Source organism: Bacillus solitudinis (genome assembly GCF_002797395.1).
Classification (GTDB): Bacteria; Bacillota; Bacilli; order Bacillales; family Bacillaceae_D; genus Halalkalibacter_A; species Halalkalibacter_A solitudinis.
Genome location: NZ_KZ454943.1, coordinates 138,724 through 196,394, shown reverse-complemented (window position 1 = coordinate 196,394; position 57,671 = coordinate 138,724). Strand labels below are relative to the sequence as shown.

47 protein-coding genes, 2 pseudogenes, 1 riboswitch and 1 other annotated feature (1 of these 51 running past the window's edge) are annotated in these 57,671 nt (G+C 36.0%); of the genes and pseudogenes, 40 read left to right on the top strand and 9 right to left on the bottom strand.

The annotated features are described in order from the left end of the window. A protein-coding gene (locus CEF19_RS01010; RefSeq protein ID WP_100404354.1) for a processed acidic surface protein crosses the window boundary here: on the bottom strand, window positions 1-181 show its start. It extends 782 nt beyond the left edge of the window; the window shows 181 of its 963 coding nt (coding positions 1-181); its start codon is at window positions 179-181; its stop codon lies off the left edge, out of view. Between the two features lie 582 nt (window positions 182-763). Here CEF19_RS01010 and CEF19_RS01005 point away from each other — a divergent pair. From CEF19_RS01005 to CEF19_RS00975, 6 genes are all read left to right on the top strand, one after another. Continuing rightward, window positions 764-1,213 carry a DinB family protein gene (locus CEF19_RS01005; protein ID WP_100404353.1) on the top strand — a complete coding sequence of 150 codons (450 nt, stop codon included), beginning with the start codon at window positions 764-766 and terminating at the stop codon, window positions 1,211-1,213. A 184-nt stretch (window positions 1,214-1,397) separates the two neighbouring features. Continuing rightward, the gene (locus tag CEF19_RS01000; protein WP_100404352.1) at window positions 1,398-1,982 is read left to right on the top strand and encodes a VOC family protein; all 585 of its coding nucleotides are present in this window, start codon (window positions 1,398-1,400) and stop codon (window positions 1,980-1,982) included. Window positions 1,983-2,670: 688 nt separating this feature from the next. After that, window positions 2,671-3,576 (top strand): PhzF family phenazine biosynthesis protein, encoded by a 906-nt coding sequence (locus CEF19_RS00995; RefSeq protein WP_100404351.1) that lies wholly within the window; start codon window positions 2,671-2,673, stop codon window positions 3,574-3,576. Between the two features lie 283 nt (window positions 3,577-3,859). Next, window positions 3,860-4,291, top strand: a complete 432-nt coding sequence (locus CEF19_RS00990) for a YhfM domain-containing protein (protein ID WP_100404350.1) — start codon at window positions 3,860-3,862, stop codon at window positions 4,289-4,291. A 184-nt stretch (window positions 4,292-4,475) separates the two neighbouring features. Next, window positions 4,476-5,135, top strand: a complete 660-nt coding sequence (locus CEF19_RS00980; RefSeq protein ID WP_100404349.1) for an S-layer homology domain-containing protein — start codon at window positions 4,476-4,478, stop codon at window positions 5,133-5,135. Window positions 5,136-5,329: 194 nt separating this feature from the next. Continuing rightward, window positions 5,330-5,848, top strand: coding sequence for a GNAT family N-acetyltransferase (locus tag CEF19_RS00975; protein WP_100404348.1), 519 nt, complete (start codon window positions 5,330-5,332; stop codon window positions 5,846-5,848). 145 nt (window positions 5,849-5,993) lie between these two features. Here CEF19_RS00975 and CEF19_RS00970 read toward each other — a convergent pair whose 3' ends face one another. Then, complete coding sequence (locus CEF19_RS00970) at window positions 5,994-6,536, bottom strand: CBO0543 family protein (RefSeq protein ID WP_100404347.1); 543 nt, start codon at window positions 6,534-6,536, stop codon at window positions 5,994-5,996. A gap of 217 nt (window positions 6,537-6,753) precedes the next feature. Here CEF19_RS00970 and CEF19_RS00965 point away from each other — a divergent pair. The 3 genes and pseudogenes from CEF19_RS00965 (at window position 6,754) to CEF19_RS00950 (ending at window position 11,279) form a co-directional block, all read left to right on the top strand. Next, window positions 6,754-7,294, top strand: a pseudogene (locus CEF19_RS00965) (GNAT family N-acetyltransferase). A 517-nt stretch (window positions 7,295-7,811) separates the two neighbouring features. Further along, a complete protein-coding gene (locus CEF19_RS00955) occupies window positions 7,812-9,044 on the top strand; it encodes an NADH:flavin oxidoreductase/NADH oxidase family protein (RefSeq protein WP_100404346.1) in 1,233 nt (410 codons plus the stop codon). A 570-nt stretch (window positions 9,045-9,614) separates the two neighbouring features. After that, entirely contained in the window at window positions 9,615-11,279 is a 1,665-nt protein-coding gene (locus tag CEF19_RS00950; RefSeq protein WP_100404345.1) for a hypothetical protein, read from the top strand. 561 nt (window positions 11,280-11,840) lie between these two features. Here CEF19_RS00950 and CEF19_RS00945 read toward each other — a convergent pair. Then, complete coding sequence (locus CEF19_RS00945) at window positions 11,841-12,974, bottom strand: rhamnogalacturonan acetylesterase (RefSeq protein WP_227522069.1); 1,134 nt, start codon at window positions 12,972-12,974, stop codon at window positions 11,841-11,843. Window positions 12,975-13,607: 633 nt separating this feature from the next. Continuing rightward, window positions 13,608-13,686, top strand: a riboswitch (ZMP/ZTP riboswitch). Window positions 13,687-13,733: 47 nt separating this feature from the next. Here CEF19_RS00945 and CEF19_RS00940 point away from each other — a divergent pair. The 4 genes from CEF19_RS00940 (at window position 13,734) to CEF19_RS00925 (ending at window position 16,251) form a co-directional block, all read left to right on the top strand. Then, window positions 13,734-14,348, top strand: a complete 615-nt coding sequence (locus CEF19_RS00940; protein WP_100404343.1) for a DJ-1/PfpI family protein — start codon at window positions 13,734-13,736, stop codon at window positions 14,346-14,348. Between the two features lie 317 nt (window positions 14,349-14,665). Beyond that, window positions 14,666-15,454 (top strand): alpha/beta hydrolase, encoded by a 789-nt coding sequence (locus tag CEF19_RS00935; RefSeq protein ID WP_100404342.1) that lies wholly within the window; start codon window positions 14,666-14,668, stop codon window positions 15,452-15,454. 116 nt (window positions 15,455-15,570) lie between these two features. Next, window positions 15,571-15,993, top strand: a complete 423-nt coding sequence (locus CEF19_RS00930) for a DUF3995 domain-containing protein (RefSeq protein ID WP_100404341.1) — start codon at window positions 15,571-15,573, stop codon at window positions 15,991-15,993. Window positions 15,994-16,062: 69 nt separating this feature from the next. Further along, the gene (locus CEF19_RS00925; RefSeq protein ID WP_100404340.1) at window positions 16,063-16,251 is read left to right on the top strand and encodes a nucleotidyltransferase domain-containing protein; all 189 of its coding nucleotides are present in this window, start codon (window positions 16,063-16,065) and stop codon (window positions 16,249-16,251) included. A 101-nt stretch (window positions 16,252-16,352) separates the two neighbouring features. Here CEF19_RS00925 and nagA read toward each other — a convergent pair whose 3' ends face one another. Beyond that, a complete protein-coding gene (gene nagA, locus CEF19_RS00920) occupies window positions 16,353-17,522 on the bottom strand; it encodes an N-acetylglucosamine-6-phosphate deacetylase (protein ID WP_100404339.1) in 1,170 nt (389 codons plus the stop codon). A gap of 597 nt (window positions 17,523-18,119) precedes the next feature. Between nagA and CEF19_RS00915 the strand changes: the two genes are divergently transcribed. The 14 genes from CEF19_RS00915 to CEF19_RS24165 all read left to right on the top strand — a co-directional run bounded on the left by CEF19_RS00915 (window position 18,120) and on the right by CEF19_RS24165 (window position 33,247). Then, window positions 18,120-19,118, top strand: a complete 999-nt coding sequence (locus CEF19_RS00915; RefSeq protein WP_100404338.1) for a LacI family DNA-binding transcriptional regulator — start codon at window positions 18,120-18,122, stop codon at window positions 19,116-19,118. 90 nt (window positions 19,119-19,208) lie between these two features. Next, the gene (gene iolG, locus CEF19_RS00910; RefSeq protein WP_100404337.1) at window positions 19,209-20,222 is read left to right on the top strand and encodes an inositol 2-dehydrogenase; all 1,014 of its coding nucleotides are present in this window, start codon (window positions 19,209-19,211) and stop codon (window positions 20,220-20,222) included. 57 nt (window positions 20,223-20,279) lie between these two features. Further along, window positions 20,280-21,176, top strand: a complete 897-nt coding sequence (gene iolE / locus CEF19_RS00905) for a myo-inosose-2 dehydratase (RefSeq protein ID WP_100404336.1) — start codon at window positions 20,280-20,282, stop codon at window positions 21,174-21,176. 52 nt (window positions 21,177-21,228) lie between these two features. Beyond that, entirely contained in the window at window positions 21,229-22,044 is an 816-nt protein-coding gene (gene iolB / locus CEF19_RS00900; protein ID WP_100404335.1) for a 5-deoxy-glucuronate isomerase, read from the top strand. A gap of 33 nt (window positions 22,045-22,077) precedes the next feature. Continuing rightward, on the top strand, window positions 22,078-23,064 hold the full coding sequence (iolC, locus tag CEF19_RS00895) for a 5-dehydro-2-deoxygluconokinase (protein WP_100404334.1): 987 nt from the start codon (window positions 22,078-22,080) through the stop codon (window positions 23,062-23,064). Between the two features lie 17 nt (window positions 23,065-23,081). Next, window positions 23,082-24,995, top strand: a complete 1,914-nt coding sequence (gene iolD, locus CEF19_RS00890; protein ID WP_100404333.1) for a 3D-(3,5/4)-trihydroxycyclohexane-1,2-dione acylhydrolase (decyclizing) — start codon at window positions 23,082-23,084, stop codon at window positions 24,993-24,995. 64 nt (window positions 24,996-25,059) lie between these two features. After that, window positions 25,060-26,520: a CoA-acylating methylmalonate-semialdehyde dehydrogenase gene (locus CEF19_RS00885; protein WP_100404332.1), complete on the top strand. Its 1,461-nt coding sequence runs from the start codon at window positions 25,060-25,062 to the stop codon at window positions 26,518-26,520. Window positions 26,521-26,654: 134 nt separating this feature from the next. Next, the gene (locus CEF19_RS00880) at window positions 26,655-27,614 is read left to right on the top strand and encodes an ROK family protein (protein WP_100404331.1); all 960 of its coding nucleotides are present in this window, start codon (window positions 26,655-26,657) and stop codon (window positions 27,612-27,614) included. Window positions 27,615-27,686: 72 nt separating this feature from the next. Beyond that, window positions 27,687-28,436, top strand: a complete 750-nt coding sequence (gene nagB, locus CEF19_RS00875; protein ID WP_100404330.1) for a glucosamine-6-phosphate deaminase — start codon at window positions 27,687-27,689, stop codon at window positions 28,434-28,436. Window positions 28,437-28,646: 210 nt separating this feature from the next. Then, window positions 28,647-29,033 (top strand): BlaI/MecI/CopY family transcriptional regulator, encoded by a 387-nt coding sequence (locus CEF19_RS00870; protein WP_100404329.1) that lies wholly within the window; start codon window positions 28,647-28,649, stop codon window positions 29,031-29,033. Then, a complete protein-coding gene (locus CEF19_RS00865; protein ID WP_100404328.1) occupies window positions 29,023-30,909 on the top strand; it encodes a M56 family metallopeptidase in 1,887 nt (628 codons plus the stop codon). The genes CEF19_RS00870 and CEF19_RS00865 overlap by 11 nt, the downstream gene beginning before the upstream one ends. A gap of 284 nt (window positions 30,910-31,193) precedes the next feature. Continuing rightward, entirely contained in the window at window positions 31,194-32,564 is a 1,371-nt protein-coding gene (locus CEF19_RS00860) for an MATE family efflux transporter (protein WP_100404327.1), read from the top strand. Between the two features lie 201 nt (window positions 32,565-32,765). Continuing rightward, window positions 32,766-32,981: a binding site (T-box leader), on the top strand. A gap of 48 nt (window positions 32,982-33,029) precedes the next feature. Further along, window positions 33,030-33,152 (top strand): hypothetical protein, encoded by a 123-nt coding sequence (locus CEF19_RS23925; RefSeq protein ID WP_264755117.1) that lies wholly within the window; start codon window positions 33,030-33,032, stop codon window positions 33,150-33,152. Further along, window positions 33,098-33,247, top strand: a complete 150-nt coding sequence (locus CEF19_RS24165; protein WP_227522068.1) for a class I SAM-dependent methyltransferase — start codon at window positions 33,098-33,100, stop codon at window positions 33,245-33,247. The genes CEF19_RS23925 and CEF19_RS24165 overlap by 55 nt, the downstream gene beginning before the upstream one ends. 177 nt (window positions 33,248-33,424) lie before the next feature. On the opposite strand, the gene CEF19_RS00850 is transcribed toward CEF19_RS24165, so the two are convergent. The 3 genes from CEF19_RS00850 to CEF19_RS00840 all read right to left on the bottom strand — a co-directional run bounded on the left by CEF19_RS00850 (window position 33,425) and on the right by CEF19_RS00840 (window position 36,453). Further along, complete coding sequence (locus CEF19_RS00850; protein ID WP_100404326.1) at window positions 33,425-34,156, bottom strand: hypothetical protein; 732 nt, start codon at window positions 34,154-34,156, stop codon at window positions 33,425-33,427. A gap of 244 nt (window positions 34,157-34,400) precedes the next feature. Beyond that, entirely contained in the window at window positions 34,401-35,513 is a 1,113-nt protein-coding gene (locus tag CEF19_RS00845) for an ABC transporter permease (protein WP_227522067.1), read from the bottom strand. A 10-nt stretch (window positions 35,514-35,523) separates the two neighbouring features. After that, complete coding sequence (locus CEF19_RS00840) at window positions 35,524-36,453, bottom strand: ABC transporter ATP-binding protein (RefSeq protein WP_100404325.1); 930 nt, start codon at window positions 36,451-36,453, stop codon at window positions 35,524-35,526. A gap of 630 nt (window positions 36,454-37,083) precedes the next feature. Here CEF19_RS00840 and CEF19_RS00835 point away from each other — a divergent pair. From CEF19_RS00835 to CEF19_RS00815, 5 genes are all read left to right on the top strand, one after another. After that, window positions 37,084-37,719 (top strand): FMN-dependent NADH-azoreductase, encoded by a 636-nt coding sequence (locus CEF19_RS00835; RefSeq protein WP_100404324.1) that lies wholly within the window; start codon window positions 37,084-37,086, stop codon window positions 37,717-37,719. A 513-nt stretch (window positions 37,720-38,232) separates the two neighbouring features. Further along, window positions 38,233-38,769, top strand: a complete 537-nt coding sequence (locus CEF19_RS00830) for a hypothetical protein (protein WP_100404323.1) — start codon at window positions 38,233-38,235, stop codon at window positions 38,767-38,769. A 641-nt stretch (window positions 38,770-39,410) separates the two neighbouring features. Continuing rightward, window positions 39,411-40,394 (top strand): tRNA dihydrouridine synthase, encoded by a 984-nt coding sequence (locus tag CEF19_RS00825; protein WP_100404322.1) that lies wholly within the window; start codon window positions 39,411-39,413, stop codon window positions 40,392-40,394. Between the two features lie 67 nt (window positions 40,395-40,461). Continuing rightward, window positions 40,462-40,632: a hypothetical protein gene (locus CEF19_RS00820; RefSeq protein WP_319830056.1), complete on the top strand. Its 171-nt coding sequence runs from the start codon at window positions 40,462-40,464 to the stop codon at window positions 40,630-40,632. A 77-nt stretch (window positions 40,633-40,709) separates the two neighbouring features. After that, window positions 40,710-41,174: a hypothetical protein gene (locus CEF19_RS00815; RefSeq protein WP_100404321.1), complete on the top strand. Its 465-nt coding sequence runs from the start codon at window positions 40,710-40,712 to the stop codon at window positions 41,172-41,174. Between the two features lie 260 nt (window positions 41,175-41,434). Here the strand turns inward: CEF19_RS00815 and CEF19_RS00810 are convergent, their stop codons facing one another. Beyond that, window positions 41,435-42,265 carry a YndJ family protein gene (locus CEF19_RS00810; RefSeq protein WP_264755115.1) on the bottom strand — a complete coding sequence of 277 codons (831 nt, stop codon included), beginning with the start codon at window positions 42,263-42,265 and terminating at the stop codon, window positions 41,435-41,437. A gap of 1,045 nt (window positions 42,266-43,310) precedes the next feature. Here CEF19_RS00810 and CEF19_RS00805 point away from each other — a divergent pair. From CEF19_RS00805 to CEF19_RS00770, 8 genes are all read left to right on the top strand, one after another. Further along, window positions 43,311-45,116 (top strand): cache domain-containing sensor histidine kinase, encoded by a 1,806-nt coding sequence (locus CEF19_RS00805; protein ID WP_100404319.1) that lies wholly within the window; start codon window positions 43,311-43,313, stop codon window positions 45,114-45,116. A 4-nt stretch (window positions 45,117-45,120) separates the two neighbouring features. Further along, window positions 45,121-46,629 carry a response regulator transcription factor gene (locus CEF19_RS00800; protein WP_100404318.1) on the top strand — a complete coding sequence of 503 codons (1,509 nt, stop codon included), beginning with the start codon at window positions 45,121-45,123 and terminating at the stop codon, window positions 46,627-46,629. 153 nt (window positions 46,630-46,782) lie between these two features. Then, on the top strand, window positions 46,783-48,132 hold the full coding sequence (locus CEF19_RS00795) for an ABC transporter substrate-binding protein (RefSeq protein ID WP_100404317.1): 1,350 nt from the start codon (window positions 46,783-46,785) through the stop codon (window positions 48,130-48,132). 96 nt (window positions 48,133-48,228) lie between these two features. Further along, the gene (locus tag CEF19_RS00790; RefSeq protein WP_100408150.1) at window positions 48,229-49,074 is read left to right on the top strand and encodes a carbohydrate ABC transporter permease; all 846 of its coding nucleotides are present in this window, start codon (window positions 48,229-48,231) and stop codon (window positions 49,072-49,074) included. Continuing rightward, a complete protein-coding gene (locus CEF19_RS00785; RefSeq protein ID WP_100404316.1) occupies window positions 49,071-49,946 on the top strand; it encodes a carbohydrate ABC transporter permease in 876 nt (291 codons plus the stop codon). Before CEF19_RS00790 ends, CEF19_RS00785 begins: the two co-directional genes overlap by 4 nt. 81 nt (window positions 49,947-50,027) lie before the next feature. Beyond that, the gene (locus tag CEF19_RS00780) at window positions 50,028-50,303 is read left to right on the top strand and encodes an alpha-L-rhamnosidase C-terminal domain-containing protein (RefSeq protein ID WP_157801061.1); all 276 of its coding nucleotides are present in this window, start codon (window positions 50,028-50,030) and stop codon (window positions 50,301-50,303) included. A 93-nt stretch (window positions 50,304-50,396) separates the two neighbouring features. After that, complete coding sequence (locus CEF19_RS00775) at window positions 50,397-51,968, top strand: alpha-L-rhamnosidase-related protein (RefSeq protein ID WP_100404314.1); 1,572 nt, start codon at window positions 50,397-50,399, stop codon at window positions 51,966-51,968. Between the two features lie 299 nt (window positions 51,969-52,267). Next, window positions 52,268-55,738: a glycoside hydrolase family 3 protein gene (locus CEF19_RS00770; RefSeq protein ID WP_100404313.1), complete on the top strand. Its 3,471-nt coding sequence runs from the start codon at window positions 52,268-52,270 to the stop codon at window positions 55,736-55,738. A gap of 437 nt (window positions 55,739-56,175) precedes the next feature. Here CEF19_RS00770 and CEF19_RS00765 read toward each other — a convergent pair. Then, window positions 56,176-57,410 (bottom strand): annotated as a pseudogene (locus tag CEF19_RS00765) (IS110 family transposase). Window positions 57,411-57,671: the final 261 nt, after the last annotated feature.

The window sequence follows — 57,671 nt, the reverse complement described above, 5'->3', positions numbered from 1 at the left end:
TTTCAAACTCATCTAATGTTAGCTCATAATAAGCTAAATACTCATGTAATTCTTCCATTGTCCAGTTCATTTCCGAAAGCAGTTGATCGACTTCTTCTTGCGGAGGTGCCGCAAGCGCATTAAAAGTCATTGTGGCAAACAAACATGAGGTACATAACAAAACCATTAAAGTATTTCTCATTTTTTAATACCTCCCAAATTATATAATCGAAGGTATTATCTGTTAAGGATTAGTAATTTATGCAATTACTTCACCTAGGCAATGTTGGGGATTTTAGAATAAAACAATTCCAATCCTCTAAGAAGCTGGAATTGCTTCTTTTATTGAAGTAAAGGAAGGTTACTTCAAAAAGGGTATGTTATTTTATGGTAAAATATATTCTAGAGGAGGACACTACTATTAATAGAAAACCAACAATTTTTGTTTTGGGGCATAGACCATTTAGATAACCTTAAATAATGGAGATATGTTTATGCCTTATGAGGAAGGTCTTCACTTACTTAATCAGTTTTTAAAAGAAAGTAGGTGTAGGAAAGAGATTAGTAACTGAAATATTAAAAGTTGTAAAGAGATTGGGTTTTAAAGAATTGTATTTAAGGACGGAAAATACTTCAGATTACTATCGAAATAAAGGATGGAGTTTTGTTGAAACGATTTTAGGTGACAATGAGGAAAAGATAGATATTTTCAAGTTTATCTCTGACAAAAACGAATCTAAACAATAAGGACGGGTTAATTAGGTATAAGAAGGAGGCACTATCATTGAAAACTATCATAAGGATGTACAAACATCTAAATTGGGCTAATCAGCGCATGCTTGAAATCTTGCAAACGCTTGAATGTGACAACCAACAGGCTAGACGTTTATTTTCCCATATCCTTTATTCAGAACAAGTATGGTTAAGCAGGTTACAAGGAATAGACAGTTCCCACCTACCAATTTGGGGAGAGATTGAAATTACAGCTTGTGAAGCACTTGTCAAACAAAATGAACAAAGCTTCACAATATTTTTGTCTTCTATAATAGATTCCGATCTAGATAATTTGATAACGTACAGAAACAGTGAAGGTAAGGAGTTTCGGAGTTCACTAAGAGATATATTAACTCATCTCGTTCTTCATGGACAGTACCACCGAGGACAAATTATGTCACGACTCCGTGCAGATGGTATTGACCCCATTAACATAGACTTTATTACTTTTGTAAGGTAGTTGATAAACGTTTAACTATGCTTTTTAAATTGAAATTATTTTGGGAACAGGCTTGAGTAATGTTCCTGATTGTACACCACAGACATTGGAATATTATGGTTAGTAAAGTTCTCATAAGACTAAAGATATGCCATAGAATTACTATAGTAGCGTTAAAATTGGCCTGAAATAAAGGGGAGGTTTTTTGGACATAAAAGAGATTAAGTTATTAACAAACTGTCTTTTGGAACAGAAAGAGTTTTATACTTTCAAGCTAGGTTTAACTGTTGTGAAAGAAACTAAAAAATCTTTTACTGTAGCTGTTGGTCTATCAAAGCTAACATTTAGTTTCTCAGACAATGTAGAGAAACCTTATTATCATTTCGCTCTTGGCATTTCAAAAGATAAATATAAGGAAGCAAAGGATTGGTTTAAACAGCGTGTAACTTTTAATAAGGTAAATGGGAAAGATGAATTCTTTAGCAAACTATGGAATTCTCAATCCTTATATTTTTATGATCCTGCCGGGAATATTGTTGGATTTATCGCACGGCCCATAAGGAATAGTCCATCAATATTACATAAAAAAGATTTTTGCAATAAAGATATTCTGAATATTAGCGAAATTGGGTTGCCTGTATATAATGTTCCAGAAATGAAAGATTTCATAATCCACTCTTTCAACTTTGAATCATACAGAGAAGGTAACGAAACATTTATGCCTTTGGGTAATGAAGAAGGTTTATTTATTTTATCTAAAATAGATCGAGTTTGGTTGGGAATCAAATAATTATCATGGGAATATCCTATACATGGGAGTTTATCGAAAACCTTAACTCCTGATCTACGGATTGGCTGGGTGGTTGGACCAGAATCTGTTATTGAACGATTAGCGGATTTAAAAATGCAATCAGATTACGGTTCGAGTTCTTTGTCTCAGCATGTTGCAGCAGAATGGTTCTCAAGTGGGTTATAAGAGTAACACCTTTCGTTCATAAGACAACAACTTATAATTCGAAGACATGTGATGTTAGAAGCATTAGAAGAGCATTTGCGTCATTATGTTATATGGGCAGGGACAAATGGTGGTTTTTTTATTTGAGTGAAAATAAAATCTGAATATAGAATTCATCATCTACTACAAAAAGCAATGGGCAAAAGGAGTTCTTCTTAATCCTGGGAGCATCTATGCTGAAAAGTCAGGTCAATTTATTCGATTGCCTTACGCATTCGCTTCATTAGAAGAAATTAAGGAAGGGATCATTCGATTGAAGAGAATTTTCGAAGAAAAATAATATAATCACTCCTAGGTTACGTTCACTGTTATAACTCAGTTATTTTGCCCAGAACTTATTCTTCAGAAAAAGACGGGTTATTTCTACAAACTATTTTACTGACATGTAAGTTTAGTAGAGGGGATTAGGAATAAATGGTAAAATAGGAAGAGGTTATTTAATTGACTATTGGAGGAATGTGTTTTGAAGTCGATAAAAGTTTATCAATATAACGCGTTTAGTAAAGAACCAAATAAGGGAAATCCAGCTGGAGTAGTCTTAAATGGAGATGAACTAAAAGATAAAGAAATGCAAGAAATAGCCTTTAAAGTGGGGTTTAATGAGACAGCTTTTCCAGTGAAATCAGAAGTAGCAGACCTTAGAATCCGTTTTTTTACACCCGGTCACGAAATGAACTTATGCGGTCATGCAACTATGGCCACCGTATATGCGCTAAAAACAAAAGGATTATTGGGAGATAAAACCGATTTTACCATTGAAACAAATGCAGGAATTTTACCGATTAAAATTAATTCAACTTCTGTAAGTGAACTATTTATAACAATGAAACAAGCTCCCCCTCAATTTCAGGAATTTCAAGGGTCAAAAAAAGACTTAGCAAATTCAATTGGATTAAAAGAAACGGATATTTATGATGAATTACCAATACTATATGGAAGTACAGGGACGTGGACACTATTAGTCCCGATTAAACGGCTTGATGCTTTTAAAAGAATGAAACCTAATAATAAGGCATTTCCCGCTATCTTGAAAGAAATGCCCAAATCATCTATTCATCCTTTTTGTTTGGAAACTTATGAGACTGAGAGTGATATGCATGCTCGTCACTTCTCTTCACCGTATTCGGGTACTATTGAGGACGCAGTGACGGGAACTGCTTCAGGAGTAATGGGTGCTTTTTACGCTAAATACATAAAAAAAAACAATTTTAATGAACCTATAAATCTTATAGTTGAGCAAGGTCATGAAATTGAAAAAGAAGGGCGGGTTATGGTACAGATTTCAAAAAAAAGTGAATTTTATGATGTTGAAATTACCGGAAATGCGGTTCATGTAAAAGATTTTGAGGTTTTATTAGGGGATGCATAAAGTTATTTAGCTAAAGGATTTCATAAAGTGGATTGTTCAACTGGTTTATCTTCTCTTGAACTCTATAAATCTGCTACGGTAAAGAACTTACTCCTGCCCAGAGATTAGGAATTAGTAATAGATGTAGTTAGTCTTACTGAACACCCTCAATTAACTGATCATTTCCAAAATGAATAGGGCATTAATTGGTGAGATAAACGCTTCTTTATATAAAAAGGTATTTTTTCGTATTTCGTCAAACAGGAGAATAAACATAGAGCTTCACTTATGGAGGTGATATTAAGTGAAAAGAATACATCACTTTAGTTTGTCTTTCATCATTTTATGCTTACTATTAGTTGCATGTACTTCAGATGGAATAGAAAAAGCAACTATCCCTGAAGCTTTAGAAAAAGTAATGATATACGAGATGGAAAGTTTTTCGGAGGTTAAAGAAGATTCAGCCTTTGAACTATCCACTTCAAAAGAGATTAAAGCTTTTCAAGAAGCGTTTAGTAGCGCGGTAAAGCAATCGGGAATAGTTAATATGGTGGACCCACAGTACAAAGTTGAATTAGGTAAAGAAATCTATTTTCTTTGGCTGAATGAAGGATCGGGTACAATCATGAATACAAAGGATACTCATACTATTTACACTCTCTCACCAGAGTCGGCTAAACAAATTTATGATTTATTAATGGTGAAGATTAGATTGGTTGAGTCTCTTATTCAGTAATTCACAAAGATATTCAAAAAAGTGTAGTGAAGCAATTAGAAAAGTAGGGATGACTGTTTTAAGAGAGACAAGAAACGCTTTCTGGGGAGGAATAAGCGCTTATTTTTCAGACCCGAAAAACAATCTTTGGGAGGTTGCTTGGAACCCAGACTCTGTCTTCGATGAACGATGAGGAGGTTATAAAATGAAGCTTATTTGTTTGATTCTTAGTCTTATTGTTGCACTAACATTTTCTTTTACCCCTGTACATGCGACAAAGCAATTTAACGATGTGAGTAGTGATTTTTGGGCTAAGGAAGAAATTGAATTTTTAGCGGTTAAATCGATTATAGATGGTTACGCTGATGGCTCCTTTAAACCAAGTAATAATGTTACGAGGGCACAAACAGCGATTATGATTGCAGGCGCATTAGAATTAGAGTTAGAAAACCGTCCTAATCCTAATTTTAGTGACATTTCAGAAGGGTTTTATGCGTATGATGTGGTGGCAGCAGTAGCAGATGAAGGAATTATCTTAGGTAGAGATGGACGATTTATGCCAAACGAACCTTTAACTAGAGGTCAGATGGCTGCAATTCTTGTTAGAGCTTTTGGTTTGAATAAGAATCCACTTCCGGAAGTCTATATTCCATTTGTAGATGTTTCCGTGGAAAACACTTTCCACAATAATATTCAAGTTATTGCAAAAATGGGCATCACAAACGCTAGTTATTCAGATGCTACACAAAGGTACAATCCGAATAATGAAACTAGTAGAGCTCAATTTTCTGTGTTTCTTGCTAGAGTCCTAGTCGATACATTCATAGGTGGAAATGAGAAACTTAATAGTCTGGAACTGCTGTAGACGGAGATGAAGATCTAAATCTAAATCTAGATGAGTCCTAGTATAACCACGGGGGCTCTTTATCTGGTTGGATACGCTTAAGTTGGTCTAGTTATTTTTAGGAAATGGAGTTTCTATTGATTTAGAGTGGAGGATACTTGAAACAGTAATGGAACTTTAGAAAAAAAGAATAGGTTTCCGGAGTTGATTAAACAATGTTTAATATTAGAAAAGCTACACTAGTGGACATACCATCGATAGCGAAAGTTCACGTTGATAGTTGGCGAACAACGTATAGAGGTATAGTGAGTTCTGATTTTATTGAAAACTTAACATATGAATGGTCAGAGAAACATCAACTAATTGTATTCTCTAATAAAGATATGTTTATCTATGTGGTTGAGGATAAAGAAGGAAATATAGTTGGTTTTGCATCTGGGGGACCGGAACGGAATAACAATTCATTATTCAAGGGTGAGTTGCACGCTATTTATCTTTTAACTGAGTACCAAGGATTGGGCTTAGGTAGAAAGCTGGTTACCTCTGTAGCAAATCAGTTGAGAGTGAATGGTTTTAATTCATTGCTTGTCCTTGTACTTGAAAACAATACTTCTGCTAGAGAATTTTATAAATCCCTTGGAGGCAAAGAAGTAGGGAAAGGGGGATTAGAATTAAAAGGGCGTATGTATAAAGATATTGCTTATGGGTGGACGGAGACAACACCATTAATTTAAATTTTTCTTCAGCTAAAGGGATTATCCTAACGTTAAATACGGGAGGAACTTCTAGAATTCAATAGAGCAGAGCTTGTATTTGTAAGGCGAAAATAAATCCGAATCCGTCCGTGAAAACGAGCGGATTCTTTTTTAATCTACTCATTTAAACTTTATGCAATAACTTGACCCGATCAATGATAAGTTTGGTAACTATAGCCATCACGACAAGACTGATAAACGACCAATTTGCATTCCAGGCTTTTTCTAGGTAGATGTCTACTGTTTTCATGAGAGGTAAAGCTATATAAGATACGAAACCCGAAAAAATTACTAAGGAAATTAAGAAGGATTTCCACTTTTCGTACCTTTGATAGATGATGCTTAATCCAATTGGGATAATGAAAAGATTAGCAGGTAACATTGTAGGAATGATAGGTTCCAATTGCATTCGATAATCGTACCAATCCATAGCCGTGGCAACATCGTCTAAGTTTTTATTGATGATGTATATGATTCCGAGATAGGCTATGGTTGGAAGGAACTTTTCTTTCTTAACAAAGATAAAAAATAAAACTAACATCACGATACACGCACCGAATAGCATCCACCATTGCCATGTGAATAATGTATAGTTTGTCCATATCTCCCATCTCAAGTCTGTTAACTGATTGGAGATTTTATCGATTTCCTTGCCTAATTTCTCCATGAACACACCTCCTCAATTATAGTTATTTTCCTCAAAGTAAATGAAAGTTATGCAGATTTGAATTAATGAGTATTGATAAAAGGAATAAAATCTTTGTTATTCAATAAGGGTAGCTTAAATGGCACGAAATGTTTCTAGTTTATTGAGAAACAAGCGATGGAACGTCAGTAATTAATATGTGTTAAAATTACAAAAAAAACCAATTGGAGGGGAGAGTATGTTTGTTCATAAAATTGATGAAGGCTTATCTTTAAAGCTATTAGAGTTAAGAGATGGGGAAAAGCTATTTGAATTAACAAATAACTCAAGACGCTATCTACGTGAATGGCTTCCTTGGTTAGATACTATACAAAAAAGCTTGAAGATACAAAAGAGTTTATCAAAATGTCTTTAAAAGATTTCACCGAAAATAGAGGCTTAAATGCATGATTTTATTTGAAGGAAAAATCGTTGGAGTAGCAGGCTATAATAGGATAAATTGGTCAAACAAAACAGCCTATATTGGTTATTGGCTTGGAGAGGAATTTCAAAGAAATGGAATTATGACTAAGGTAGTTAAGTCTTTGACTGATTATGCTTTTGATGAGTTAAAGCTAAATAAAGTTGAGATTAGGACTGCGGTGGGGAATAAGAAAAGTAGAAGTATTTCCGAAAGATTGAACTTTATTAATGAAGGAAGTATTAGGCAAGCAGAATGGCTATATGACCATTATGTAGACCACGTTGTTTATGGGATTTTGGCAGATGAATGGAAGTAAGCCTTAGAGGGCATTGCTCTGAGCGGTCTTGTAACAAACTACAGGAAAGCTTTTCTATTTATTTTTCTAAGGAAAAGGGAGTGGGATAAAGGTTCTTAAAACTATGAGGGATTTAGCGTACATTTTACGGGTGAGGTCATTGGGGGTTCATTAAAACTTGAAGAAGATGAAACTTCAGACAGTAAGTGGATTAAGGTAAATGACCTTGTGGAATTTAATAGTGAAGAGCTCCGGGAACCAAGGGTGCTAAAGCAAATAGTAGATAACTTATTAAAAGAGAATGTACATTCAATTAGCATTTATAATGAAAATTAATCATTCGACGGGTGCGCTACTTTTACAAAATCATCGCTCTTGTTATTGCACCGCTTATTTTTCAAAGACAAAAAGAAAGAGAACAATTTAGTTGGAACAGAATATTGTCTTATAGTTTTCGATACCCTTTTTTTGAGGTTAGCGTAAATATGAATGAAAGAGAGATATTATTATCTAATTATTAATGAAGGAGACTAATAATATGAATCAAATCTCAATAGCACAGTCATTTGTGTTAAAAAACAAAAATATTATATTTAAAAACCGCATAGTTAAATCAGCGATGAGTGAAGGACTAGCTTCAAAAAGGCATCTGCCGACCATTAATCTATTTCGCCTTTATGAAGAATGGGCAAAAGGTGGGGCGGGGTTAATTATCACAGGGAATGTGATGGTAGATGACAAGGCTCTAGGAGAACCTAGAAACATCGTATTAGAGAACGATAAGAATCTAGAATTATTTAAAAAGTGGGCTGAAGCAGGCACAAAGAATAGCACTCATTTATGGATGCAAATTAATCACCCTGGAAAACAAGTGCTCAAAGGTGTTGTCAAAGAAGCCTTGGCGCCGTCAGCAATTCCATTTGATTCGGAATTACAGCGTTTCTTTCCTATGTGTCGGGCACTCTCTCATAAAGAAATTAAAGAGATCATTCAACGTTTTGCAAAAACGGCGAAACTTGCGAAGCTTGCAGGTTTTACTGGAGTGCAAATACATGCTGCGCATGGATACTTAATTAGCCAGTTTCTTTCTCCAAGGCATAACCAGCGGGAAGACGAGTGGGGTGGAACCGTTGAAAATCGATTTAGATTTTTATTAGAAATCTATCGCTCCATTCGTTCAGAAGTTGGACAAGGATTCCCTATAGGAGTAAAAATCAATAGTTCAGATTTTATGAAAGCTGGTTTTTCCGAAGAAGAGTCTCAGTTTGTTATCTCAGAATTGGATGGACTGGGGATTGATCTTATCGAAATCTCTGGAGGGACTTATGAAAGACCAGAGTTGTTTGGGAAAAACGTAAAACCTTCAACTGCTAAACGTGAAGCCTATTTCCTAGACTATGCAGAAAAGCTTAAACAGAAAACAGCTGTTCCTCTAGTACTAACAGGAGGTTTTAGAACTCGTTCAGCAATGGACGAGGCGCTAAAAACTGGTGCTACAGATTTTATCGGATTAGCAAGACCAATGGCTCTTTATCCAGATTACGCAAATAAATTACTATTTAAGAAGGTTTCAGAACTTTCCATAAAGCCTATTAAAACAGGACTTTCCTTTATTGATGATATAGGGTTAATGGAATTAACCTGGTATAGCCAGCAACTAGAACGGATAGGAAAAGGGAAATCAACAAAGCCACATTTTTCTCCGTTGCTTTCCTTGTTTCTTACACTTTTTAAAAATGGAAGAGACACTTTTCAAAAGAGAAGAGTTTAAGACAAGGAGTCTTTTTAAACCTAGGCTTCTGCCATATCGTTGAAATTCCCAAACCAATCGAGAGATAGTTATTTCCTTACTCATTCTGAGATGCCATGGAAAGGGAGAAAAGAAGAAGTATTTAGAAAATTTGGCATTCCATACATTTTTCTTTTGTTATGTGGGAACTATTCAGATTTCGCTTTTCTTCATTTTCTGATTTCTCTTATAGCAAATCGAAAATCTCGTAGATTAGACTAGTTCATTTTTTGTACTGATTCATTTATTCCGATTCGAATACAAACGCAATCATCAAAAGTGATTGCGTTTTTACCTGTTTAAAAACATACAACCAATTACAACTAGGGGTTTTTGAAATTGTGAAATTATGCCTAAAGTAACGGAGATAGGGAGTTCACTTATAGAAACAGAGGCTTTTGGATCTTTTTTTTAAATAGTAACGTCTAACTAGATGGGGGTGGTAATATCAGTAAATTAATTGTGTGAAAAGAAAGTGTTACTTATCAGTACGACCTCTAAAAATAGGTGTCTCAAACCATTCAAGAATTTTCTTAAAAGGAGGGGAGTTAGGTGAATAGAAAAAAAGTTATTTATATTTTGGTTAGTATAGTTACTCTATTTGCAGTCTTACTGGGATGCTTTTTTTTCTTATTTAATGAAAAAAAGTCACCCCAAAAAGGTTCACGGCTTATTTCTTTAGTAGTAAATGAACAAAAACTTCAATTTACATCACCAGGATTAACATTTGAAAAAATAGAAGAAGAGAAAATGAATCATACTTCTTATGTTGATTATAAAACCACTTATGACATCGTCAACAGAAACCAAATGACAGGTACCTTACATATCGTTTTACGCCAAATTGATAATGGAGATGTATGGGTTTTCACTCGTATGAACAATCATTCTAAGCAAACGATTGACTTAGAGTTTAACATTCCTTTTGAAAATTCTAATCGATATCAATTTACTGACTTCGATAAAATTGAAGTTCCGCACCATGATTCTGAAGATGTCGGCTATGATCCGACTACTTATCCAGTAGGGCTTATTGATCTTTATCAGTTTGAGGAATTACGTGCGAGCATAATAGTAGGGAAAAATTTCGTCTCTAAACAATTAGAAACAGCCTATCAGAATGGTGGTAAAAGTTTTGTTCGGGAACTGATAAAAGAAAATGAAGAGTTCCAGATTAAATCAAACGTTAACTCGATTCAACTTACAGCCACCTTAACCTCTTTGGGTCAAGATATCTCGGAGCATTGGGTCTTGCTTTCTAATGCAAAGTTGTTTAAGGATCATAATCAATTAATGTTTTGGATAGAGCGAAGTAATCGAAAATATCGAAAAACTAATGCATGGTATACCGAAGACGGCCCTTATAATAAAATGGTTAAAACGATTGAACCATTACCAGAAAGCGGGTTAGGTTATGGGAGAACTCTTTTACTAATTCAGGAAGAACAAGCATTAATCGAATACAAAAAGACAAAAGAACGTTATTTTTATGATCTTATTATAAATTCTTTTGCAAATTTGGAAACTTATAAAGGAGAGAAAAATTTCTGGGAAACAGAAGTGACTAGCACTTGGTTAAAAAACTTGTATGGTCTTCATGCTCCTTATATCGACACCAGATTTAATGAAAAAACGGCCTTATTCGTTAAAGAAGCAGGAGAAATATTAGGGATAAAAGGGTTTGAAGATGCCTTACTCAATTACGCTGATTTGTTAGTTATCCAAGAAAAATCAGATAACGTGATATGGATCGATGAAGGATATTTAATTAGCGATTTCTTTTCTCTCAACGAAGCTAAACAAACACACGCAAGCTTGAACCACATTTTAGGCGGTCTGACTATATTATTAGAAAGTTACCTGGAAACAGGAGACAAAAAATACTTAGAGACGGCTTTAATGATTCAAAAAGGAATTGAGGAACTTGGTGTCACCTGGTTAAAAGAAAACGGAGATACCTGGTATAAATACAATACTAACCATACGTTTGAAGGAGAAGATTACCGCGAATTAACGTTAAAAGATTTACTCATAACGAAAAAACTTTGGGAGAAAACAGGCTATCGAATGAGTCCGATTTTTGATACATTGATTCGCTCAAAAACAAATTACTTGGTTGAAGCACAATTGCCAATTAGTAAAGAAGTAATTGATCTCCTGCACAACCAAGAGTATACGGAATTAATAGAAGGTTATCCAAACATTATAAAATATTAACACTGGTTCTAGGTTGAGAGATTAGTAGTTTTGGTCTCATTCTGTTCTTCGAATTTTTGAAAGCTAAGGAATTTTTTCAATTGTAGATGTTGGTTTAAAATCTGGTTATTCTGCATTAAATTCAAAGAACGCTTGAACGCAAGAGTCGGAGTTTTCGTAACGCCTTTCCTATCGACTAATAATCTAAAGAGGTAGAATAGACAATGCTCTATTTAGTTAAAGATAGTTTCGAACGACTGCAGATCAGAAAATATTAAAGGTGAAGAGATAATCTTAGAAATTGTTAACTCAGAAGGAGAAAGAATGACTGCTGAGCAGTTAGAAGAGGGTGATTATGCATTTATTAATTTTAATATTATTGAGTGTATAGAGAACTGAAATCAATCTATTGAAACTGAAAAATTAATGGTTGAACAGTGAGTGGGGATAAAGTTTACATACTTAGAAACTTTTTATGATATTTTTTATTTGAGAATGGAGGGCACTGAAAAGTTATTCAGTGCCTTCCATGATAAGCAACAGATATTAAAAATACAAATATTGTCAAGTTCAGTACTCGATTTATTTCTTGTCTTGCGTAAAACCGTCTAGACCTTGTCTTTCTAATTCCTCTGCTACGATACGAGCAAGCTCGGTTGCTCCTGCGCGGTTCGGATGTAATGTATCACCGTTCATATAAAGATCAAGAGTGGATTCAGGTCCTATAGATGTAAAGTAGGTCGAACTTAGAACATTTAGGTCTACTAATGATACGTTTTCCTCTTGAGCTAAAGCGACAATAGAATGTCTATACCACCGGTTTACAGAAGTGTGTTCGCCCTCTGAATTAAAGTCTGTTGCTCTACCTTGTGGAGTCGATAATATAACCGTTGCTCCTGTAGCTTTTACTTGCTGAACCATATCACGCATTATTTCTTTAAATTCCTCTTCGGTCGTTGTATTTTTGGGGTTTGTATCATTAATTCCAAGCTGTAATATAAAATAATCACCCGGCTTGATATATTGCAAAATCGCTTCTAATTGACCATCATTTCTGAACCCTCTTGCAATTTGACCCCCGGATGCCATATTTCTAACCTGAAAAATATCCGGGTTAACAAATTCCGGAAACAATTGACCCCAGCCTGCTTGAATGCTGCTGTCAAATGGATAGTAATTGCATACTGTGGAGTCACCTCCAATATAAATCGTTCTAGCTGTCTCCGGATGACGAGAAAGCTTATTTATTTCCAAGGCACTTAATGTAAAGTTTGTGCCGACCTTACCTTCTGTTACAAGAAGGTTAAGTTGCCCATCAGTTATAGGGATTTGAAAAGTATCAGTTGCGTTGTTTCCTGTCATATTTATAATTTGGTAAACACCTTCTGCTGCAATACTCGCTCTGGCTGTATCTCCTAAGGTGACCTTAACCTCGTAAAGTCCGTTCGGTAGATCCACATCAAACGTGTTGGTACTTTTGGTACCAAATGTTTCAAATTGTACCGCATCACTAGCTTCATCTTTTCCAGTTGCTGGAACATTGGCCATGTTCTCCGGTGTATTAAAGCCATAACGCTTTTTTTCGTCGTATTTATCAGAGGCACTCACACCAATATAGTGCTTTTCTACTTCACCATTGCCGAAGTCAAACTTGTAATTGCTTGGTGCTGCCTCTGCGGATGAATTCGTAAATCCACCTATTATTAAAATCGTCATAAAAATAACGGTTAGAGCATTTAGGACCGTATTATTCTGCATGTTACCGCCTCCTTATTTTTAATGAAAGAATAATATTTATCTTGAAGATAAGTATGAGTTGGTTTCCGATCTTATAGATATCAAAAATTAATCGTATGCAATTCCATTAATGGGAATCTCAGTCAAAATTTTCTGCGTTGCTTCATCATAATACGGGAACTTATTATGGAATAGACCGTTGCGATCCTCCTCCAGTTTCTTGACATCGACCTAAATTAGATAAGTAATCTTTGTGATTTCCTATTAAAAAAAGAATGCGGTTACATTTATTGAAGTAATCAATCACCTCCCACCAAGTTGATTGTAAGTCATGATAAAATTTCCATCAATAGGATATTCTTGTATCTGTACTTTAGATAGATTAATACTTTTTTGCAAAAACTATATATTTATGTTGTTGGTTTTTCTATAACCTGGAGAAAGCTGGTTGTTATGTATTAATTATGCTACTATGTTTCCAATAAAACGCTGAGTACACTTAGAAAAAAATTGACAATTTAACCCTTTCATAATTTAACAAAACTTGGTTCGAAATGGAAAGTACTAGTTGAAATTGTAAGAAGATTATGATAAAAATAAATAAAGGGAATTTATGGTATATACAACTGACGAAACGTGGATAACCACGAGGGAGCATATACTAATACCGTCGAACGCCTGGGCAAAGCATTTGGATTTTTCCAAGTGCTTTTATTCTATAACGGGAGATGATTAAGAATGGAAAAAGTCAAGAGACCAAGAAATGTTGCGATTTTAATCTATGAAAATGTTGAAATTCTTGACTTCACAGGGCCTTTTGAGGTTTTTGTAGTAGGAAGCGATAGAGGAAAAGATTTTAATGTTTATACCGTGGCTGAGGATGAACATCCAGTAAAAGCTTTAGGGAATCTGAGTATAAACCCTAACTATACAATCAAAAATTGCCCATCCCCAGATATCATCTTAATTCCAGGAGGATGGGGATCAAGAAAAGAAATGAAAAATGTAACAATAACTGAGTGGCTAAATAACCTCTCTCATAAAGTTGAACTTGTACTTTCTGTTTGTACTGGTGCCTTAATCCTTGCTAATGCCAATCTTTTGGATGGTTTGAAAGTAACCACAAATCGACTGGCAATGAACGAATTAAGAGAAGTGGCACCAAGTTCATGTGAAATTCTTGAGGAATGTCGATATGTTGACAATGGCAAAATCATTCTATCAGCTGGTATTTCAGCAGGTATGGATATGTCTTTATATGTAATTGAAAAATTACTAGGTAGTGAAAGAGCTGAGCAAACAGCCATACGCATGGAGTACAAATGGAATAAAGATATGATTCATTATAGCTAAAGAAACAGGTTACTTAAACAGATTAGAAAACAATACATAAAAAACATTAATAGAACAAGTGGTAGTGGAACGAGTAAATTATTACATTTAAAAAATAGATAGATTGAAAGGGTGAAAGCAAGTAGCTAAAGAATGCTTGAGTATAACGGAGGAAGGGGATGTTGATACCAAATTTATGATTTTGAACTTAAAAGGATGACTTACTCTGATAAAGGGCGCAGATGAGCATAAGCAAATGGACGTCTAGTGGTAGCTAGAATGAAATTTAAGAAGAACTTAAAAATTATAGGGCTAAATCGAGAAGGAGGTAATTGCTTGTGCGAGTCATTAAATTCGAATATCCTGTGAATGAAATAACATATAAAGTAATAGGGGAACGCAAATTAAAACTATACATATTAGAGCCTGAAAATAATGCAAAAAACAGAACAGCTATTCTTTTTTTCATCGGTGGTAGTTTTGGGAAAGGATCCAGAACGCCAGCAGATTTCCAACATCAAGCAAAATATTTTTCTTCAAAGGGGGTAGTGTCAATCTGTGTGGATTACCGAACCGGTCATGACGAAGGTTTTTCTCCAATTCAAGCCATATCTGATGTTAAATCGGCTGTTCGTTTTATGAGGGAAAATGCTACTGATTTAGGAGTGGCTCCAAATAAAATTGTTGTTTGTGGTTCGTCCGCAGGTGGCTATATTGCTGTGTCATCAATTATGTTTGAAAATATAAATGATAACAGTGATAATCCAAATACAGATCACATTCCCGATGCTTTAGTCGTTTTCGGTGCGGGGATGGATGGCGTTGATATCATGAGCAGAAGGTACCCTGAATTGTTTGAAAGGGCTGTGGAACTTTCACCTCTTCACAATATTAAAAAATGCTTACCGCCAACTTTATGGATGTGCGGAACCATGGATGAATTTTATGACCAAAATAAAAACTTCGCAAAATTAATGGTGGATAAAGGAAACGAAATTAATTTTATAACTTACGAAGGTATGGAGCATGGATTTTTCCATTATGGAAGGCATGAAAATAGGTGCTTCCACGATACCACTCTTAAAATTGAGAATTTCATGAAATCATTAAAATCTCTTAATCTTTAATTAGGTTATTTAAAAAATATAAAATGGATGAAACTAAATATTTGGGATGCTATGCCTATAAGAATAGCGAGGAAGGAATTTCGGTAAAATCATATTAAATAAGGGGAGGAAGTAGCATGCCATTATTCCTTATTTTCCCATCTGTATTAGTAATGATTATAATAAGTGTTATTCATTTTTATTGGATGTTTGGAGGGAAGTGGGGCTTGAGTGCAGTTGTACCAGAAAAAGTAGGAGGAGGTGCCGTGTTCAGACCTAAATTAGTTGAAACTTTTATTGTTGCGATTGGTTTGTTAGTTCTGAGCTTTCTTTTATTAGCACAAATTGATTTAATTCCTTTTTTAAAACCAAACATGATTACCAGATGGTTCTGTATCATTTTTTCTTTTGTCTTTTTTATTAGAGCCATAGGAGATTTTAAATACCTTGGTTTCTTTAAAAAAATTAAACATTCTACGTTCTCTAAATATGATACCCTGTTTTTTAGCCCTCTTTGTCTGTATTTAGGCAGTTCTTTTATGGTTGCCTGGATATTATAAGCAGTCTTCCTACACTTTTTTTCAAAAGGATCAGGTTCCCTATATTTCAAGTCAGCTAGGAGGTTTTCTATGGCTAGGAATAATAGAAGCAATGATTTGATTAATATTGCGATTAGCTTTATTGAAGAATCTAATTTGAGCGTGATTTATGCTTGTGTTGGAGGTTCGGTGGGTAGAGATGAAGCAGATAAGTATAGTGACTTAGATTTAACTCTATATACAAACGCTAATATTCCAACCAATTTACTACTTCAATAATATAGACAGACATATTAAAGAATAGGAGATTAAAATCGGGGAAAATTCTATTAATTAAACATTGGATGGATTTTCGGGAGAAAACCCACCTTCGTATATTATTATTTTATAAAAGAAATCTTTCCCTTGCATAATGTTAATACGATATTAAAATCTTTATCTAATATTACCATGTCTGCCTCCTTGCCAACTGAAATACTGCCCTTTTGGTTCCAGACACCTATTTGCTTAGCTGGGTTTTTAGATGCCATGACGGTAATTTCCTCTAATGTACAACCAGTAAAAGAAATCATATTTTTAACTGCTTGATTCATAGTCAATATGCTTCCTGCCAATGTTCCATCTTGTAAGAGTGCCTTCCCATTTGAAACGTTAACTTGTTGACCACCGAGGTCGTAGACGCCATCACTAAGTCCTTTCGCCCGCATAGAATCTGTAATTAGAATAATCTCTTCTGCTTTTTTTGCACGGTAAGTACTATTTACAATGGCTGGATGAATATGGATTCCATCAACAATCATTTCAACCATCAGTTGTTTATTTGATAAAGCAGCACCCGCAACTCCAGGCTCACGGTGGTGAAAGCCACGCATACCATTGTAAAGATGCGTAACATGACTTAGACCTTGATCGATGGCGTCTTGGACTTGGGTATAGGTCGCATCAGAGTGACCAATCGAGGCAATGACACCTGATTTTGTAAGGTGGCTAACAAAAGCCAAGCCCGTTTCACTTTCTGGGGCAAGGGTTACAAGTTTAATCATATTCCCTGATAGCATTTGCCATCTATCAAAGAGCTCTATATCGGGTTTTTTTATATAAGGAATTGGTTGGGCTCCTGCTCGCAGCGAGGAGATAAAAGGGCCTTCTAAATGAATTCCTAGAATTTCAGCTTCGGGATTACTAGACTGATAGGTAGAAATATTAGTCAATGCAGCTTCAATATTTTCAGTTGATTGAGTAATTGTCGTCGCTAAAAAACTAGTCGTTCCTTCCTTTGGAAGAGTTTGAGCTATTGTAGAAAGGGACTTTAAGTTATTGTCCATTATGTCAGAGCCATTTAGGCCATGAATATGAAGGTCGATGAAACCCGGAATTAGGGAATAATCGGGTGAGAACATAATAACCTCATCTAAGCTATTAAATTCATAGTTTGCCATAGGACCTATCTCAATAATTTGTTCATCCTTTATTTTGACATAACCGCTTTCGTAAGTCTCATTTTCTTTATAAACGGTTAAGTTAGAAATTATTAATGTTTTAGTATTCATAATAATACCTCAGTTCATAATATTTTCATTAACAGATATTAAAAAGGAATAAAATACAATATAATCAGGTTTTTCTAGTTTTGTATGCTATTATGTTTCGTTCTAGACTATATGTCAATTAAAATATAAAAAAGAAAAAACAGGTAAATGTTCCGAAAAGTTATTGAAATTATTAAAAGATTGATTTATACTCTAGCTACGAGTAAGCGCTTTCCTAGAAAGGTGTTTACCGTAGTAAATATTCAATTATAGCTTATACTTTTAATGTGATCGCTTTATAACTATCGTTCTGGGGTAAGCGCTTAACCTATTTAGTTGAATACATCATAACTCATTATTATGATTATTGCATTCGAGTAAGGGCTTAACTACGATGATTGGGTAAGCGCTTAACTCGGTATCTGAGTGAGACGTCAGTTATGAAGTTTTCCGCAGGACAGCTATTGGGAAGACAGGAAGACTATAAGAAAATAATCATTGCGCAGACTGCGTATGGGCAAGCATTGGTAGTAGTATTATTGGCTGAAGTTCTGAACCATGAGAGTTTGTAGTATTTAGATTTAAATAAATATTGAAAAGACACCAGAGGAGATTGTTATGAAACCAACCATTTATGATGTCGCTAAAGCTGCAGAAGTATCGATTGCCACAGTTTCGAAGGTTATAAACAATACTGGTCGAATTAGCGAAAAAACCATTAAAAAGGTTCGAACGATTATGGAAACTATGGATTATCAACCAAGCGGTGTTGCGACTGCTTTGGCCGGAAAACAAACTTTCACAATCGGCGTCTTAGTTCCTGAGATATCAAACCCATTTTTTTCAGAAATTGCAAAACTATTAGAAGACAATGCTAGAGAGGCAGGCTATGCATTAATCATTTGTAGTACCTATTATCAAGTAGATAGAGAACATATGTATTTAGACTTATTGTTAAAGAAACAAGTAGACGCAATCATCATTGCCACGGATCCTATTGATATTGAGCCGTTTAAAAAGATTAATAAAAGGCAAGTCCCTGTAGTGCTTTTTACTATTGATGAATTATTATTCTCTACTCATGTCGTAACTACAGATGATATAAAAGGTGGCTATATTGCAGGTAGTTATTTATTACAAAAAGGCCACCGCAATTTTGCAGTAGTCCTTGAGGAAGGGAGGAAGAACAGCTTAACTCGATTGAAGGGTTTTAAAGAGGCAATAAGTGAGAAAAATCTAATTTTGACAGACCAGCAAATATATAGTTCGAAATCGAGTATGAAGGAAGCTAGAAACATTGCAAAAAGTATATTGACCAATCCGGATAAACCAACTGCGATTTTTTGTTGTACCGATTTAATTGCATTGGTGCTTATACAAGAAGCAAAGAAACAAGGAATTTTAGTTCCGGAAGAACTTTCGGTAATAGGCTATGACAATACTGTAATAGCAGAATTAAGTGACCCAGAATTGACAACTGTTGCGCAACCGATTAACGCGTTAGCGAAACATACAATCGAGTTATTAATAAACTCAATTTCTTCTCCAGGTACAGAGCTGCAACGAATTGTTCTTTTGCCTGAATTAAAAGAGCGAGAGTCTGTGAACCTAAATTAAATTTAAAGTAAATTAAGTAAGACTGTTAATCGGTTTTACTTATTTTATAAAGAATGAGTAAGCGCTTAACTATCAAGGGAGGATCGGCAAATGACATTTACTGTAGGAGTTATAGGTGCTGGTAGAATAGGCCAGTTACATGTAGAAAATCTTAGTACACTTCCTTTCATTAAAGTGAAAAGTGTAGCAGATATTAAAGTTGACCATCTAGTAGAGTGGGCAGATAAATACCAAATTGAAGAATTGACAACTGACTATAAGATTTTACTTCAGGATTCAGAGCTTCAAGCCATCTTTATTTGTACACCTACCACTACCCATGCAAACCTAATTAAAGAGGTAGCTTATGTTGGTAAAGATATATTTTGCGAAAAACCCATTAGTTTTTCAGTTGAGGAAACGACAGAAGCGCTTGAAGTGGTTCAAAAAGCCGGCGTAAATCTACAAGTAGGGTTTAACCGGAGATATGATCCAAACTTCAGGAAACTTCGCGAGGTAGTTGAGGATGGAAGTATAGGGAGTCCTCATATTTTAAAAATAACGTCAAGAGATCCTGCTCCCCCCAGCATTGGTTACATTCTTAACTCAGGCGGACTGTTTATGGATATGATGATTCACGATTTTGATATGGCACGTTTCATTGTTGGGGCAGAAGTGAAGACAGTTTCCGCTGTAGGTGGTGTATTGGTAGAACCAAAAATAGGTGAGGTCGGTGATATTGATACAGCTATTGTTACGTTAACATTTGAAAATGGTGCAATGGGCGTCATTGATAATAGCCGTCAAGCTGTTTATGGCTATGACCAAAGAGTTGAGATTTTCGGAGACAAGGGAATGGCTCATGCAGAGAATAATAGATTTACAACTGTTGAGCTATCAACAGCTGATACGGTAATAAAGGATAAGCCACTTTATTTCTTTCTTGAAAGATATAAAGAAGCCTATATTGAGGAAGTAAAAGAATTTGTTAACGTTTGTGTAAAAGGAGAAGAAGTAACTTGTTCTGGATATGATGGGCTTCAAGCGGAGCGTCTTGCAAGAGCAGCGAAAGAGTCGTTGTTGAAAGGCCAACCAGTTCATTTAGATACACAAACAATTCATTAATGAAGTAACGTTACTTTAAAGATGGTTTCTTTAAAAAAGATAGAAAAGGAGAAAAAGATGATAAATGAAAATAATATAAAAATTGGAATAGCTCCAATTGCCTGGACTAATGACGATATGCCGGAATTAGGTGCAGAAAATACGTTTGAACAGTGCATTAGTGAAATGGCGTTAGCAGGCTTTGTAGGTAGTGAAGTGGGAAATAAATACCCCCGGGATACGGAGGTATTAAAAAAGGCACTTAATCTTCGAAACTTAGAAATTGCAAGTGCATGGTTTAGTGCCTTTTTGACAACAAAACCTATAAAAGAAACGATGAATGCTTTTATTACACACCGAGATTTCTTATATGAAATGGGGGCAAAAGTAATCGTTGTATCTGAGCAAGGAAAAAGCATCCAAGGATCAATGGATACCCCGCTTTTTAGAGATAAACCTATTTTTAACGAGGATGACTGGGCAAAGTTATCTGAAGGTCTTAACGTACTTGGTGAGATAGCACAGGAAAAAGGGATGACTATTGTCTATCACCATCATATGGGAACGGGGATACAAACTACTGATGAGATTGAAAAATTAATGGAGATGACAAATCCTAATCTAGTTTCTTTACTATTTGATACTGGACATCTCGTATTCTCGGGTGATGATCCATTATTTCTATTAAATAAATATATATCCCGTATTAAGCATGTACATTTAAAGGATGTTCGTGAAGAAGTAATTAAACAGGTTAAACAAGATAATCTCAGCTTTTTGCAGGCAGTGAAAAAAGGAGTTTTTACAGTGCCAGGTGATGGGTCAGTTAATTTTGATGAGGTATTTAGGGTGTTATCTTCTTCTAACTATAATGGCTGGTATATTGTGGAGGCTGAACAGGATCCAGCATTAGCAAATCCCTATGAATATGCTCTAAAAGCTCGGTGTTATATAAAAGAAAAATGTGGGTTTTAATAGGTTTGTAAATATAACAGATTTCAAAAAACTTTCCGAGGAGGCATTTGTAGTGAGTGAATTACTTCTAAAACCTCAAAGCAAAGAAATAGACCAAGGGATAACTATTTTACATGATGTATCAGGAGAAAGTTCTTTATTAAAATATGTTGGTTTTAAGTTACTAGAAATAACTCCTGGTACGAAATATAAAGAGGAGTTAGGAAAATTAGAGTGTTGTGTTGTCGTTCTAACAGGGAAAGTTCATATATCTGATGGAGAGGTTACATTTAACAATTTAGGAACAAGAGAATCAGTTTTTGAAAAGATACCAACTGACAGTGTGTATATATCAATTGATAGTAAATTTGAAGTCGAAGCAGTTACGAAAACACGAGTTGCACTTTGTTATTCTCCATCTGAAAAGAAGTTACCTACAAAATTAATTAATGCTTCTCTAAATGGTGTCGAGCATAGAGGAACAGGGAATAATCAACGAACAGTTCATAATATTTTACCCGATACAAACCAAACAGCTAATAGTCTTTTAGTTGTCGAGGTCTATACTGATAGTGGGAATTGGTCTAGTTATCCTCCTCATAAGCATGACCAAGATAATCTCCCGGAGGAGTCGCTTTTGGAAGAGACTTATTACCATGAAGTAAATCCATCACAAGGATTTGTATTTCAGCGTGTTTATACTGACGACCGATCATTAGATGAAACAATGACCGTTGAAAATAATGATATGGTTATGGTTCCAAAAGGGTATCATCCCGTAGGCGTTCCAGCAGGTTATACATCATATTATCTAAACGTGATGGCCGGGCCTACACGCATTTGGAAGTTTCATAATGACCCAAAACATGAATGGATTTTAAAGCAATAGTTCGACATTGTTATAAAAAGGAGTGGTTATAACATGAAATATGAAGTTAATGACAAGAAGGATTATGACATTATTGCCTTTGGTCGTGCCTGCATTGATTTAAACGCATTAGAATATAATCGTCCAATGGAAGAAACGATGACATTTTCAAAGTACGTTGGTGGTTCACCAGCCAATATCGCGATTGGAAGTTCGAAACTAGGGTTGAAGGCTGGTTTTATTGGAAAAATCTCTGATGATCAACATGGGCGTTTTATTGAAAAATACATGAGAGAAATTGGAATCGATACATCTAATATGATTGTTGATAGAGCAGGTCATAAAACTGGATTAGCATTCACAGAGATTTTAAGTCCAGAAGAATGTAGCATTTTAATGTACCGGGAAGATGTAGCAGACCTTTATATTACACCTGAAGAAATAGATGAAAACTATATTAATAACTCTAAAATGTTGTTAGTTTCTGGTACAGCGCTATCAAAAAGTCCGTCACGTGAGGCGGCGTTGAAAGCGATTGGCTTAGCAAAACGGAATAATGTAAAAGTTGTTTTCGAACTAGATTATCGTCCTTATTCATGGAATAACCCTGAAGAAACCGCAGTCTATTATTCATTAGTGGCAGAACAAGCTAATGTTGTGATCGGAACACGGGATGAATTCGATGTATTAGAAAATCGAACGGCCGCAGGAAAAAATGAAGAGACTATCAATTACTTATTTAGCTACTCACCTGAATTAATTGTTGTAAAACATGGCGTTGAAGGTTCTTATGCTTACACAAAGTCAGGTAAAATTTTTAGAGGAAGGGCATACAAAACAAATGTACTAAAAACATTTGGTGCAGGTGACTCCTTCGCGTCTGCTTTCTTGTTTGCCTTGATTAAAGGAAAAGATATTGAAACAGCTCTAAAGTTCGGTAGTGCGTCAGCCTCTATTGTAGTGAGTAAGCATAGTTCATCAGAAGCTATGCCGACCTTAGTAGAAATTAAGGAATTAATTGAAACAGGGGAAACAATCTAAGATTGAGGTGAACTAGCATGGAAACAATTAGGTTAACAACTGCTCAAGCTTTAATAAAGTTTTTAAATCAACAATATGTTCAGATTGATGGCGAGGAGTTTCCTTTTGTGGAAGGGATTTTTAATATCTTTGGTCATGGAAATGTATTAGGTTTTGGTCAAGCGCTTGAACAAGATTCAGGTCATTTAAAGATTATTCAAGGCAAGAATGAACAAGGAATGGCTCATGCAGCTATTGCTTATAGTAAACAAATGTTACGAAAAAAGATTTACGCGATTACTACATCAAGTGGTCCTGGTTCAGCAAATCTAGTAACGGCTGCAGGAACAGCACTGGCAAATCATATACCCATTTTATTATTGCCGGCAGATACTTATGCAACCAGACAACCTGACCCTGTTCTTCAACAGATAGAACAAGAATATAGCACAGCCGTTACAACAAATGATGCCTTACAACCCTTATCAAGGTACTGGGATCGCATAACACGGCCAGAACAATTAATGTCTAGTCTAATTCGGGCCTTTGAGGTCATGACAGACCCTGCAAAAGCAGGTCCAGCTACGATTTGTATTTCACAGGATGTTGAAGGAGAAGCATTTGAGTATGATATAAAATTCTTTGAGAAGCGTGTGCATTACATTGATCGTCGAGAACCACAAGAGCGGGAATTAAAGGGAGCAATCGAGTTAATTAAAGAGAGTAAGAAACCAGTAATTATCGTAGGCGGAGGTGCAAAATACTCAGAAGCCCGTGATGTTTTGGTAGAAATTTCAGAAAAGTACAATATTCCATTAGTAGAAACACAAGCTGGCAAATCGACGGTAGAATCTTCGTTTGCCAATAATTTAGGCGGACTAGGTATCACAGGAACACTTGCTGCTAATAAAGCAGCCCTTCAATCAGATTTGATTATTGGGGTAGGAACGAGGTATACAGACTTTGTAACGGCTTCAAAAACATTGTTTGATTTTGAAACAACAAAGTTCTTAAACATTAATGTTAGCCGTGCCCAAGCCTATAAGTTGGATGCTTATTCAGTTGTTGCAGATGCAAAAGTTACATTGGTTAAAATATTGGGAGGCCTCGAAGGCTATTTGAGTAATTTTGGAACTGCGATAAGTCACATGAAAGATGAATGGCTAGCGGAGCGTGACCGGTTGAGCGAAGTGACGTTTAATAGAGATAATTTTGTTCCTGAAATTGATAGTCACTTCTCACAAGAAAAAATGAACGAATATGCGGACAGTTTAAACACGGAACTCCCACAAACTACAGCATTAACTACAATTAATAACACGATTGACGGTGATAGCATCATTGTTTGTGCAGCTGGTTCACTTCCAGGAGACCTTCAACGCTTATGGCATTCCAGTGTGCCAAATACGTATCATCTGGAATACGGGTATTCATGTATGGGATATGAGATAGCGGGAGCACTTGGTATTAAATTAGCTGAACCGTTAAAAGAAGTCTATTCAATTGTTGGTGACGGAAGCTTCTTAATGTTGCATTCTGAGCTACTAACAGCCATTCAATATCATAAAAAAATTAATATTCTCCTTTTTGATAATTCTGGCTACGGCTGTATCAATAATTTGCAGATGGACTTTGGTAACAGTAGTTTCTACTGTGAGTTTAAAACGGAAGATAATCAAATTATGAATATTGATTATGCAAAAATAGCTGAAGGTTATGGCGCTAAGACATATCGAGTTAATACTGTAGACGAATTAAAGCTTGCCCTAGAGGATGCAAGAAAACAAGATATATCTACTCTAATCGATATAAAGGTTCTCCCTAAAACAATGACAAATGGTTACGAAGGTAGCTGGTGGAATCTTGGGGTTCCCGAAGTTTCTGACCGAGAAGGAACAACAAAATCATATGAGATGAAACTAGAAAAATTAAAAAAGGCAAGACAATACTAACATTCTGAGATAAGTTTTCTGCAAGAAAGATAATAAAACGATCTATTTTTGAAAGGAGAATATTATGTCAAAAACAAGTACGGTTCAACATTTAAAAAACTTTATTGGGGGAGAGTGGATCGAGTCAAAGTCAGGAAGGACAGAAATCGTACCGAACCCTGCTACCGGTGAAACGCTAGCCCATGTCCCAATTTCTAGTCGTGAAGATTTAGAAAAAGCAGTAACAGTTGCAGCTGAAGCTTTTAAAATGTGGAGTAAGATAGCGGTACCTAGACGTGCACGCGTCCTATTTAAGTATCAGCAATTACTAGTAGACAATTGGGAAGAGCTTGCTAGACTTGTAACTTTAGAAAATGGTAAAAGTTATACCGAAGCTTACGGCGAGGTTCAACGTGGAATTGAATGTGTTGAATTTGCAGCAGGCGCCCCTACATTAATGATGGGTAAGCAACTTCCTGATATTGCAACGAATGTTGAATCAGGGATGTATCGTTATCCAATCGGCGTAGTAGGTGGTATCACTCCATTCAATTTTCCGATGATGGTTCCTTGCTGGATGTTCCCATTAGCAATTGCATGTGGTAATACATTTATAATGAAGCCATCAGAACGGACGCCATTATTAGCAAATCGATTAGCAGAATTATTTAAAGAAGCAGGACTGCCAGATGGTGTATTTAACATTGTTCATGGTGCACATGACGTGGTAAATGGTCTACTCGAGCATCCAGGTGTCAAGGCTATTTCTTTCGTAGGTTCACAGCCTGTAGCTGAGTATGTATACAAGACGGCATCTAATTATGGTAAACGAGTGCAAGCTTTAGCGGGTGCGAAAAATCATTCCATCGTTATGCCAGATGCCGAATTAGATTACTCGGTTCAGCAAATTCTAAGCGCTGCCTATGGATCTGCAGGAGAAAGATGTATGGCAGCGGCAGTTGTCGTAGCAGTAGGGGAGGTAGCAGATCCGTTTATGGAAAAGTTAGTCTCCGCAGCAAACGAGATTAAGATTGGAAATGGATTGGATGAAGGTGTTTTCTTAGGTCCAGTCATTCGTGAGTCTCATAAAGCTAAGACGGAAAATTACCTTGCGATTGGAGAAAAGGAAGGCGCAACGTTAGTTCGTGATGGACGTAAAGACGTTGATGTGGCAGGTGAAGGCTACTATGTTGGACCGACAATTTTTGACCATGTCACCACAGAAATGACAATCTGGAAAGAAGAAATCTTTGCCCCTGTGTTATCAGTTGTACGAGTGAACACATTAGATGAAGCAATTGCCTTAACAAATCAATCTGATTTTGCAAATGGGGCTTGCATTTATACAAAAGATGGGAGTAATGTTCGTAAATTTCGTGAAGATATTGATGCAGGAATGCTTGGAGTGAATTTAGGTGTACCTGCACCAATGGCGTTCTTTCCATTCTCAGGGTGGAAGAAGTCATTCTATGGGGATCTTCATGCAAATGGTTCAGATGGGGTAGAATTTTATACTCGTAAGAAAATGGTAACGGCTCGTTGGTAACAATATGAATGAGTGAATAATACAAAATAATTAAACACCTTTCTAAATAGAAGGTGTTTAATTTAAATAAAATCATGTGATTCAATATTAAAAGTAACTTGAACAAAAGATAGGTTTAAAGAGGGTGGAACGGAATGTACATCATAGGTGTTGACTTAGGGGGTACACAAATAAGAGTGGGGATTTTCACAAAAAAAGGAAGATTGTTATATAAGAAAACAGTAATGACTCTTAGTGAAGAAGGTCCAGATTATGTTATCTCTAGAATAAAAACTCTTATTCATGATGTATTTAACCAACAGAATAATCTTGGTAAGGCATTGATTGGTATAGGTATAGGAAGTCCTGGACCATTGGATGTTTTTGAAGGAGTAGTCAAATCACCATCAAATTTGCAAGGTTGGATTAATATACCTCTTCGTGAAGTTCTAGAAGAGGAGTTTCGAGTACCAGTCTATTTAAATAACGATGCGAATGCTGCCGTATTGGGAGAATATTTTTTTGGCAACGGAATGAATAGAAAATCTATTGTATATCTGACTATAAGTACAGGCGTTGGTTGCGGAGTTATCGACAATGGACGTTTACAATTAGGTTCAAGGGGGAGTGCCGCCGAAATTGGACATATGATAATAAACCCGGATGGACCTCTGTGCGGTTGTGGTAATAAAGGTTGTGTTGAAGCGTTTGTTTCAGGAACAGGAATAGTAAAACGTATGAAACAGAAACTTGATAATGATGAAAGGGTTTCTACGTTACGTGGGAGAGATATTACTACCCAATGTGCATTCGATGCAGCACAAAAAAAAGATGCATTAGCACTCGAAGTGATACAAGAAACGATAAGATATTTAGGGATTACTCTTGTAAATATAATTCACCTATATAATCCTGAAACGATAATTTTTGGAGGGGGAGTTAGTAAAGTAGGTGATTATTTATTAAAACCAGCAATATCTTATGCAAAGAAAAACACGATCGGATGTTTGGCTGATAACATAGAATTTAAAACCGCTAAATTGGGTGAGGATGTTGGACTGATCGGGGCTGCAGCACTGGTGATATATAATAAGCAATTAGCTTATCCAGAGTAAATATCCTACTGTTATTTAGAAAGACTAATTCTTTTACAGCTTAATAATGCATTCATATTGAGGTGATGAGATATGGAAATTGTAGAGGTAAGCGATTATGATGCAATGAGTGTTGAAGCAGCTAATTTGGTAATGAGACATGTTGTTCAGAATCCATCATTAGTCTTAGGTCTAGCAACGGGAGCAACTCCAATTGGTACTTATAAATATATAGTAGACCATTATAAAAAAAATCGAATTTCATTTAAAAATGTTCATACAGTAAATCTCGATGAGTATATTGGACTCGAAACGACACATCAAAATAGCTATGCAACTTATATGAAAGAAAATTTATTTAATCATCTTGATATTCCAATTGAACAAACTCATATTCCGAATGGAAAAACATCAAATTTAATAGAAGAATGTGAAAGATACGAGGAGCTTATTCAGTCGCTAGGTGGAATAGATCTTCAGTTATTAGGTATAGGTTTAAATGGTCATATTGGTTTTAACGAGCCTGGAGTATCTTTTGATTCAAAGACAAACGTTATAAAATTGGCTCAATCAACACAATCAGCAAATTCACAGTATTTCAAAGACGACACCAAGGTCCCAACACATGCAATTACAATGGGGATTTCGACAATTATGACAAGTAAGAGAATAGTATTGCTTGTTTCGGGAAAGGAAAAAGCAGATATTCTTTATAAGATAATATATGGAGAGCTAAATAAAAATGTACCAGCATCAATTCTAAAGAAGCATCCAAATGTACGTATCATAGCTGATTTGGAAGCACTATCTGTACTAAAAGAAAAGAGAAGTGTTAATTCATAAATAAATAGTTGATTAGTAAAAGGTTAAAAATTTAAAAGCTATAAGAAAACAACAGAGCAACGCTATTTCTAATAGTGTTGCTCTGTTGTTTTGTCAAATAAATAATCTCCTGTAAATTCTTATCGATATAAATGCATATTGACACAGGTGGGTTACAGTTGTAGACTTAAAACAATTAGTTACAGTTGTAACCTGAGTGGAGGTCTATGTATGAGTAAATTAGTTTCGAAAATTACAGATTCAGAGGTTGAAGTTATGCGTTTGCTGTGGGAGGCTAAAGATAGCCTACCAATGGCGGATATTAGAAAAGCACTTCTGCAGACGAGTAAATGGGAAACCTCTACAATTAAAACACTACTTCGCAGACTTTGTGAAAAAGGGGTAGTTCAAGCAACGAAAAAAGAGGTATATTACTATCAGCCTTTAGTTAGTGAGAAAGAATACAATGACTATACAACACAAAGCTTAATTGATCGCGTGTACTTAGGTAGTGCGAAAAACCTTGTCGCATCATTACTTGGTAGCAAGAAGCTAGATAATCATGATATTGAAGAGCTACGAGCTCTATTTAAAGTAGGTGATAAAAATGATGAATGAAACAATGAAATTAATTCTATCACTTTCTTTAGGGGGGAGCATTCTTGCTTTATTACTAGTGGCTCTTAAACCCTTCATTAAATTCAAGCTATCCAAGACGATACAATACTATCTTTGGATTGTTGTAGTAGTTAGACTTATCTTTCCTTTTTCCTTTGAAAACAGCATGATGAATGAGCTGTTTTATAGTGATGGAAATTCTATGGAGAGAAGCAATCAACTAAATGTTCAACCTGTAAAGGGAAGTGAAGAGAATACAAGCGGTTCATCCACTATACCAAAAGTCGCTGAAACTATTGCGAGTGTTGGGGTTACCGATGATGTTAACCACAGATATTTTCTAACGCTGTTTAATAAGTATGCTATCTATATCTGGGTAATCGGCATTGCCATCGCACTTGCGATCAATTTGTCTGGCTATATAAAGTTTTTGAAATATTTAAAACGAGGAAATACACCAGCTAGAGTAGAGGAACAAAGGATGTTAAGTCTTTTATTGAAGAGAAAAGAGCGGGTAAGACTTGTACGTAACAGATATGTTAGTACCCCAATGTTAATTGGAATCTTATGGCCAATTATTATCATTCCAGATGTTGCTTTTAATGAAAAGCAGGTTAAGAATATTTTGCTACATGAGCTTACTCATCTAAGGCGATTTGATATCGGTGTCAAATGGCTAACCATGATTGCGGCATCCATCCATTGGTTTAACCCACTGATATATATTGTAAAGAAGGAAATTAATCATGCTTGTGAATTAGCGTGTGATGAAGCAGTAATTAAAAATCTGAATCCTGCAGAAAAACAAGCCTACGGGGAGACATTACTATCTGTTGTAGCAGAGGATAACTATCCTGTTCGAGTATTGCAAGCAACGATGTCTGAAGAAAAAAAGAGCTTAAAAGAAAGATTAGTTGCAATCATGAACCACAATAAAAAATCGAGATTTATAGTGATTTCCTCTGCAATTTTGCTTGGAATCTTCATATCGGGTGGATTGTATTTAGGGGCAGGAGTCGGAATGGGAAAAGATACGCCAGCACCTATCTATATTAGTGTGGAAGACGATATCGCCAAAGAAGCAATAATTGGTAGTTATTCTTGGCATAATACCCAGTCTAATTCAGATCATCCTCTTCATTTTGATTATCAAATAGAAAATACACACTCAGTTACAGGGAACCAACAACTTATTATCAGTACGCAGAAATTGAATAAAGATAAGCGATATAACTTTACGATAGAAGAGATGGCTATTTACAAAGATGAGCAATTAGTAGAAATGGATATAGTTAGCCTAACTGATGGGTATTTATACCTTCAGGCCCCACCAGATGCAGGCGAGTATATTTACACATTTCGATTAAATTTCAAGGATAAAGGAATAGTTAATTATGGTTTTAAGGTAAGAGTGGATATGTTGACCTACAATTTACCGGAGATTGCAAAATACAAAACCCCTTATATAGGGAATAACAGCAAAGTTTCAGCTATTGCGGGCAATCTACCTGTTCCAGATAATTATTTTCAGCAACGGTTTATATCAATGGAAACTAATGCATTGCCTTATAAACTTACTGTCTACTATGAACCTGCACCCCATCTTGATTATGAAGGTGAATGGCCAATTGACACACCAGATACTGTGCTAGAAGCAAACTCACGAACAAATGCTTTAGTTTTGTTTGCCATGATTGATAATCTTGATGAAGTTACCTTAGCCTACCGGGTATCCCCCTCTAATGGTGAACTAGAAGCGTCCAAATATGAGAAGACCTTTACTTTTTCAAGAACTTCGTTTGAGGATACTTACGGGGACCTAACTGTGTTTCGTGATGATTTAAATATACTCCAAGATGTACTAACAGGTAAATAGCGCTATTCTTTTTGCTTATGTACAGTATAAACAGGGACTATAAACCTTACTTCTTCAGTGCGCACATAAGCAATGAGTGAAGCCGTTAATTTTTAGAAAGCTTACTATGTCGTGCAACGTGCGTAGCAGCTTCCTTCTAAGAAAGATTTTATGATATTGTTAAACAGGTATCATTACTGTATTTTAGCGTATTCTTTTATTCTTATTTTCAGGAGAGAATAAAAACTAGGGTAGGGCTGTGAATATTTACTACTAGGAACTTGTCACGGAGAGGATTATCAAACATGCAGACTGAAAATAAAGCCATAAAAAAGATGTCTCTATTTGCTTTATCTTGGCCGATATTTATAGAAATCTCCTTACATATGCTAATGGGTAATGCTGATACCTTTATGCTAAGTCAATATTCAGATGATGCTGTAGCTGCGGTGGGGGTTTCGAACCAAATTCTGGCGGTTATTATTGTCATGTTTGGATTTATCGCCACAGGAACGAGCGTCCTTGTCGCACAGTTTTTAGGTGCGAGTTCTTCCAAAGAGGCTGGTAGAATCGCAGTCGTTTCGATTATTACCAATATCCTCTTAGGTCTCGCCGTGGGATTTCTCGTCATTTTCGGTGCGTCTACAGTCCTGAATATGATGGGGGTTTCTGACCTAATAGTAGATGAGGCGACCGTTTATTTGCAAATTGTAGGTGGATCATTATTTATTCAAGCCGGTATCATGACAATTGGTGCGGTTTTACGAAGTCATCGTTTCACAAAGGACGTTATGTTTGTGACGATAGGAATGAATATCGTTAATGTCATCGGAAATTATCTCTTTATTTTTGGGGCATTTGGATTTCCGGTACTTGGGGTAACCGGTGTTGCGATTTCAACTGCGGTGAGCCGGACGATTGGATTGTTGATTATTTTTATCATTCTGTATAAGAGGATTAAAAAAGAGCTACCCTTTTCGTATATTTTTAAGAAGTTCCCAACCTTTGAGCTAAAGAAAATACTGAAAATAGGGATTCCTTCTGCTGGTGAACACCTTTCTTTTAATGGATCTCAATTGGTTATTACTTCTTTCATCGTGATACTTGGTACAGAAGCACTTACGACAAAGGTATATGCCCAAAACATTGGCATGTTTGTTCTTCTCTTTTCAATTGCCATAGGTCAAGGTACGCAGATTATGATTGGACATCAAATCGGCGCTAAACAACTTGATGAAGCCTATAAACGTTGTATTAAAAGTCTTCTTATTGCTATTGGTCTTTGTGCTTTTATTGGGATTATCATCTATTCTATTAGTGAAGAAATTCTTAGAATCTTTACTAATAACGATGATATTATTGTAACAGCAAGTACTTTGCTTTTACTTACAGTGATTCTGGAACCAGGACGTGCTTTTAATGCTGTTGTTATTAGTTCCCTAAGGGCAGCTGGAGATGTAAAGTTTCCTGTTTTCATAGGGATGCTTTCCATGTGGGGCGTTAGTGTTCCCATGGCTTACTTCCTCGGTATACATTTTGGTTTAGGGCTTATCGGTGTGTGGTTAGCATTTATCACAGATGAATGGCTTAGAGGAGTGTTAATGTTGTGGCGTTGGCGTCAAGGGAATTGGAGGGGAATGTCCTTTGTGACCCATGGGAAATCTGAGGCTTCGTAGAAGTTTAATTGAGACCCAAATGTTTTGGTTCCCAATGCTTTTAATACGGTTTTATTAGAAGAGAAGAAAACAACGTTGTCATAAACAAAGAATAATAGCGCATTAGAAACTTTTTTCATTGTTGGAATTTGGAGAATTTTGAGTATTGAAAATTGTTGACCTTCTTTATGTGGATTAGGTATAATTTTAAAAATATTATAAGCTAATTCTATGAAGAAGAGAGTAATTATTAATGAACTTTAGCGAGTCAGGAATTGGTGGAAGCCTGATGTATCCTTATTAATGAACCGTACTTCGGAGAAACGTTCTTGAATTCATAAGTAGGGATACCGTCAGGAATAACATTTCTCGTTATAACAAAGTGGATCAGGAATGGTCAAATTGAGTGGTACCACGGGTTTAGAACTCGTCTCTTTTTAGAGGCGAGTTTTTTATATTTTGAAAATAAAAGGAGGAGAAGAGAGTATGGCACAGGAACGTTTTTTGCAAAAGAAAACTGGGAAAATAAAGGGAAGAATGGAAAAATCGAGTTTATTCAAGGCGATGGAACTGCCTTACCTTTTGATGATAATACATTTGAGAAAATAATTTGTGCTGAAACTTTAGAATGGATAAAAGACCCTATAACAGCTATTAAAGAAATTAAGCGTGTGCTAAAACCAAATGGAATAGCACTTATATAGCATACAGACTGGGACCAAACAGCTTATACAAAAAAACATAGGGATGAAATTATTGATAAAGTGTCACGTGGTAAAGTTTTTTTCAATTTTTACTTTGCATGTTCGCTGTGTGGAAGCATCTATCTCTCTAACGTTGATAGATGATCTAAAGGTAAGGTTAGGTGTCTGGATTCCTCTCTACACAATAATTAAGAGTAGAGCTACATAACCAAACGCACCAAGTGCAAATGCCCAAATATTACTTTCCCTGTCTTCAGGTAATTCCTCTTTTAGCACATTTAAAATGATCCCACCGGATAGAAAGGCAAAAAGTAAGGCTAGTGTAGATTCGGGTATTTCTGTTATGACACCTACTCCCCATCCAATTAACACTGCCAATGCTAATAACCATCGCCCGATGCGATTATAGGTATCTTTGTGATGCGTACGTAAACCGAAATCGACAACAATAAAATGTAAGGCCATTGTAACTACATATAAAACCAAATTTAATAAGCCTTCCGAATCGCGATGAATAAGTAAATAGCCGATTAATCCGTTATATAAGAAAAAGGAACTAATATGAAGCCAAAAAGCTCCTTTCTTAGGTTGATTCTTACCTGTAGCCTGCTGGTTTTTCTTCTGGGATTCTTTCGCAACTCTTTCTAAGGCATAAAATATGACTAATCCTAGCATAGCCAATAAATATGCATGATGTTCAAGATATGACAACATAATATTATTCTCTTCAAATAATTCTTGATGCTCTTTCAGCTCAGGAAGAATATGGATAAAGACATATCCAACTGATACACCGCCACCTAAAGAAAGGAACCGGCTTCTAGGAATAATGCGGATAAAACGCATATTTTTCGCTAATATATGGGTAATCGCTAGTAATATGGCAAAAGCAAATGCGTACATCTGCATATAGATTCCTCCTCCCTATTGCTTATTCCCATTTCGCCTTAACCTTATTCAAAACTTAATTTATCTCATAAAAAAAATCAAATCGCGCTTTCATTTTTGAGGAAGTGTGAAATTTAGTATAGCACTAGTGACCAAAAACAAAAAACCGGACACATTTTTGTCCGGTTTTTTTGGTTTGAAATAATCCGCAGTTAAATGAAAAAGGTCATATAATGTTATAGATAAAAATTTCGGCTTATAACAATTATCTGTCTGCAACAATCGACTTTGTTTTATATAACCAAGAACCAAAGAGAAAGGTAATAACTCCCCAAATAACCATCACACCAATACCAAACCAAAGTGTGCCGGAAAAAATACTTGTGGAATAAACCATACTATGCCTCAAACCTTCAACAAAATAAGTGAGAGGAAGAATATTGGATATGGGCTGTAACCAATCGGGCATAGTTTCAACTGGAAAGAACACACCACTTAGAAACATCATGAGGAAGTTAGTAATATTCGCCACACCCATATAAGACTCTGTCGTTTTACTGAAAGAAGAAAAAAGGTATCCTAACGCATTAAAAGAAAGCGCACCTAATAAGAAGACAATAAGGAGACTCGCAAAGTTAATATAAAGGTTTGCCCCAAATATTAAAACTCCTATTAAAGATAATAAAATAATTTGAATTATACTAAATAACAACCGCATGAGGATATCGCTTAGGCCGAAAAGATTCATGTTGGCTGGAGTCATACGTAATCTTTTTAGCAACCCTTTTCTGCGCATATCTACTAAACCTACCATTCCAAACATCCCACCTTGTGCAATGGCTAAGGCTATCATCCCAGTAAGTAGAAAGTCAGTATAGCTTAATTCGGAATTGCCAGAGGAAATAGTTTCAAATTGTAATTCATAGATAGGGGCCGCTCCGACAGCTGATAGATTTGCTTGTTGAACAAACTTATCTAGTATACTCGAAAGAGCTTGCGTAGTAATCCCTTGTTCGTTTTCCTTATTTACGACAAGAAGGATAGAGGTTGCATCAGCTGCTTCAGGTAAGATGATGGCGGCATCCACTTCTTGCTCTTTTACCAACTCGTTAGCTTCCTCTCGGTTGACAGGTTCTTCAGTTTTCACTTCAAGTACAGGAATTTGATTGATTTGATTAAGTAGTATTTCAGAGGTTGCATTTGGATTTTCGTTTACTATCGCAACGTTTGCTGAAAAATTATCGTCTGAATTTCCACTGAAAATAGACATAAAGATGACCATCAAAATAACAGGGAAGAAAATCCCCCAAAACAAAGCTTGTTTTTCCCGGAAAGTTAATTTTAATTGGGTAAAGAACATTTGCTTAAACTGTTTCATGTTGTTCAACTTAATCCCTCCATTCCTTACCAGTGAATGCTATAAATACATCTTCCAAACTCATTTCACGAATGGAAACCTGTTCTACTCGGTAATTCCTTTCTTTTGTAAAGCCAAATAAGTCATACAATGTATCCTCTGGGTTCGTTGTCCATAGTTTTAATAAGGTTTCATCACGTTCAGTAAGGGTAACAGACTTAAGTTTTTTGGAAAACAGGTTCGCTTCCTCTGCAGCTTCTACTCCATCAAGAAAAGATAATCGAACTTCTCTTTCTTTAGTTAATTGTTCAATAAGGGAAGATGGTGTATCCAAGGTTACTACTTTTCCTTGATCAACGATGCATACACGATCACTTAACTTTTCGGCTTCTTCCATATAATGAGTGGTTAAGATAGTTGTTTTTCCAAATTCTTTAAGTTGTAAAATAATATCCCAGATGTTGCGGCGTGCCTGAGGATCTAGACCAGTTGTCGGTTCATCAAGAAAGAGTATTTCAGGATCACTAATCATCGCAAGTCCAATAGCAAGTCTCTGCCGCTGACCACCAGAAAGCTTTTTAACATGATTATTGCGGTGATCAGTAAGGTTTATCAGTTCTAGAATTTCTTCTGTAGGTCGTGCCTTATCATAGAAAGTCGCAAAAAGATTAAGGTTTTCTTCAGGAGTTAATAAATCAAACATGGCACTAGATTGTGGCTGTACACCAATTTTCTTTTTGATTACTTTTGCATGCTTATCCCAGTTCAACTCTCCAAACCATATTTCTCCATGATCTGGAGTAACCAAACCTTCAATCATTTCAAGTGTTGTTGTTTTTCCTGCACCATTTGGGCCAATGATGGTAAATACTTCTCCGGCTTTTACTGAAAAATTGATATCCTGTACAGCATGAACGGTACCGAACGACTTTTTTAAATTCCTCACTTCCAATACGATCATTTTCTCTCCTCACTTTCATGGTACTAACAACATATTCAAATAAAATGGATATTTGTAAAAGTCTAACAATTTAATTCTTTGGTTTAAGGTGTCTTTTATGTGTAGAAAAGTGCTGGGTACAAGAGTAATTTATATGTGTTTTGCAATTATTTTTGAGGGAGTTTATGTATTGATCCAAAAAAATGGGTTTTTTCTGTATTAAGTAGGGACGCTATTAAACTTTATATTACAAATAAAAGGAATTAATGTCAAAATATATAACTATTTAGTTAGATTAATTGAATGTAAATAGAAAGGCGAATATTTGGTTTTAAAAAGTTAATTATCTTTGTGTTATGGGTAGAATTAATCTAAATATGATTTCATAACTGGAGAAAACGAGAGATTCATAGGTACTTATACGATTTGAAATGTTTTGAATAATCTATTAATTGGATTTTATAATTAGTGAAATAATGTTTATACTACTATTGATGGAGGTGATATTACATGGAGAGTAAACCAATGCATTTTGATGGAAGTTTACAAAACATTGATGCTTTAGAAATAATTAACCCGAGATAAAGAATATAAACTAATTAATTTACGCACACTAAAAATGGAATATAAGGAAGAAAGAAGGGGTCCGAAATGGCGAAAATATTGTATATCACCGCTCATCCTCACGATGACACTCAATCATACAGTATGGCAGTAGGAAGGGCATTTATTGACACCTACAAAGAAACCAATCCAAACGATGAAATTTTAAAGGTTGACCTTTATAAGGAAAATATTCCGCAAATTGATGTAGATGTTTTTAGTGGTTGGGGTAAACTCCAATCTAGAAAGGGATTTGAAGAACTTTCATCAGAAGAAAAAGAAAAAGTTAGTAGGCTATCAGAATTATGTGAACAATTTATTTCCGCTGATAAATATGTTTTTGTCACACCATTGTGGAATTTCTCTTTCCCGCCAGTATTAAAAGCTTATATTGACTCAGTTTCTGTTGCTGGTAAAACGTTTAAATATACAGAGCAAGGTCCAGTAGGTCTTTTAACTGATAAAAAAGCTTTACATATACAAGCTCGTGGAGGTATCTATTCAGAAGGGCCGGCTGCTCAAATGGAAATGGGTCATCGTTATTTAAACATTATCATGCAATTCTATGGAGTTCCTTCATTTGAAGGCTTATTTGTAGAAGGTCATGCTGCAATGCCTGATAAAGCACAGGAAATTAAAGAAAATGCCATTGCAAGAGCTAGGGATTTAGCCCATACTTTTTAGAATTATAAAGTTAGCCAACAAATGTGAACTGCCTGTCCTATTGTGAGATATCACTAACAATAGGACAGGCAGTTTTTTTATTTAGTATTTTATGTGCGCCAGGCATGTGCCCATTCTCTAGGGTTCAAGTCCTAAGCCGTGAAGGCAGTAGGAGTTACCCAATTTTAAGGCATGGAGATGGAAAACACTGAAGAATCCTATTGGCAAATTCTCAAAAGTCCTATCTTATACAAAACCCTTGGTGACCAATATTGGCAACACCAAGGGCTTAAGAGTTTATTTAACCGATATCAGAATATGCGTTGGACTTAGATGAAACCGCCGGCTACGGTACCGTACGTGCGGTGGTGTAAGAGGACGGAGGCTAGTCACCCCCTCTTACCCGACTTAATTCGGATAAACTGCTGATTAGCTGGTAAAAAAAGAATGGTGCTCAAATAGTTTCAACAAAAAAATATCGGGAAAGTAAAGAGTAAGATAACAAATTTACAAAACATAGAGGAGGAATTATTTATGACACAAACTGCTACTTATAACAATAAATCTACAACTACTGAAAACGCAAAAAATGGAAAGCTTTTAAAAGGCGTTGTAATGGGGGCTGTTGTTGGTGGTGCTATTGCAATGCTTGATTCAAACACAAGAAACAAAGTAACTTCCACAACAAAAAACATGAAGGATTCTACATTGGATATGTACAGCCAAGTTAGAAACAATCCCTCGGGAGTGAAAAACGACTTACAAGAGCGAATGAACTCTGCTTCTTCCGTTCTGAAAGAGGCAATCAACGATGCTCAAAACCTATATGAAAAAGTGAACACGAACATTCTTGGGCAAGTTAATCAAGTAAAAGAAGATTCAAGTGATATTCTTTCCACTGCCAAAGAAGTCACTACTGATTTAAAAGATATCGGTGGAAAAGTGAAAGAAGCTGGCGAAGAAGTGATGGATGACAGTGATGAACAAAGCAGCAGTTCTGATAATAAAGATGCTTCCATCCCTAAGAACACTGCTGGTACTACTAGTAAAGTGCCAGGACAATTGGGTTAATAAAAAAAAAACCGGTGTCTACCGGTTTTTTTTGTGCGATTTTCGCTATAAAATATACGATAAACATTGTAGAATGCAATGTTGAAAAAGTTGATTTGGCGGACTGAGTAGGAACGAACCTACCCGAGACAGCACGTGCCGCCCAAGCGGTTTTGAAATTGCTAGAGGGTGGTATCTTATAGTTACTTGAAGTGGTCTAAAAGTGCTTTGTTATGCGGTTTAGGTGATTTATGATATTTTGTAAAACTCTGCACTTATATTTTGCAATATACATTTGATTTGATGGTGTTCAATAAGCAATTGATAGTCATAATCTAGATATTCTTTTTTGTTGCCACATACACTCTTACATTGTGAAGCGGTAGCTTGGTTGGAGTGGTATAGTGGAAAAGCAGTGGATATAGAAAAAATCTATACCATCTGCTTTTTTGTTTATAAAATTTCCATTCAGGACCGATTTTCGTTAAAATAAACATTGTGATTTCACAATAGTTTTTACACAGTATACATGTCAAATGTATTTGTGTTTGATAATAAGTTATTAAGCATGATATAAGTGTAAAAGAAGCGAAACATTTGGCTTTATATTTTTTGACCGAGAGTTTGAAGTTGTATCCATAGTGAGAGGATTTGAGTTTGAAATGTTAGATAATTTTTGGCGTAATTTACCACGACCGTTTTTTGTACTTGCACCAATGGAAGATGTGACAGATGTTGTTTTTCGTCACGTAGTAAGTGAAGCCGGTCGACCGGATGTATTTTTCACAGAGTTTACAAACTCGGATAGCTATTGTCATCCAGAGGGCATGAAAAGTGTGCGTGGCCGTTTGATTTTTACAGAAGATGAACAGCCAATGGTGGCACATATTTGGGGGGATAACCCCGAGTATTTCCGTCAAATGAGTATTGGCATGGCAGAGCTAGGGTTTAAAGGCATTGATATTAATATGGGCTGCCCTGTACCGAATGTGGCATCGCGAGGGAAAGGGAGTGGCCTTATTCTGCGTCCAGACGTTGTGGCAGAACTTATACAAGCAGCAAAAGCGGGCGGACTGCCTGTCAGCGTGAAAACACGACTTGGCTATAACGATGTAAATGAGTGGGAGGAGTGGCTAACGCATATTTTTAAACAGGATATTGCGAACCTTTCTATTCATTTACGTACGAGAAAGGAAATGAGCCAAGTAGATGCACATTGGGAGCTAATTCCGGAAATCAAAAAATTACGTGACCGTATCGCACCAAATACGCTACTAACAATCAATGGAGACATTCCTGACCGTCAAACTGGGCTGCAGCTTGCTGAACAATATGGTATTGATGGCGTTATGATCGGGCGAGGTATTTTTAAAAATCCTTTTGCTTTTGAAAAAGAGCCTAAAGAGCATAGCAGTAAAGAATACCTTGATCTTTTAAGATTGCAGCTTGATCTTCAAGATCAATATGCGGAAGCACTGCCACGTTCAATCACAGGGCTTCATCGCTTTTTCAAAATTTATGTCAAAGGATTTCGTGGAGCCGGTGAATTAAGAAATCAATTGATGAACACGAAATCAACAGATGAAGTGCGTGCATTGCTTGATAACTTTGGAAAAGAAGTGGATGGGACGGGGACAGTGAAATGATGTAGATGAATCAAAGTCAATTGTAGCATCGACTGAAGGTGAAGAAGGATCAGTCTATTTATCTAATGTGAGAGTGTGGGATCCACTCAATTCTAATATGTACACGTTGAAAGTAGAATTAGTGGGGGAGGGAAAAACGGTTGATGTGTATGAACAACCATTTGATGTCAGAACTGTTGAGGTAAAAGACGACAAATTTTTAATTAATAACAATCCTTTTTTGCTTCAAAGGTTTTGAAAAACATGAGGATTCATCAATTAACGGTAGAGGGTTTAACGAGGCTTCTACCATAATTTGAAATGGGGTGGTCTATAGTGAAAAACAAGGTAATTATTACGAGTATATGCTTTTTACTAATGTTATCTACCATCCTCTTCCTTTTATACCAAAATTACAAACATATAACGGTAATTGGTACCTATTTAAAAAGTGATATTGGAAGAATTGGTATTATAGTAGATTTAAATTTATCTACTCTAAAGGGAATTAAAACAGAAGAACTTAAATATAAAGACGAAATGATTATTAAAATGTCTGCCGAACTTCAAACTCTATATGGAGTAGCATCTGGAAAATTTCATGATGAATTTCATGAGGGTATCCATTCACTATATGGAGACGGGAGTGAGGTATTAGAGAACTACTACAAAGAACCAACATCAGAAAATTTGGATGCTTCAATAAGAGAAATGGAGAATCTTCAAAACAAATTAAAATTACTTAGTGAAGAATGGGAACAAAAATCTGGTTATAGAGTAGGACTGGGATTAAAACAATAATATGGTGTTTTAGTATGTTTATATATCTAGGTTAATAGCAATTTTTGATTAAGTTGTTTCTGTTTTGGTCAAAGACAGATTGGAAATTGGAAATACAAGCAAAATTAACTGCATTAGCAGTAAACTTAAAGAGGATAGCAAACATACTATCTCTAAAAAGACTGTTAATTACTTATTTTTGTATTTCATTTTTTCATTTTGAATAAAACTAGCTACAATTCAAAAACCAAGTTGAAAATGAGCTAAAAAAGACCGCTTTTTCAGTGGTCCTGTCCCCTTGTCCCCAAGATCCATCCTAACAATCCAAATAATACAAAGCCAAACGCATGTAGTGATCCGTATATAGGTACCATATCCATAATGGTTAAGGAAAAATATCTTTTGGCTATCGGATAATAAATTGAAATGACAATGATACTGTAAAATGCAAGCGAGGAAAGGGTTAAAAATAAGTTTCCACTACTTTTCTTAGTACTTTTTCTGACTTTCAAAAGGAGATAGGTACAATAAAAAATAATATTACAGGCAAAGATGCTTACACCAATTATCTCCAGTGGCTTAGAAAAAACAATCCCAATGGCAATCAAAATTGGTCCGATAATATCAATTACAACTAACCATCTATACCAGCTTTTTTTGAACAAGATCCGTCCTAACATTCCAATAAAAATAGGAACAATTGCAGATGAAAAATGAAAATGAACGGAGCTTAAAGCACTTACTGTAGGATCGACTAGTAGAAAGGTTAGTTGAAATTGATAAAGGGAATACCAAATACCTCCAATAAAAAAATAAATCAACCCTGCACCGATTGCTATTTCTTCTATCTTTTCTTTTTTCTCTGAAATTAGAAGCAATCCATTTAAAGCGAGTAAAAAAGTAAAAAGAAGCCACGCAAGAGACAAAAATCCTGAAAGGGCACTATTTCCTGCTTCCCAGGTTTTGCTACTCATAAGGGAAGCTAAAGATAGAAGGGCTGCAGGAAAATGCAGAACAGTTATGAAGGAATAAATCTTTCTTTGAAACTTTGTTTGATCCTTATTGTTAATTAAAATAATAACTAGTGGTAAAATTACGAAAGACGCAAACATTAAAAATTTCTCTATCAGACTGAAGTTGAAAAAATCAGATGTAAAAATTACAAAGCTAATGATACCTCCTATTATAGACGAAAAAAATGGATGTTTCATGATTAGTAGTTTCCTTTCAGTTTCGTTAAGTTGTGAAATTAGTATACTCTTAATAGTTATTGATAGTCTGAAATAAATTTACAGTACTATTATAGCAAATTCGAAACGTGATGAAAGAACGGGTGACTTAAACCTTGAAAATGACGATAAGTCAACGCACAGCTGAAGAACATTAATCTGGTAGAGCATTAAAAAAAACAAAAGAAAGGATTAATCAGTTTCTTGCCCATGAGTTTTTAGACGGTGCTGTTTTAGAATCACCTGAATCATAGCAGGACGAATACAAATATTTACACCACAAAAAAGTTGTCTAGTTTGGTGTCGACATTCCACTGTCTTCTTGTGTATAATTGCCCAACAAATATGCTAGATTGCGGAACAACATTTATATTGCGTAATAGACATATACTGCGCAATAAGAGTCTGTTGTTTTAAAACACCTGCTTAGAGAAGAAGAGAATGTCCATGATTATGTACCGATTGAGAGCTACCTTCTGATTTAGTAGAAGGTATGGAGTTGAAATTACATTTAGTGAAGACGGTTGAATTGAAAAGGCTACTATATTAAAAGGCGAATCAGAAGATACGATAAGTCAAGCAACGTCATTGCGCGAGAAAATTAAGAATAAGGAGGTAAGCATCTTTTTAGTTTTTGCGTAGAATGTTCTATGTTAGTAAAACCTACTGTTAAAAAAACTTCAAAGTATATATCTTACTGTTTTAAAGGATTGAACGTGCTTACCCGCGAATTAGTAGAGGAACATGGCCATTAAGATGCGATTGATTCATTCTTCAACTTTTTGGCGGAGGTTTCTAAATCCTTGAACTAATCGCCATAGTTATATCTTCTCAAGTAGTATACCTAGTCGTGGATTATAAGTGATTGTATTCTCCAGTTATTAACTTATAAATTAAATTATAAATTAAAGGTGAGCAGAGGGACAACATGAATAAATGGAAGAATTCAAGTTTAAAAACAAAAATGTTTCTGACATTCTCAACTGTTTTGTTAGCAATTATTTGTGTGATCTGTATTATGTTCTACTACAGTAATGTTGATGATGCGGAGAGACAGACCTTATCTTTATCGGGGATTATGACAAACCAGTTTTCTAGGACGATAGACCTTTATATTAAAGATATCGAAAGGCTTTCTTTAGCGATATTCACAGACCCGTACATCCAAGAGACCCTTACTAACTATGACGAAACCAGCCCATACGCTGATGTTAGTATAAGGAATAATATGTACCCTCGCTTATTTAACCTCGCTTATCCTAGACCTGAAATTGAGAATATTGGGCTTTACACATTAAACGGTAAAATATTCAGTTATTCTAAACGAGGAAAAGTAGATGTTAAGCAGTCTTTGGGTAATGATCGGTGGCTTATTGAATTGGACAAGCATAGAAAAAGTAAGTTCCTTCTTCTGCCAACAATTCCAACAGTTCCATCAGTAATAAATACCAGTAAAAAGGAGCATGTATTTTCACTAGTCCGTAATATTTATCAAATTCCGCAACGAGAAAAGATAGGGACACTTAAAATAGACATTAACACGAAGGCAATGGAGGAAATTGTTGTTTTACAACATGAACATGAATTGGATCAGTATGTTCGAGTGTTTGTACTTACAGATGATGGACATATAATTTTTGATAATCAAGGTGAATTTACTGGATATAAAAATATTGGGGTAGAACATGTACTCCAAGGACCTAATCGGGGTGGGAATTTTACGTGGCAAGGACAGAGCTATTTATACTCTTATGAAAAATCATCGTTTACTAACTGGAATACACTTATAGCCATTTCAGATGAGTTTATCATTGCTGAACAACGGAGAATTTTAACATATATTTTTGTAAGCGGTTTATTGGCAATAATCGTAATTGCTCTTGTTTCATATTTTCTATCGCATCACATTACAAAACCAATTGTAAATTTGATAACAAAAATGAGACTTGTTGAACAAGGGGATCTACATGAACGGATGACGGTTACAGGAAATGCGGAAATGGACTTACTTAGTCGTGTCTATAATAACATGCTAGATAGTATTAATCGTTTAATTCGTGAAGTTTATGAATCAAAACTCACTGAGAAAAATGCAAAAATAGCAGCTTTGCAATCTCAGATTAATCCGCATTTTTTATATAATACATTAAATGTTATGAAATCGATTAGCCGTGTAAAAGGGGTAGAGGAAGTGGCAGAAATATCAGAATCGCTTTCAGACTTATTTAAATATAGCATGAAACATGCGACGGAACCGGTTCTTCTAAAAGATGAGCTAGACCATGTTAAGAATTATATGAAGATACAATATCATCGGTTTGGAGATCGTTTTGTCTTACAAACAGATATAGAGGAGTCTACTTTGCATGCCACTATCCCTAAATTATCTATTCAACCGTTGATAGAGAATGCTGTAAATCATGGATTAGGTGATGTGAAAGGTGGAGGCGTGATTTCTTTAAAAACTTATCAGGTAGGGGACAAGCTTGTTATAGAGGTAAAAGATAACGGCAAGGGTATGGTGGAAGAAACATTGGAACATATTCGAAAAAAAGTATCCTTATCGGTGGTAATGACTTCTGAGGAGAATGGAATTGGCTTAATGAATATAGAGCAACGGGTTCAGTTATTATATGGAGATTCTAATGGTTTACAGTTTACGAGTGAAGTTGGAGAAGGTACGTGTGTTACACTAACGGTTCCTTTTCACAAGGATAAACCGAAAGGAGGCTAGTGGCATGAATATTTTTTTAGTAGAAGATGAACGATGGGCCTTGGCTGAATTGAGAGAACTATTTAAACGATATGAGCCAACCCATCATGTGTACGCCTATGAAAATGGTGATGATGCACTTGCTGCAACGGAGACAATCCATCCTCATCTTGTTGTATCAGATATCACGATGCCTGGTATGAATGGTTTAGAGTTAATTAAGAATTTAAGACAAAAAGATAAATACATTAATTGTATGATTTTAAGTGTACACGACCAGTTTGATTATGCAAGACAAGGCTTAAAGCTTGGTATTGTTGATTATCTATTAAAACCGATAAAAAAAGACGACTTATATGAAACGGTCGACAAAGCCATTGCCTCGATTGAAATAGAAACGATAGAAAAACAGGCAAGAGAGCAATGGTCTATTAACCAAATGCTTTTAACTCCAAGTATGAGTGAAGAAGACTCTTCTAGCATTCAAAAACTGGATTATTTCGTTGTATGCTTACTAGCTGAAAACTGGAATTCAAAATCGGCATGGAAAGGTAGCTCTTTTTCAAATGATGAACTAAAAAAATATGTTTCACAAGAAATTGTACCGTTAGAAGAGGTTTACTGTGTGGACTTAGACGCTCAACGAAAATTAATTCTAATGCCCTTATCGAATGTAATGGACTATCACATGGCTGAAGCGAATGTTCAATGTTTATATCGAATTTTAAAGAACGAAATGACTATTCATGTTTGCTATGCTAGAAAAAAAATAAATGAAAACATAAAAGAAGTGTATATGTTCTTAACAAAACAGCTTGAAACTCATATGTTATTTGGACACTCATCATTTATTAAGCCTGATACCCTTTTAGAAATAGATGAAGATTTGACAGAAGCATGGATGAAAATACGTATCATTGAATCACATATTCAAAAAGGAGAGATTTTAAAAGTAAGAGAAGTGATTGAAACACTTGCTACTATAATCGATGAGCAAGAAATAACTCAAAGGCAATTAAAATTATTTGTAACAAATATGTACTATGCGCTAGCGTTTAAATTACAACAGCAAAAAGGGACCGGGGGGGATCTAGAAATAAATATGGAAAATATTGACAAGATTGATGAACTTGTAAGGTTTAGTGACTTAACAGAATGGCTGATTGAAATTGTAACAGACTTAGCTAAAAGTTACACGCCACAAGTAGTTGCACCAAAACAATTAATTCCTAGAGTAATTGATTGGGTTCATCAACAATATCAAGAAAATTTATTCTTTCAAGATTTTGCCAATGAGTATTATGTAAGTTTAAGTTATTTATCACGTGAATTTAAAGCACAAACAGGAGATACTTTTTCAGATTATTTAATGCGCTATCGAATCGATAAAGCAAAGGAATTTTTTGACCAAGGCATTGAAAAAACAGGACAAGTAGGTCAGATGGTTGGTTATGAGGATACAAAACATTTTAGTTCTGTTTTTAAACGAATAACAGGAGTAACACCAACAGAATATAAAAAACTACGAGGTTGATTTTAATACGAGAGTAAAAGGTATGATTCTTAAATAGTTAAAATCACCCCCTTTTTTAGTTAAAATTATAGGACTTCATTTTAAATAAAAGCGCTTAATATAAAACTAGAAACGTTGATAAAACTTTCTAATTAATAAAGGGAGGTTACAAAGATGAAAAAGTTTAGAGTGAAGACTGTATTATTGTTAGCTCTTATTTTACTTTCAGTGGCGTTTATAGCTGGGTGTAGTTCAAGTAGTTCAAATGATGAGGCATCAGGTTCAGAGAACTCTACTGGAGGAGAGGGAACAGGTGAAGAACTACCAGAAACAACGGTTACCTTTTTAGTAGATAATCAAACCGTAATGGATGGGCTTGAGTCAGTTGCGGCTGAGATCAAAGAGAGATATAACATTACAACGGAATTTGAAGTTCGCCCAGGTGGAACAGAAGGTGATAACGTTGTTAAGACACGGTTAGCAACGGGAGAAATGACAGATTTAATGTGGTATAACTCTGGCTCATTATTCAAGGCCCTAAACCCTGAAGAGTATTTTGAGGATTTAGCAAATGAATCATTTATGGAAGTACTGGATGATTCTTATAAAGAAACAGTAGAAGTAAATGGTAAAGTTTTTGGAATTCCAGGAGAATCAGCAAATGTAGGCGGTTGGTTATATAACAAAAAGGTTTATGAAGAATTAGGTTTAGAAGTACCGAAAACGTGGGAGCAGTTGTTAGAAAATAATGAAAAAATTAAAGCTGCTGGTAAAGTTCCAGTTGTTGCATCTTTTAAAGATACATGGACATCACAATTAGTATTTCTTGCAGACTATTATAATGTTCATACAGAACAACCGGATTTTGCAGAAGACTTTACGAACAATGCAGACAAAATCGCAAGCAATTCATTAGCAGTACGTGGTTTTGAGAAATTACAGGAATTACAAGAAGCTGGTCACTTTAATGACGAACAAACAGCAACATCATACGAAGATGCATTAAAAATGCTTGCTCTAGGTGAGGCTGCACATTATCCTATGCTTTCATTTGCTTTACCTGCAATTGAAGCTACGTATCCTGATAGCATGGATGACATTGGTTTCTTTGGTCAACCAGGTGATGATGGTGAAAATCATGGTCTGACATTGTGGATGCCAGGATCGATTTACCTAAATAAGGACTCTGAGAAAGTTGAAGCTGGGAAGCAGTGGATGGAGTTCTTTGTTTCACCTGAAGGCCTAGAAATTTATATGTCAGAGATGAAGGCAAATGGTCCTTATGTTATTAAGGGTGTTGATCTTCCAGAAGATGCGTATGAAGCGGTAAAAGAGATGGTTCCATATCTTGAAGACGGTAAAGTGGCACCAGCATTAGAGTTTCTATCACCAATTAAAGGTCCTGCTCTTGAGCAAATTACGGTAGAGGTTGGATTAGGAATGACTTCTGCACAAGAAGGTGCAGAGAAATATGATAGAGACGTTGAAAAACAAGCAAAACAACTTGGATTAGAAGGTTGGTAAGTAAGCAAGAGTGAATAAGGAAAATCACAAAGTCCTGCATGTATGTGCAGGACTGATTTTCTAAAGTGAGGAGTGAGTACATTGAAAGAAAAAAATATGTATAGCTATACGCTGTTAATACCAGCAGCTGTTATCTATATTATTTTATTTATCGTACCAACAATATTATCGTTTTTCTTTAGTTTTACGAGATGGAATCTACGTGACTGGGAATGGATTGGCTTTGAAAACTATCTAATGTTTTTCCAAGAATCGTCACTTATGATTGGTTTTAAAAATACGTTTATTTTTGCTATTGTAACAGCGGGATTAAAAGTTATTTTTGGACTATTATTTGCAGTGTTCCTTTGCTCTAAATTAAAGTCTAAAAGCTTTATTCGTTCGGCCGTGTTCTTTCCAACGTTAGTGAGTACAATTGCTGTTGGGATTACCTTCAGTGTATTAATGCACCCTTCTAACGGATTAATTAATCAAGTTCTAGGCCTTTTCGGCATAAATGGTCCTGACTGGTTAGGAAATCCTAGCTTAGCTCTTTTATCAGTTGCCCTCGTTGATGTGTGGAAAGGGGTAGGCTTTGCAACGATTATTTTCATTGCTGGTATCATGTCTATACCAAAGGACTATTATGAAGCAATCCAAATAGATGGTGGAAATAAGTTTAATGCTTTTTGGAACATCACCCTTCCTCTTTCTAGACCAGCTATCAATGCCGTAACATTGCTAGCGTTAATCGGTGGATTGCGTACATTTGATTTAGTATGGGCAATGACAAAAGGTGGTCCGGGCTTTAGCTCCGATTTGATTGCGTCAATTATTTATAAGCAATATCAAGGTGGTTTCTATGGTTTAGCCACTGCAGGGAATGTAATTTTATTCCTGATGGTCGCAATTATTGTATTTCCACTGTTTAAATTTATGAACAGAAAAGAGGTGGACGTATGAGAACCGAAGTGGTTACAACAAAAAATTCTGAAACAGGTAAGAAAAAGAAAAATGGGATTCAGTTTTTAATTGAAGCTGTGGCCGTTCTTTTATTTTCCATTATCTTTTTAATTCCATTTTATTTTATCTTTGTCAATTCATTTAAAACGAGTCAGGAAGCTGCTGAGTTATCAATGAGCTGGCCAAGCGAATTCCAAATTTTAAGCAATTTTACAGAAGTACTAAATGCTAGAAATGGGATGCTTTTAACGGCGTATTTTAATAGTACTGTTATCACAGTACTTTCCATTACGATATTAGTAGTTGTTTGTTCGATGACTGGTTTTGTTCTACAACGACGTAAGGGCAAAGGTGTTTCAATGATGGCGTTTCTTTTTCTATCAGGATTAATGATACCACCAGCTATCGTGCCGACGATTTGGGTTCTAGAGAAGTTACATTTATTTAAAACATTACCTGGAATTACTTTAATTATGGTTGCATTAACGATTCCATTTTCAATCGTTTTATATAACGGATTTATTGCAACCATTCCAAGAGAAATTGATGAGGCTGCCATCATTGATGGGTGTGGTAGCTGGAGATTGTTTTTTAATATCATTTTCCCATTATTAAAACCAATTCATTCAACAGTCATCATTTTAAATGCTGTTAATATTTTCAATGATTTTGTGCATCCACTTTATTTCTTCCCAGGTGCTCAAAATGCAACGGTACAGTTAACACTTTATAACTTCATGAGTATGTATAATACATCTTGGAATCTATTATTTGCAAACGTCTTACTAATCACCATACCACCATTTATACTATTTTTATTCTTTAGCAATAAAATTGTAGCAGGAATGACCTCAGGTGCTGTAAAAGGATAATAAGTTCGATTAGAAAGGAGGAATAGAATGTTCAAAATCATAGATGTTCGTTGTGAATATAGAATAAACCCAATTGGATAGATTGAAATTGCTCCAAAACCAGGGGTTGGGTTAGATTGGGCAGAAGGTACATTTGAATCGATGTATGGCACGATTCGCAGCTATTGGATAAAAGACGAAGAGGAAATGGTTGTAGAAGTAACAGTTCCTTCAAATACAACGGCGACAATTACACTTCCTAATGCAAAAACGGATAACATTCTAGAAAGTGGTACATATGTAAACGAAGCAAAAGGGATTCAATCTTGTACATCAACAAATTCTGATGTTGTCATTGATTTAGGGTCAGGAAGTTAGGTGTTTAGGTATTAAATGAGAAAGGATGTATCAAAAGGTAAATGGCCTTCGGTACATCTTTTTTTCAAAAATGAAGAAGGGTAGGGGAAACTCATGAGTTTTCAAAAAGGAAACACACATACAGTTATTCACAATGAAGCGTTTAAGAAGACGGCAGAGGAATTAGCACCGGAAATTTTTTCGAAGAGAGTCTATCCCATAAACCTAATTGAGACCGTTCAAGATGAACAAAGCATTCATGGTTGGAAAGTAGAGGTGATAGAATCAGTAAACAACTTGAAAGAGAAAGATTTTAGAAAAGGAACTTCCTTTATTTTAGATTTTGGTCAGCATATGGTTGGATATCTATCTTTGACACTTTCTCCTGTAGGAAGTCCTCCTGATGCGCCTTTATCCATGCGTCTTACATTTGGTGAAATGCCAGTGGAAGTATCAGAGCCGTTTTCAAGCTATGATGGCTGGATTAGTTCTTCGTGGCTTCAAGAGGAAACAATCTATGTGGACGTACTACCAAACGAAATGAACCTACCGAGACGATACAGCTTTCGCTATGTAAAGGTCGATGTTCTTGATACGTCTCAAAAGTATACGGTCAAGTTTAATGAGATTTCATGCAAAACTGTAACCTCAGCTGATGTTAGCAAGGTTTCCCCGCTTAATCATAATGATGCTGATTTGCAAAAGATTGATGAAATTAGCATCAAGACACTTGAAGATTGTATGCAAGAGGTGTTTGAAGATGGACCTAAACGAGATCGACGGTTATGGCTTGGGGACCTCCGTTTGCAGGCTTTAGCGAATTATTCAACATTCAAGAACAATGATTTAGTGAAACGGAATTTATATCAGTTTGCTGCTGTTCCTAACAGTTATGGTCAAGTAGCAGCAAATCTTTTTATCGCACCAACACTCATTCCGGATGATACATTTTTGTATGATTATTCACTATTCTTTGCAACAACACTTTACGACTATTATATGGAAACGAAGGATGTTGAAACGTTACAAGAGCTCTGGCCTGTTGCTTATCGACAGATCGAAATAGGCATTGAGCGTTTAGATGAAAATGATGTTGTTAGAGATGACCCTTCTTGGTGGTCATTTATTGATTGGCACCCAGAATTAAATAAACAAGCACCGTCTCAAGCTATTTTAATTTATAGCCTTAAGCGGGCAATAACATTAGCTGAAGTACTTGAGAAAAATGATGAAAAGAACTATTTCAAACAAAAGCTTGAAAATGTAATCGACGGATCATTAAAACAACTATGGGATGATGAAATAGGCTTCTTTATCAGTGGAGAGAACCGGCAAGTATCGTGGGCTAGTCAAGTTTGGATGGTGTTAGCTGAGGTTTTTGAAAAGGAAAAGAATATGGAATTAATGAAACATCTTCTGAAACAAAAGCCTAGCATAGGAATGGTCACACCGTATATGTATCATCACTTAGCAGAGGCTCTGTTATTAAGTGGAGAAAGAGATGAAGCGGTGGCTCTTATCAAGCAATATTGGGGTGGAATGATTCGAGATGGAGCTGATACATTCTGGGAATTATATAATCCAGAAGATAAAGAATTTTCTCCTTATGGAAACCATCTTATTAATAGTTATTGTCATGCCTGGAGTTGTACGCCAACCTACTTAATTAGAGAGTTTGAAATTTAAAATAAAGAAGGAAACGCGCGATGCGTATAAAAACAAAAAGCTAATTTAATCTGTGAAAGGGAGGTGATTTTTAAAAAAGTAAAAATCACCCCCTTTTTTAGTTAAAATCGTTGGTCTGAAAAAGTCAAGAAAGCGTTTAATATAAGAATAGAAGTACCAATATAGCAAAAAAAAGGAGGTGTGAAAGATGTAATCTAGCATAAAGATTGTGTCACTATTATTTTTTTATACTGAAGATTAAGATGTCAATCCTCATTATGAAAGCGCTTTAAAATAAAGCGAGAAGGAGTGTTCACTTAATGAAAAAGAAACAACGTTTAGCATTGGGTAAAAAGACGTTATCTTTATTGCTCGCTGTGACCCTTACATCAGGAGTAGTTGGTTTTAATCCTCAACCGACGCGGGCTGAAAATAGTCCTGTTTTTAAAACACAGGTTGGTGGGGTCTTTGACGGCATGCCGTTGTTTGATGGTGTACCTGAACACCTAGATGATTTTGTTGATACTTATTTTGAATATACAGGATTAGAAGGACCAGCAGTTTATGCAACAGGTTCAAGGAATCATTATACATTGCAACGTGGTGAGAATGCTGGAAATACTATACCCGGTGCTCTTTCTGCAGCTGACAACGTACAAGGGGTATCTACTGATTTTCCGGCTTTAGTTGGAATGGGTCAAACGTGGAATAAAGAGCTTCTAAATGAAATTGGAAAAGTTGTCGGGAATGAGAAGATTAGTACATTAAAAGTCAAACAAGGTGAGTCAAATATACATGGAGGATCAGACCCTTCTGCAACTGTTGCTTTTACGGTCGTAAGCGATTTACACATCAATCCGCTTAGCGGGAGGTTTGACGAAGGATTTTCAGAAGACGCTTACATGGCTGGTATGATGATTGATAGTATGGCAACAGGTCTAAGTGGTATAGATCAATCTGATAGTGATGACGGATTTTGGATGAGGGCAGCTGTAGGAACAAAACATTATTCTGTTTATAATTCTCAGTGGTTCCGTCAATCTTCGAGTAATAGTGCTGGAGCGCGTTCTATCTATGAATATCGAACACGTAGTCCTTTGAAAGCACTTAGCTCTGGTTCAGTTGCTGGAGTTATGACATCCTTCGGTCGCACAAATGGAATACCAAATATTTTGTCACCTTATCAGATTCATGCGAATGATCATTCGAAATTTGGAGTGTATAGTTCTCCAGACTTTAACGGTGATGCACATGTGTTTGGTGAGAATATGCAAGGTAATGGCTACGATACTAAATATGCTGTTGACCGGACACATGCCACGGTATTAATGATATTGGCTAGAGCTAATGCCGGACGTCCGGGACCAAATGCTCAGAATGCATTAGCCGATGTTGGAGCTTTGGTAGATGCCGTTGAAGAAGGTACGTACGATATCACTGCGGAAGATTTAATTGAAGCAGCACGTCCTCATGTAAACCAAATGGTTCGTGTTGGTATCTTCAACGAAGTAGACGAGAACGGAATTCCAAAGCATTATCCATTTGCTGAACAAGCAAAAGATGTGCGTGCGGAGCCTGCGACGTACAATAAGCCTGAACATCAGGAAGTTGCTTTACAAGCTGCTCAAGAAAGTATTATTTTACTTAAGAATGAAGGGGTGTTACCGCTTAAAAAGAATCAAAAAGCCGCTGTTTCTGGTGTTTATGCTGATTCAAGATTTAAGACGGTTTACTCGTTACGTTCAACCCCAGATATCGAAAATTCGGGAATTTCACCATTACTAGCCATTATCCGATCAAATGGTGCTAATAATGTTTCGTATGATACTGGAGCTAAAATTGTAGGACTATCGTCAAAATTGAATGATCAAGTTGTGCAAGTTTCAGAGGAAAAAGAAGGATCACAGCTTGTGACAACGACTGATTCATTTGACGAGACTAATCCTGCACATCTATTCGAAGTCTTTGACTGGGGACAAGAAGGATACAGTCTACGTTCGTTACAAAATAATCGTTGGGTTACTTCTCCAACTAGAGCGAATGCATCTGTGGAGAATACTAATGATACGAGCTTGAATCTAACTGATAACGATTGGGATTTAGCAAATATGATTGGAAACACTAGTGCGATCCCGCCGACCATTCGGATAGAGCAAAATGAAGACGAAACGGTTTCTTTAATTGCAAATGGGTATCGCACCGGTTTTGGTGGTGACTTCACGAACTGGTACTACTCCAATAGCCGCTTCATCACAACTGACTCAGATGGAAAGCTGAAAACAGCGTCTTCCACGCTTAGCAATGCTGAACAGGCGACAAGCCGAAATGATGATGTGAAATTTGAAGAAGTTATTGTGCAAGAAGTGGGAGTAGAACCTTCTAAACGTGCGCAAACAGATGATTATGCAATTGTGTTTGTCGGAGCAATTCCGCGCCATAGTGCGGGAGAAGGGTATGACCGATCAGAATTAGATATGGGTGAGGCAGATTACGAATTAGTTGAAAAAGTATCAGCAGCATTTGCCGAACAAGGAAAAGATACCATTGTTGTTGTGAAATCAAGCTTCCCTGTTGGAATGGAGAGAATTCAAAACAATCCAAATGTTTCTGCAATTGTCTACCAACCTTATGGAGGTCAGTATGATTCTTATGCACTTTCTCAGGTATTATATGGGGACTATGCACCAACTGGACGTTTAACTTCAACATGGTACGCAGATATGTCTTCTTTTCCAAAAATTAATGAGTACGTGATTCCAGAAGGAAATAAGTCTGTAACGTTAGACAATATTGATCCGCGTTATCAGATTGATATGACAAATGCAGATCACATTGAATCTGAACTGACATATATGTATACGAACGCATCAGTAACGTATCCATTTGGGTATGGCCTTTCCTACAGTGACTTTTCTTACGGAGATTTAAATATTCCGTCTACCGTCAAGAAAGATAAGTCTTTTGAAGTTACAGTGAACGTCACGAATGAAGGGACAGTAGATACGTCTGAAGTTATTCAAGTTTATGGAAATAATAACCAGTCAGCTTATGGTAAGTACACACCACATAAGCAACTTGTAGCATTTGAAAAGATTTCATTAAAGGCAGGAGAAACGAAAACAGTAACTTTAACAGTCGATCCCGAAGATTTAGCGATCTGGGATGTTAATGCAGGGGAGTTTGTTGTCGAAGAAGGAGAATATGACCTTATGGTAGGATCATCATCACAAGACATTCATGCAGTGAAAAAGGTAAAGATCGCTGGTGATTCACTCAAGGCTCTTCCAACAAACAAACCATTTAATGTGTTTGACCATGCCTTTGCTGCCCATGAAGTTATTTATCATGAGGTATCTAAGGGAAGAACGGCTGAAAACTTAAAAGAGAGGAAGGTTGTTGGCGGCTATCATGCTGTTCGCTCTAAAGAAGAAGATGCATGGGTAGCACTACCAAAAGTGGTGTTAACAGGATCAGATCGTGTAACAGCATCTGTTGCTTCTGATGCAAATGGTGGATTGATAACGTTGCATGCGGGCTCTGTAGAGAACGAACCTTTTGCAGAAATTGAAGTACCGAAAACGGAAAAGAACACGTATACAATTGAAAATGCTGGTGTATTAGTTAATGAATTAGGTTATACAGATGTAACAGTCAACCTGGGCAAGAATGCACCAAGAGGACAAGAAACGGTTTACGTTGTGTTTCATGCACCTGATATACGAATTGACAGTTTGACGTTTCAGAATGCGTCTTCTAATAAGAGTAATTCAAAAGAGAAGAGTGCCAATTAAGTGGGACACCTCGTCGTCGATTAAATGAAAAAAGAGACACAGTCGTTGCCGTAAGGCAGGGCTGTGTTCTTTTTTTAGAAATTTCAGGTCAAACGTTAACAGGCCAAACCTTGCACTAACTCTTATTACGTAGTACAACGATAATATTCAATAGAAAAGGATATTCAACAAGCAGGCGCATTTCTTTAAAAAAGAATGCGTCTTTTTCATTTCAGGCCCAGATTGTACCAAAAAATATGACGAATAAAATGGATATTTATGTTAAAGTGCAAATGAGTTTGTGAAAGATTGTACTTAAAGTAAACCAGCTAATAGTTTGTCAATATTTTTCAATAAAAAAGTTTAAATGCAAATGATATACTAAAAATGAGTACACTAAATAACCTACCATTTCTCAGCACTTGGAAGGTTTTGGACTATTTAGCTAGACGTAGTGATTATACGACATCTTGGAATAATGTGTTGCTTTTTAACAGGGCAAAAATCCAATGTAAGAGCTTATTTACACAAGCAATGACAGCTACTTTGAAAGGTTTTCCTTCGTCACGTTTCTTATCGTAGAACTCACGTAATTTCTTATTACGAGGGATAATCTCATCACTCGTTTTCTTTTTACGACAGTCTCGAATGGCACAACGTACTGCCATATATAATGCATGACGAAGCCTACTGGAACCACGCTTGGTAATTCGATTCTTTGTAGCCGTGAATTTACCAGACTCAAAAACGCTTGGATCCACTCCCGCGAAAGCCACTAGCTTCTTTGGGTGATCAAATCGATCAATTTCTCCAATTTCGGATATAATCGTTGCCGCGCTCTTTTCTCCGATACCAGGAATTGATTTGATAATTTCATATTCTTCAATTTCTTGCGCAAGGGTATCTATCTCTGATTCTAACTTTGATAGGTGCTCTTTGTATTGGAGAATAATAGTAATAAACATTCCAAGACTCAAAATGTGACTCTGATAAACGGCTCTCTCAAACGGATTTCGAATTGCCGCAGCTTTGATTTGTGCTGCTTTATCACTAGCCCAACTACGTGAACGACTCTTACAATACTCGTGTTTTTTTTCGGTCAAGGTCTCATCACTGGCATTTAAAATATCTTCAGACGAAGGAAATTTCTTTAAAGTTAATAGCGACACAACCGAATATAAATCCCCAAACACACCTCTGAATTCAGGAAATACTTGATCTAAAATCGCTTGGAATTGTAGTTTTGTCTGAATTAAAGTACCAGTAATAGTTTCGTGTTGTCTCGTAAGGTCACGTAAGTTTAAGAGCTGAACGCCACGCTTTTGTATGGCTCAAGTTCCTCTTTATAATAGAGTTCGCACAAAAGATAAGCATCAGCAGCGTCCGTCTTAACCTTTCGTAAACTTGAACTTTTGGCCTTGTAAGAAATCAATGGGTTAATAATGATTAAGAGATAGCCTCGCTCCTGGAGATAGTGAACAATAGGAGCTTGATAGTGTCCTGTTGCTTCCAGAATAACCGGAGGTTTCTTCCCTATCTCAGCAGTCAAACCTTCGATGAATTCCACAAGGGATTCAAGTCCCTCATTAATATGTGATACTTTAAAGCTCTTACGGTATGGTTTCCCTTTATCTAGAAATGCTTGAACCTGACTTTCTCCTTTTGACACATCCAGACCAATGACTGGATTCATTCTAAATCCCCTCCAAATGATAATCTAACCGGTACCCCTAATTCCTTCTTGTAGTGTCACAGCTTCGCTTGTTATACGAGATCTACGTCCCAACCAGCCTCAATCATGTTTCTACAAGTAGGGGGTAAACTGTTTACTTGACGGGATCTATGTCCCACGGGCAGAGACGTTTTACCCCGGCTACTGTTATAATAAGACCATATAAAACAAGGTCAACCAGAAATATTTTCTTATCTGGCTGACCTTATAATACGAACGAGG

Coding starts and splice junctions, on each gene's coding strand:
- CEF19_RS00785 (WP_100404316.1), top strand. CDS start 49,071: ATGAGAACCGAAGTGGTTACAACAAAAAATTCTGAAACAGGTAAGAAA.
- CEF19_RS00860 (WP_100404327.1), top strand. CDS start 31,194: ATGCAGACTGAAAATAAAGCCATAAAAAAGATGTCTCTATTTGCTTTA.
- iolE (WP_100404336.1), top strand. CDS start 20,280: ATGATAAATGAAAATAATATAAAAATTGGAATAGCTCCAATTGCCTGG.
- CEF19_RS00845 (WP_227522067.1), bottom strand. CDS start 35,513: ATGAAACAGTTTAAGCAAATGTTCTTTACCCAATTAAAATTAACTTTC.
- iolC (WP_100404334.1), top strand. CDS start 22,078: ATGAAATATGAAGTTAATGACAAGAAGGATTATGACATTATTGCCTTT.
- CEF19_RS00955 (WP_100404346.1), top strand. CDS start 7,812: ATGAATCAAATCTCAATAGCACAGTCATTTGTGTTAAAAAACAAAAAT.
- CEF19_RS23925 (WP_264755117.1), top strand. CDS start 33,030: ATGGCACAGGAACGTTTTTTGCAAAAGAAAACTGGGAAAATAAAGGGA.
- CEF19_RS00980 (WP_100404349.1), top strand. CDS start 4,476: ATGAAGCTTATTTGTTTGATTCTTAGTCTTATTGTTGCACTAACATTT.
- CEF19_RS00930 (WP_100404341.1), top strand. CDS start 15,571: ATGCCATTATTCCTTATTTTCCCATCTGTATTAGTAATGATTATAATA.
- CEF19_RS00770 (WP_100404313.1), top strand. CDS start 52,268: ATGAAAAAGAAACAACGTTTAGCATTGGGTAAAAAGACGTTATCTTTA.
- CEF19_RS00830 (WP_100404323.1), top strand. CDS start 38,233: ATGACACAAACTGCTACTTATAACAATAAATCTACAACTACTGAAAAC.
- CEF19_RS00810 (WP_264755115.1), bottom strand. CDS start 42,265: ATGTTTGCGTCTTTCGTAATTTTACCACTAGTTATTATTTTAATTAAC.
- iolG (WP_100404337.1), top strand. CDS start 19,209: ATGACATTTACTGTAGGAGTTATAGGTGCTGGTAGAATAGGCCAGTTA.
- iolD (WP_100404333.1), top strand. CDS start 23,082: ATGGAAACAATTAGGTTAACAACTGCTCAAGCTTTAATAAAGTTTTTA.
- CEF19_RS00925 (WP_100404340.1), top strand. CDS start 16,063: ATGGCTAGGAATAATAGAAGCAATGATTTGATTAATATTGCGATTAGC.
- CEF19_RS00775 (WP_100404314.1), top strand. CDS start 50,397: ATGAGTTTTCAAAAAGGAAACACACATACAGTTATTCACAATGAAGCG.
- CEF19_RS00800 (WP_100404318.1), top strand. CDS start 45,121: ATGAATATTTTTTTAGTAGAAGATGAACGATGGGCCTTGGCTGAATTG.
- CEF19_RS00915 (WP_100404338.1), top strand. CDS start 18,120: ATGAAACCAACCATTTATGATGTCGCTAAAGCTGCAGAAGTATCGATT.
- nagA (WP_100404339.1), bottom strand. CDS start 17,522: ATGAATACTAAAACATTAATAATTTCTAACTTAACCGTTTATAAAGAA.
- CEF19_RS00870 (WP_100404329.1), top strand. CDS start 28,647: ATGAGTAAATTAGTTTCGAAAATTACAGATTCAGAGGTTGAAGTTATG.
- CEF19_RS00840 (WP_100404325.1), bottom strand. CDS start 36,453: ATGATCGTATTGGAAGTGAGGAATTTAAAAAAGTCGTTCGGTACCGTT.
- CEF19_RS00825 (WP_100404322.1), top strand. CDS start 39,411: ATGTTAGATAATTTTTGGCGTAATTTACCACGACCGTTTTTTGTACTT.
- CEF19_RS00805 (WP_100404319.1), top strand. CDS start 43,311: ATGAATAAATGGAAGAATTCAAGTTTAAAAACAAAAATGTTTCTGACA.
- CEF19_RS00795 (WP_100404317.1), top strand. CDS start 46,783: ATGAAAAAGTTTAGAGTGAAGACTGTATTATTGTTAGCTCTTATTTTA.
- nagB (WP_100404330.1), top strand. CDS start 27,687: ATGGAAATTGTAGAGGTAAGCGATTATGATGCAATGAGTGTTGAAGCA.
- CEF19_RS00835 (WP_100404324.1), top strand. CDS start 37,084: ATGGCGAAAATATTGTATATCACCGCTCATCCTCACGATGACACTCAA.
- CEF19_RS00970 (WP_100404347.1), bottom strand. CDS start 6,536: ATGGAGAAATTAGGCAAGGAAATCGATAAAATCTCCAATCAGTTAACA.
- CEF19_RS00885 (WP_100404332.1), top strand. CDS start 25,060: ATGTCAAAAACAAGTACGGTTCAACATTTAAAAAACTTTATTGGGGGA.
- CEF19_RS00865 (WP_100404328.1), top strand. CDS start 29,023: ATGATGAATGAAACAATGAAATTAATTCTATCACTTTCTTTAGGGGGG.
- CEF19_RS00975 (WP_100404348.1), top strand. CDS start 5,330: ATGTTTAATATTAGAAAAGCTACACTAGTGGACATACCATCGATAGCG.
- CEF19_RS00945 (WP_227522069.1), bottom strand. CDS start 12,974: ATGACGATTTTAATAATAGGTGGATTTACGAATTCATCCGCAGAGGCA.
- CEF19_RS00940 (WP_100404343.1), top strand. CDS start 13,734: ATGGAAAAAGTCAAGAGACCAAGAAATGTTGCGATTTTAATCTATGAA.
- CEF19_RS00790 (WP_100408150.1), top strand. CDS start 48,229: ATGTATAGCTATACGCTGTTAATACCAGCAGCTGTTATCTATATTATT.
- CEF19_RS00880 (WP_100404331.1), top strand. CDS start 26,655: ATGTACATCATAGGTGTTGACTTAGGGGGTACACAAATAAGAGTGGGG.
- CEF19_RS00850 (WP_100404326.1), bottom strand. CDS start 34,156: ATGCAGATGTACGCATTTGCTTTTGCCATATTACTAGCGATTACCCAT.